This is a genomic window from Tardiphaga sp. (genome assembly GCF_028290495.1).
Classification (GTDB): Bacteria; Pseudomonadota; Alphaproteobacteria; order Rhizobiales; family Xanthobacteraceae; genus Tardiphaga.
Genome location: NZ_JAQGJT010000021.1, coordinates 1 through 55743 on the forward strand (window position 1 = coordinate 1; position 55743 = coordinate 55743).

Consider the following 55743-nt stretch of genomic DNA (forward strand, 5'->3'; position numbering starts at 1 on the left):
CGAACTGTTGATGAGTGCGCAAACACCGAAGGTGCCTTACGTCATCAAGAGGCAGGTGCTGGTTTCCGGCGGCGACCTGACCGATGCGCAGCCAGGTTTTGACCAGCGCACCAATGAGCCGATCGTCAGCTTCCGCTTCAATACCGCGGGCTCGCGCAAAGTCGCGCAGGCAACTTCCGAGAATGTCGGACAACCCTTCGCCATCGTGCTCGACAACGAGGTGATTTCCGCACCGGTAATTCGCGAACCGATCACCGGCGGCTCCGGGCAGATTTCCGGAAGCTTTACGGTACAGCAGGCCAACGAACTGGCGCTGCTGCTGCGGGCCGGCGCGTTGCCGGCGCCGCTCACCGTGATCGAGGAGCGCACCGTCGGTCCCGGCCTCGGTCAGGATTCGATCGAGAAGGGCGAGCTCGCAGCTTACGTCGGCTCGATCATGGTCATCGTGTTCATGCTCCTGACCTATCGGCTGTTCGGCGTGTTCGCCAACAACGCGGTCGCCATCAACGTCGCGATGATCTTCGGCGTGCTGTCGCTGTTGAACGCCACGCTCACGCTGCCCGGGATCGCCGGCATCGTGCTGACGGTCGGCATCGCGGTCGATTCCAACGTGCTGATCTATGAGCGCATCCGCGAGGAACTGCGCGGCGGCCGCAATGCGATTTCGGCGATCGACGCCGGCTTCAAGCGCGCGCTGTCGACGATCCTGGATTCCAACATCACCACCTTCATCGCTGCCGCCGTGCTGTTCTATATCGGAACCGGTCCGGTGCGCGGCTTCGCCGTGACGCTCGGCATCGGCATCGTCACCACGGTCTTCACTGCTTTCACCGTCACCCGCCTCATCGTTGCGGCGTGGGTGCGTTGGAAGCGGCCGACCAGCGTGCCGATTTGAGATTGCGGAGCTGGCTGTGACACAAACTGTTCTTTATGGCCTTGGTGCCCTCATCGTGGTGCTGAGCATTGTCAGCGTCTTTGGCTGGCTGCCGTCGCTGCGTATCGTTCCGGACGATACCAAGTTCGACTTCACCCGCTTTCGCCGCATCTCGTTTCCGATCTCGGCGCTGCTGTCGATCGCGGCAATCGTGCTGTTCTTCACCCACGGGCTGAACTTCGGTATCGACTTCAAGGGCGGCACGCTGCTCGAAGTGCAGGTCAAGTCCGGCGCCGCCGATATTCCGGCAATGCGCACCACGCTCGGTGCGCTGAACCTTGGCGAAGTGCAGATTCAGCAGTTCGGCGGTCCCACCGACGTGCTGATCCGCGTTGCAGAACAGCCGGGCGGCGATGCCGCGCAGCAGGCCGCGGTGCAGAAACTGCGCGCAGCCTTCGGTGACAGCGTCGAATATCGCCGCGTCGAAGTGGTCGGACCGCGCGTCTCCAGCGAATTGCTGGCCTACGGTATGCTCGGCCTGATGGTCGCGATCCTCGGTATTCTTGTCTATCTCTGGTTCCGCTTCGAATGGCAGTTCGCGCTCGGCGCGATGATCGCGAACGTCCACGACATCGTGCTGACGATCGGCTTCATGTCGCTGACCCAGGTCGAATTCGACCTGACCAGCATCGCGGCGCTGCTGACCATTCTCGGCTATTCGCTGAACGACACCGTCGTCATCTACGACCGCATTCGTGAAATGCTGCGGCGTTACAAGAAGATGCCGATGCCCGAATTGCTCAACGAGTCGATCAATTCGACGCTGTCGCGCTCGATCATCACCCACGTCACCGTGACCCTGGCGCTGCTCGCGCTGCTGCTGTTCGGCGGCAATGCGATCCACTCCTTCACGGCCGTGATGATGTTCGGCGTCGTGCTGGTCGGCACCTACACCTCGATCTTCATCGCTGCACCGATCCTGATCTACCTCGGCGTCGGCGAGCATCGCGAAGATGCCGACAAGCCGGCGAAGCGCGCGTAATCCGGGATGCCGGTACCTCCCGAGGCGCCGCATCTTCCACGCTCGGCGGCAATCGAGGCCTATGGCAAGGGCGGTTTCCACTTCGACACCATGTCGCATGTCGGCTCGCTACTGTGCCTGCCGGATGCGATCTGGTCGTGGTCTGTCACAAAGGCGAACGAGATCGATCGCGCCTCGCTGAAGCGCGTGTTCGAGAATGCCGCTGGCATCGACACGCTGATCATCGGTACCGGCAACGAGGTCTGGATCGTGCCGCGCGACCTGCGCGAGGCGTTGCGCAACCTTCATGTCGTGATCGACGCGATGCAGACCGGCCCCGCGATCCGCACCTATAACGTGATGATCGGCGAACGCCGCCGCGTGGCCGCGGCGCTGATTGCCGTCCCGTGAAAAACTCACCCATGAGGCAGCGCCTGACGGCATTGATTGCGGTGCCATGAGCGCCGACACGGATTCGGCCGCGTTTTGTGCGCGACTGGCGCGCCAATACGATTTCGAGCGCTACGCCGCGACCCTGTTCGTGCCGACCGATCGACGCCGCGCGCTGCTGGCGCTGTACGCCTTCAATGCGGAAGTCTCCCGCGTGCGTGAACTGGTCAGCCAGCCGCTGCCGGGCGAGATTCGTTTGCAGTGGTGGACCGACATGCTGGCCGGCGCCGGCCACGGCGACGTCGAGAGCAACCCGGTCGCCGCCGAACTGCTGCTGGCGATCCGTACGCACGAACTTCCGGTCGATCGGCTGACGAAGCTGATCGATGCGCATGTGTTCGATCTCTACAACGACCCGATGCCGGATCTCGCGGTGCTGGAGAGCCACATCAACGACACCGTTTCCACACTTTTTGCGCTAAGCGCGCGCATCCTCGGCCATGCGTCGGATGCCATCGAGCAGGCGGCTGATCATGGCGGCCTGGCGCAAGGGGTCGTCCGCCTGATCGCGACGCTGCCCTATGATTCCGCGCGGCGGCAGATGTTCCTGCCGCAGGACAGGCTGATCCAGCACGGCGGCAGCGCCGAGGAAGTCTATGCCGGCAAGCTCACCCCGCCGATCCGCGACACGTTGGAGCAGTTGATCTCCGGAGCGCAGGAGCAACTGGCGACGGCAATGGCACGGCTGCCTGAAATGCCCAGTGAAGCGCGTCGCGCGTTTCTGCCGCTGGCGCTGGTCGCGCGCGATCTCGAGCGGGTGCGTGCGGAAGGTCATGACCCGTTCGTGCTCTACGTCCCGTCACGGCTGCGCACGTTGTGGATGCTATGGCGCGCCTCAATGTCGAAGGCGTTCTCGTAGCCGACGTTTGCTCGAGCTGTTTGAAGCTGCTCCGTGACGCCATCCCACATCCCATGTCATCCTCCGCGAAAGCGGAGGATCCAGTACACGCCGGCTTTTCCGTTCTATCGTTGAGGCCAGTGGTTACTGGGTCGCCCGCTTTCGCGGGCGATGACATCGGAGTGTGACGCGAGGCGCGCAAAGCTATTGTCGGTGCTAGCTGGTCTGCGTCGGTTGCTCGAAGTTGAACCGGTCCCGCAAATTCTTCCGCGACTCCAGAATGCCTTTCAGGAACACGCGATCCGCGTCGCTGGTCATCAGCGGCTCGATCAGGTCGAGCTGGTTCATCGCCACCAGTTGTAGGATCTCGGTGCGGATGGCGCCGGCGGCGTCGCGCGGCAGCGCCGTGACGACCTGCAGATGCTCCGGCGGCTTGGCCACCTTGGCGGCGGCCAGCTCGGACTGCAGCTTGCTCTCCAATGCCACGTCGTCGGCCTCGACGAACGCATAGAGGCCGACGCCGGAACGGCGGTCGGCGAACGCGACGATGGAGGCGTCGCGCACCGCGGGATTGTTGCGGATGATCTGCAGCAACGGGGGCGCGTCGTTGACGAGCCTGCGGCCGCCGCCTTCGCGGTCGGTGAAATTGAAGATGCCGCGGGTGATGCCGCGATAGACTTTCTTGCCGGTCATCAGCCAGATCCGCGCGAACAGCGATTTCTTGGCGAGGATCTTCTTCTCCTTCGGCGTCAGCAATTCCGGCGCATAGGAGCGCTTGTGCTTCAGGAGATGGCGCAGGTCTTCATAGGCCGCGATCCGGAACAGCCGGCTGCGGCTCTTGAAGCAGACTGCGAGCTGGAAGTCGGTGACATAGGCCAGGCCATCGGTGCCGCGCAGCCAGTTCTGCTCTTTCGCCAGATCGTTATGACAGACGCCCATGCGGTGCAGTTTGCGCAACGCGACTTTGGCGGAATGGAAGTAGGCGCGGTCATTGTAAGGCTTGGCGAGATGCAGCGCCACGCCGTCAATGAAGCCGCGCACCAGCGCCTGTTCGCCGGCCCACAGCAACTCCGGTCCGACGTGCAGTTCGCGCGCCAGCGTCAGGGCGCGACGCTCGCGCGTAAACAGATGCTGCGCAACGACGTAGGACCACCACGGCACCTGATCGAGGCGGCGCAGCACTGCATCGACCTCGCCGTCGTCGCGTCGGTAACGGCCGCGCTCGACGGTCGAGAACACGTCGCGCTTCAGCAGCACGCCTTCGGTCCAGTTGGCGGACAGCACAGCGGCGTCCTGTTTGGGCAAGCTCATGAGACAGTCCTGAAATTCAAATGCGCTGCCGTCACGCCGCAAAGGCGGCGGCGGGCAGGCTGGAGGCAATCCAGCCGTCCATGTCGGCCAGCGCACGCGCGCTCATCGCCTGCTTCTTGGCGACGGTTTTCTCGTTGCCGCGCAACCTTCCGCCTTCGGCATTCTTGGTCGGCGCCTGCGCCAGCGGCGGGAACAGGCCGAAATTGATGTTCATCGGCTGAAACGAGCGCGGGCCGGCATCGATGGTCTCGATGTGGCCGCCGGTGATGTGGCCGAGCAGCGAGCCCAGCGCGGTCGTGACCGGCGGCGGCGCAAGCTGCACGCCGCGCGCTTCGGCGGCGGCATAAAGCCCGGCCATCAGACCGACGCTGGCGGATTCCACATAGCCCTCGCAGCCGGTCATCTGGCCGGCGAAACGCAGCCGCGGCAACGCGCGCATGCGCAGCTGCTGGTCGAGCAGCTTCGGCGAGTTCAGGAAGGTGTTGCGATGCAGGCCGCCGAGCCTAGCGAATTCTGCGTTCTGCAGGCCGGGGATCATCCGCAGCACGTTCATCTGGTCGCCGTATTTCAGCTTAGTCTGGAATCCGACGATGTTGTAGAGCGTGCCGAGCTTGTTATCCTGACGCAGCTGCACGATGGCGTAGGCCTTCACCGTGGGGTCGCGCGGGTTGGTGAGGCCGACCGGCTTCATCGGACCGTGGCGCAAGGTCTCGCGGCCGCGCTCGGCCATCACCTCGATCGGCAGGCAGCCGTCGAAGTAGGGCGTGTTCTTTTCCCATTCCTTGAAGTCGGTCTTTTCGCCCGCCAGCAACGCGTCGATAAAGGCCTCATACTGGTCCTTGGTCATCGGGCAGTTGATGTAGTCGGCACCGGTGCCGCCGGGCCCGACCTTGTCGTAGCGCGACTGGAACCAGGCGGTTTCCATGTCGATGGAATCCTTGTGCACGATCGGCGCGATCGCATCGAAGAAAGCGAGCGCGTCCTGATCGCTGACAGCGCGAATCGCCTCGGCCAGCGGCGCGGAGGTCAGCGGCCCTGTGGCGACAATGACATTGCCCCATTCGGCGGGCGGCAGGCGGTCCACTTCGGCACGGTCGATGGTGATGAGAGGGTGGTCGGTCAGCGCCTTGGTCACGGCATCCGAGAAGGCGTTGCGATCGACGGCGAGCGCGCCACCGGCAGGCACCTGGTTGGCGTCGGCGCAGCGCATGATGAGTGAGCCCAGCTTGCGCATTTCAGCGTGCAGCAGGCCGACCGCATTGTTCAACGCATCGTCGGAGCGAAATGAATTCGAGCAGACCAGCTCGGCCAGACCTTGCGTCAGGTGGGCCTCGGTCATCCGGTTCGGCCGCATCTCGTGCAGCACGACGGGAATACCGGCGGTCGCGACTTGCCACGCAGCTTCAGAGCCGGCGAGGCCGGCGCCGATGATGTGGACGCAGTCTGTGTTGTCTGGGGCTGTTGTCATGGCCCCGCATGTAGCGCGTTTTGACGCGAAGTGGAATCTGCTTCGCGGCTGTGGTCGGGGTTGTCCGTATCCTTGATGCGGGTCACGACAGCGCCCGCGGGGGCGGACGCTATCCGTGATGCATCAAAGCGAAAGATCAACCGTTGTAGGCGCCTGAAGCCACGCGCGGAATGTCGGAACGGTCGAGACCGATGTCGGACAGTTCGCGATCGCTGAGCTGCGAGAGCTCGGCAACGTTGCGCTGGTAGTCGCGGAACGCCTGGATCATGCGGATGAAAGAAACGAGCATGGTAGTTCTCCTTTAGTTTGGCGGTTCATCTCTTGAGCCGCCGCCGTCGTTGAAATGAATATAGGTGGCTGTGTGCTGGTGCAGCAGTGGAAATGTTGCGGTGCAGCTAATCGAATGACGCATGGCTACGGCAAGGAATGATTAAGCTTTTGGCGCAGTGCCTTGTTTTTGATGCCGCCATGCGCGAATTGACACCGATTAAGACAGGGAGTGGTGTTAATTAGTCAGTTAAATCAGAACTTTGAAACGTCATTCCTGCGAATCGCACCCGGGCTGGGAAGTCGTCCTCACAGAAGCCCGATGGCAGGAAATATGGTCACGAACGGTTCGGATTTAACCTTCAGAGCTGCTCGGTCGGATGGGGCGAAATTGCATAGCTTTATTAAATGAATTTATGTTCATATAATAAATGAAGACGACGCCGGTATCCAGAAGCTGTTTCAACACTTTCGCTGGGATACTGAGCAACGAGAGAAAGCCCACGGGGCCTTCTGCCGATGACGAGGATTACAAATTTGTAAGTCTGTTTCAGACGATGTCCAAAACGTCGAAAACCCCAGCGTTGTCGAAGTTGTTCACGGCAGCCTCACGCTGAGTTTATGGCCGCGGCTATTTCGAGTTACGCGATCGGCTCGCAGACTTCGTCCTGCAGAATCCGGCAATGACGCCGGGCTGCTGGGAAGGAAAAGCAAGATGATCACAAGATTACTGGGCGCGGCCGCGATGGCCGCCGTGGTGTTTTCCGTCGTGCCGGCTTCGGCCGCGCGAATGCAGGGCTGCAGCCCCGACAATCTGATGAAGACCGAAAGCGCGGTCGAGTCGATGGCCGACGGCGGCGTGAAGTGGGTGGCGTTCAAGGAAATGGCCGATGCGCAGACCGCGTTGCTCGACGGCAAGATGGGCGCGTGCGCGATGCATCTGACAAGGGCGGCGCATGCCGGCATGATGAAGTAACGCGGAAGATAAAATCCGTAACACGCTGTCGCGGCGCTTCGGCGGCGCGACAGCGCAAGTTGCCGTGGACCATCACGGGCGATCGCGAGCTACGGCTCCTTCGCCAACTGGCTGGCGAAATAGGCGATGGTCTTCGAATAGACCTCGCTCTTGTTCCACTGCTGGATGACCGCGAAATTGGCGGTGCCCGGCGCAAAATCCTGGTCGCGCTTCCAGCCATAGCTGGCGAGGTAGTTCGCCGTCGAGGCCAGCACGTCCGGCGCGCTGCGCAACAGGTCGCGCTTGCCGTTGGCGTCGAAATCGACCGCATACTTCAGATAGGATGACGGCATGAACTGGGTCTGGCCGATCTCGCCGGCCCAAGCGCCACGCATCTCGGCGGGTGCCAGATCGCCGCGGTCGACGATGCGTAGCGCGTCCATCAATTCACCGCGAAACATTTCGGCGCGGCGGCAGTCATAGGCCAGTGATGCCAGCGCCCGCAGCGTCGCGAATTTCCCGATGTTGACGCCGTAGTCAGTCTCCAGTCCCCAGATTGCCACCAGCACCGGGCCGGGCACGCCATATTGCTGTTCGATGCGAACCAGCACCGAGCCGTAACGCTTCAGCATGTCGCTGCCGCGCTGTAGCCGCGGCGGCACCATGCGGCCGGAGAACTGCTCGAAACTCTGCTGAAACACCTTCTGGCCGCGGTCGTGTGACAGCACGGAATTATCGAGCGTGACGCCGCTCAGTCCGGCATCGATCGCGCGCTGCGAAATGCCCTTGGCCGCGGCCTCGGTCTTCACCCCGGCCAGCCAACTATCGAAATTTCCGCTGCCGCAGGCAACCGCCGCGAAGGCGGATGACGCCGGCGCCAGCAAGGCAGCGCCGAGCAACAAGGAGCGGAGCAGGGATATTGTGGTCATGCGGGGCGCTCGCTGGGCCATGAAGGCGGTTGCATTTGATACTTCGCACTGCGAAATGTCGGTGCTAACCGCGGCCAAAACAAGGCTTTTCCCGGCTTCACCGGCCCCGTGAACGAGACCGGTGATCACGTTGATGCGCGCTGTGCTTTGTTATTTATCGTTGCGCCATTGAAACAGCGACACCGGGAAGTCGGCAGCAGAGCGCTTGATCCGGCTGCGCGGCGGGATCACCGGTGCGTCAGGATTTTGCTCGACCACCTTGCGGTACAGATGCCAGGTGGAATGGCCGAGCACCGGCACCACCACCGCAAGCCCGAGGAACATCGGCAGCGAGCCTACGACGAGAAGTGCTGCGACGATCAAGCCCCATGTCGCCATTGTCACGGGATTGCGCATGACGGCGCGCAGCGAAGTAATCATCGCATCGGCGATTCCGGCATGCCGGTCGAGCATCAGCGGAAACGACACCACGCTGACGCACATGGATACCAGCGCGAACAGCAAGCCGGTGCCGCAGCCGACCGCGATCAGCTGCCAGCCCTGCGGGGTCGTCAGCACGCGGGAAACGAAGTCGGGGATCTCCGCTGCCGGCTCGTATCCGAAGACCGCGACATAGATCGCCTGCGCGGTCGCCACCCAGGTCACGAACAGCACCAGCAGCATCGCGCCCAGGCCGAGCATGGCGCCGAACGACGGTGAGCGCAGTACGTCGAACGCCTGCCAGGCGGAGGCTTCCTCGCCGGCCTCACGGCGCCGGCTGAGTTCGTAGAAGCCAAGCGCTGCGAACGGGCCAACCAGCGCAAAGCCGGCGGCGAGTGGAAACAGCAGCGGCAGCACTGAATAGCCGAGCACCATGCGCGCCGCCACCAGGCCAACCAGAGGATAGATCACGCACAGCATCACGGCGTGGCTGGGCACCGCCTTGAAATCCTCCCAGCCCAGTCGCAGCGCGTCGAACAGATCGGCGGAGGTGATGGCGCGGATCGTGGGCTGCGTCACGGCGCCCTCGGTGCTGCGCGCAAATGACGCGGCGGCGGGATAGGTCGTGGCCATGCTTGAGCTCCTGCTGTTGCGGCCATCGGCATCACGCCGGAGCGGATGCATGGCCACGGAGAGCGATCGCAAGCAAACCAGACGCGAGAGCAAAGAAACTGGTCTTGCCGCGAACTGTGCGTGGAAGGATACGCCGATCCGCTGCGGCAGCGGCTCACGCTTAGGTGAGGCGCATGCAGGGTGCACCGCAGCAGCCGATTTTTGCCGCCATTGGTGTCGGTTTGTGCGATGTCACATTGCATCCATTGGCAAGCGGCGTGCGGACAGCTAAAAACGCCATCTGACCGGCGGGGTGCCGCCGGGCCGGAACCAAGTGCTTCGTGAGATCTTCTTTAGCCATCATCTTTATCGGGAGCGACAGAATGAGCATTTTCGGAAAAATCATGGGCGCCATCTTCGGCACCAGCGCCAGTGCGGCCAGCCCGGCCACCACGGCTGATGCAGGCGCGGCTGCAGCCCCCGGCGCAGCGCCGGCGGATAGCGTCGATGTCGCAGCGATCCTCGACAAGGCTGTTGCGGCCAAGGGCGAGAAGCTGGAATGGAAGACCTCGATCGTCGACCTGATGAAGGCACTCGATATCGACTCCAGCCTGACTGCGCGCAAGGATCTTGCCAAGGAACTCGGCTACACCGGCGACACCGGTGATTCCGCCACGATGAACATCTGGCTGCACAAGCAGATGATGGCCAAGCTCGCCGCCAACGGCGGTAAGCTGCCGGCGGATATCAAGCACTAAAACATCGATTGCGACTAAAAGCCCGCGCTTTGCGCGGGCTTTTTTTGTTTGCGATATAGGTACAGTTGGCTGAAGAACTGCGTCGAGTGACGTAATCAAGAAACAAAACGAGGGATGCGATGACGCCGAACCAGGGACTGCGGGCTGCGGCCATCGCGGTCGTGATGTCGTGCTCCGGCGCGGCTCAGGCCGACACATTGAAGGTGCTGACCGCCGGCGCGTTCAAGCAGGTGCTGACTGCCGCACTGTCGCCATTCGAGGCTGTCGGGCACCAGGTCGAGGTGCAGGCCGACACGGTTGGCGGCCTCGTCAAGCGTATCACTGCCGGCGAGACCTTCGATATGGTGATCGCCTCGCCGGCCGGGCTGGCGACCCTGCGCAAGGCCGGCAAGGTCGGCGATGCCGACAGCGATCTCGCGCGCGTCGGCGTCGGCATTGCCGTGAAGGAGGGCGCCGTGAGGCCCGATATCAGCACTGTCGATAGCTTCAAGAAGGCGCTGCTGGCCGCGAAGCACGTCACCTATATCAATCCCGCCGCCGGCGGCAGCAGCGGCATCTATCTCGATGGCCTGATCAACAAGCTCGGCATCGGCGATGAAATTCGCGCCAAGGCGGTGCTGGTCAATGGCGGCTTCTCCGCCGACCGCGTGGTGTCGGGCGAGGCCGATATTGCCGTGCAACAGATCAGCGAGTTGCTGCCGGTAAAAGGCGTAGTGCTGGTTGGTCCGCTGCCTTCGGAGATCCAGAACTATACCGTATATTCCGCGGCGATCGCCGCCGGCACCGCGCGAAAACCCGCGGTGCAGGCGCTGATCGACCTGTTGCAGAGCAAGCAGGGCCGCGACATCATCACTGCCAAGGGAATGGAGCCGGTTGGCTCCACGCCGAACAAATAAAATAAACTTCAACGGAGGAAACCATGGATAGCATCAATCGCAGGACGATTCTGAGCACCGGCGCGCTGGCGCTCGCCGGTGCTGCGGCGCAGGGCACGTCTGCCCAGGCGCAGGCCGGACCGAAGAGCATTTTCGCGGTCGACGCCGTCACGATCCCGATCGTGGGCCAAAGCGACGTGTTTCCGGTGCGGCGGATCTACTGCATTGGCCGCAACTACGCGGCGCATTCCCGCGAGATGGGATCGGACCCGACGCGCGAGCCGCCGTTCTTCTTCCAGAAGCCGACCGACGCGATCCAGAACGTAGCGATCGGGCAGGTGGCGGATCATCCCTATCCGTCGCTGACCAAGAACTATCATTATGAAGTGGAGCTGGTGGCGGCGCTGAAATCGGGCGGCACCAACATTTCCGTCGAGAAGGCGCTCGACCATGTCTATGGCTACGCGGTCGGCCTCGACATGACCCGCCGCGATCTGCAGCGCGCGATGGGCGACGAGAAGAAGCCCTGGGAAATCGGCAAGAGCTTTGACCACGGCGCGGTGATTGGCCCGATCCACCCGGTCAGCAAGACCGGGCACTTCGCCAAGGGCGCGATCTCGCTGGCGGTGAATGGCACGGTGAAGCAGACCTCGGATCTCGACAAGATGATCTGGAGCGTCGCCGAGCAGATAGCCAAGCTCTCGGAAGCCTTCGAATTGAAGGCCGGCGACATCATCTATTCCGGCACGCCGGAAAATGTCGGCCCGGTCGTCAAGGGCGACGTGCTCCTGTGCAAGCTGCAGGGCCTGCCGGACATGTCGATCAAGATCGTCTGACGACCCGTTTCACGGTTGTCATTTCGGGATGCGCGTCAGCCGGCAAAGCCGGCTGGCGTGCAGACCCGGAACCTCGAGATGTTCATCGCCATCTCGGGATTCCGGTTTCGCGCGAGCTTTGCTCGCACGCCGCCGGAATGACGGTGAGGGGGTCACCCCACCATGTCCGAATATTCGGGATGCCGATCGAGGTAATCCGACACGAACGAGCAGCCGGCCACGACCTTGTGGCCGTCGGCGCGGATCAGCGCCAGCGCGCCCCTGACCAGCTCCGAAGCAATGCCCCGGCCGCGCAGAGCCGGCGGCGTCTCGGTGTGGGTGATGATGACCGTTCCGGGGACAAGGCGATAATTCGCGAAGGCCAGCGCGCCATCGACATCCAGCTCGAAGCGACTGAGCGCCTTGTTGTCGCGCACGCCGGTCATGCCGCGTCTTTCAACAGATCCTGATATTCTGCATGCTTCGCGATATATCCCGCGATAAAGGGGCACTGCGCTACGACCTTCAATCCCTTTGCGCGAACCGCATCGAGCGCGCCACGGGCAAGCTGTGAGCCCACACCTCTGCCGCCCAATTCCTGCGGCACAACGGTGTGGACGAAGGTGATAATATCAGACGCCCGAGTATATTCCGCGAAAGCGATATGGCCGTCTATCTCGAGTTCGAAACGGTGGAGTGAAGTATTGTTGTTAACCGCGTTGCTCATGTCATCCCATCCATTGGTGTCCGGCAGAAGGTAGCAATCATCCTTGGATGAGAGCAACGGATGCCCCGTATGGCTCATGATGGCTAGGGTCAGGACCCATAAACTGAACGAAAAACCCGGACGACGACTGCGAGCCCAGGACAGACCTCAATCAGCCGGTTGGTGGTTAGCGGGTGTAAACCGCCAGTTGAGCGGCGAAAGCCCGCTTGTAGGCGGGCCGCGCTTCGCCGCGGGCGACATAGGCGGCGAGGTTCGGATACTCGTCCAGAATGCCGGATGATTCCAGTCTGAGTAGCACCGACACCATCATCAGGTCGCCCGCGCTGAACCCACCATCGAGCCAGTCGGCACTGTCAAGGCGAGCGGAAAGTTGCTTCAACCGGTCGCGGACGCGATCCTCGACCAGAGGCAGGCGCTCCTTACTCCAAGGCTTATCACCCTCCAGAAGCCTGGCGGTTGCGAGTTCAAGGATCGCCGACTCCACCGTGTTGAGCGCGGCAAACATCCATGTGATTGCGCGCGCCCTGGCGTTGGCATCGTCCGGCAACAGGCCCGCATGGCGCTCGGCGATATGGAACACGATCGACCCTGTCTCGAATAGGGCGAGATCGCCTTCCTCATAGGTCGGAATCTGGCCGAAAGGATGAAGCGCCCGATGCGCGGGTTCCTTCATCGCACGGAACGAAACAAGGCGAACCTCATAGGGCTGGCCCACTTCTTCAAGCGCCCAGCGAACGCGCGCATCACGCGTCAGTCCCTTGCCGCCATCGGGTGACCGTTCAAAGGCGGTAATGGTGATGGACATCGTGAGACCCCTCCTTGGAGAAACCATCGGCTCTGGCAAGCTGTCAAGGTGAACTCACCGAGATTGAAGACGACCCCGTTCCATGTCCTGTTTGTCCGCATAGCAGACCTTTGCAAACTCTAATTCCATCTCAAGTGACATCGTGATTCAAGCGCGGCAGGAGGACCTGCCAATGTCTGATCAATTCTGGCTGACTAAAGCTCAGCTTGAGCGCCTTAAACCCCTTTTTCCCCTGACGCGTGGTGTGCTGCGCGTGGACGACCGGCGTGTGATCAACGGGATAGTCCATGTGATCCGGAATGGTCTGCGATGGCGGGATGCGCTCGCGGTCTATGGCCTCCACAAAACGCGCTACAACCGGTTCGTTCGCTGGCACCGCATGGGTGTCTTCGACCGAATCTTCGCCAACCTTGCGGCCGAGAGCGGCCCGCCCGACCGCGCGATGATCGACAGCACGCATCTTAAGGGACATCGGACAGCCGCCACTCTGCTCAAAAGGGGGATGCACCCCGTCTCACCGGCCGCACGAAAGGCGGCCTAAACTCCAAGCTGCACGCGGTTCGCGATGGCGCTGGCCGGCCAGTTATCTTTCTTCTCACGAAGGACAAATGACGAATGAGTGACCACAGGGGCGTGGCTCCGATCTATCCCATGCTGCCAGACGCCGAGACGATTGTTGCCGACAAGGGCTATGATCGTGATGCATTTGAGACGCTCTCGCCGGACGCGGCATCACGCCTTGCATTCCACCACGAGCCAAGCGCCGGTGCGCCCGCAATGTACTGCAAGACTTTGTATCGACAGCGCCACAAGGTCGCGAATATGTTCGCTATCTGCATCGCGGCAACCGTTATCTTTTGGCTAGGTCAGTGAGTCCTGACCCTAGGTAAATCGGCGTCGCCGTCCGGGGTTTCCCGTCGATCCGCAGACTACAAAATGGCTTCGGCGTGGCCTTGCAAAGGTCCGGCGGGTTCCTACGTGAATCACAGACATACGCCCCCGGAGCGGCCGGAACGGTCGTTCGACAGTTGGAGTGTCATGCCAACGGCCGCTGACGTATGCCTCTTTTCAAGGGAGGTCACGATGTCAAACTCTCAGTTTCTCAGCACTCATCGCACGTGGGAAGACTGGTGCGGCATGGCGCTTGGCGTCGCGATCGCGCTGTCGCCCTGGTTTCCCACGGAACAAGGCCATGAATACGCCGGGGCGAACCCCAATGCCGTGATCATCAACACGGTTGCGGTCGGCGCCCTGGTGTTTGGCGTTGCCCAGCTCCAGTATATCGCGCTGCAGCGCTGGGAGGAGGTGGCCGCGATACTTCTCGGCCTGTGGCTGATCGCGTCACCATATTTCCTTGGTTATTCCGGCGAGGGGATGCTCAGATTCATCCATACCTGCCTCGGCGGCGTCGTGGTGCTGCTGGCAACACTGCAGCTGTGGCAGGACTGGGATTTGAGCGATCCAGAAATGGCCCAGCACGGGCACTGACAACGAGCGATCAGGCCCGCCGGTCCTGCATTGAGGTCGGCGGGCTTCGCCCGGATATTTATGGGGACGGTGGTCACGGACGAAATCATAGCGACCGAATTGCTGACGGGATCGAAATCCACCCTGCCAAGGCCGTCAGGTCGTCGCTGAATCGTTTAGCGTCTTGGTGCAGCCAGTGCCGCGATCACGTCGTCGATTCGTGAAAATCGACGCCGAGTTGGAAGCGGTTCCGGGCCTTGTCGTCGCGGATGACGGCGGCGGCGAGTGCGTCGGTCATCGGGCATTCCTTGCGCAGGAGGTATGTTGGTTCCTGATCTCGACGTAGCCGGACCGGTTTTCAAGATTACCCGCCCGGCGTCGAGCCGTGCTAGGGTGATTCATCGCGCGCCGGCCCACCGGCGCGTTTCCATTTAAAAGGCTGGCCCTAAGGCCGCCGATGACCTCGTCTGGACAACATCATGAGCAACGCCCCCAACCAAAAAGGCCCCAACACCAAGAAGAAGCAGAAGTGCAAGAACTGCGAGGGCAAGGGCCTGCTCAAGAAGGGCGACAAGGTGGTGACGTGCCAGAGGTGCAAGGGGACGGGGTTAAGGTAGGCGAGCGCCGCGCGGGGTGACGTGTCCACGTCGTTGACCGCGCCGAACCACGTGGTCAGCACGTGCGCCTTCGCTCACCCTGCATCGCATCAGCCCAACGCCTCTGCGATGCCTTCCAAATACCACACCCGGTACGCACAACTAAACTTCCGTCGCGCAGCCGCAGACAACCACGATAGCTGGCCGATAGAGATCCGCCGAAATCGAAGAGTTGAGTTAATAGTTCACGGAATCCGTCATAATTTGCGAAAAAAATAGCTCTGCAGCCAGACCGGTACTGCACTTTGCGCAATTTTTTCTAGCGCCGTGAAAGTGTAGTTTCAAACTAAATTGACGGAGGCCGCTCGCTTCGATAATAGGGCTTGAGTAGTCATGCAACTACAGGTGGTTTGAAGTCGAATAGAAATTCACATCGTCCGGCGCTGGTCGTCGATGGCAGGAAGATTCTATGTCAGAGACACAGTCGTCTTCATTTCAAGTCATCGAGGTCGATAGATTTCAAGTCATTGAGGCCGATAGCGAGCTTGAGCATGAGCCGCATTTCCCCATTGCTCTGCGTGACGAACCGCGGGTCGGAGTGGGAATCGAGCCCATCACCATGCTCATTGTGGCCCTCATTGCCCTGACTGTGACAACCACCGGGACCTGCATTGGAATCGCTAATCTGGTCAACGGCGAGGCGTCCAAGGGAAAGATAGCGGAGATCCAGAGCAAGCTGGACGCCCTCCTCCTGCTCGGTCAGAAAGATATTATGGACGAGCTCAGCCGGTTGCGCGGCGAGGTCGAATGGACGCAGATTCTCACATTGCTTGGCCCGCCCTTGCAAGTCGTTCAGTACTTCGCCGATGAAATGCGGCGCTTCATCCCTGCGGCTGATTGGGATGAGGCAAAGATCGACGCTTGGCGGCGGCAGCATGAGTACGAATTCAAAGCGTGGGCGAAGGCTGTATTGGCCGACACAGGCGGGCTGCGCCAGCAACTGTCGTTCATCAATACTGCCTTTCGCGGAGGCGATGGCTTGATGAGACCGTTGATGGCAGTCCTTATCGAGAAGATGAAAAACAATCGCTTCAAGACACAATCGCGTACTTTATGGTGTGTCTGGCATACCGTTCACTGAAATATTATGAGGCCCAGGCGCTCGGCGCGCTGGCCTGTGCCTTCAAGATCGAGCATCCGGAAGCCTCGGATCAGCAGGTCAAGGATTACACCAGACCCTATCAGGCGGTATTCGAACAACAAATAAACGATACGTTGCCGCTTCTCATTCCGTTCAACAGGTTTTGGACGCCCCTGCCATCAGCCTGGCGAGCGAGGCGCCCATCAATTGGGATCAATGGCATGTCGTCTATGGCGATCGTCACAAGGTGACCACCGTAGATGGCCGCGTCGTGGTCGGACTTCAATTCTACAAGAAGGGAAATCGGCTCGCGCTGGAGATGACGCAGGCGGAGCTCGACAAGGCCGGCGACATCAACGCCTCGTCTCAGCAGAAGAGAAGAAACGACGAATGGGGCGAAGACGTCATCCAGATCGGGGCTAACAGCGAAAATCAGCTAATGACCACGATAGTTCCTACCTTGTGCATGGTCACCGGCGTGCAGCTTTGGTTGGAAGGAAACAAATTGATGGTTCTGCTGGAATATGTGCCGTTCGACGTGACCACGCAGACAGCCGATTTCAAAAAGAGGGCGTGGACGCGTGCGGCTGATGCTACGGACTCATCAGCAAAAGCCAAATGGATCAGTAGCGATCCGGACGGCAAAGTGGCTCCGGACTCCCACCGAGGCCGTGTGGGCCTGCAGTACAACGTCCTACCTAATCCACTATCGCCGATTACGGGAGTTATGCTCGACTTTAATCCGGGAGCGGGCGGCGGGTTTATGTGTGTGAGGGGCACGACGGATTTTTACGGCCCGGATAAGGCAACGCCGAAAACGGCCTGAATTCTATACAGATGTTCAGGATCACTCCGCCGCCTCGTCCACCTTCCGCTTCTTCGGCTTGCCAGCCTTTGCCAGCACCGGCGCGAGATACTGCCCGGTGTAGCTGCGCGGCGCCTTGACGATGTCTTCGGGCGGGCCCCAGGCGACGATTTCGCCACCGCCGTCGCCGCCTTCGGGGCCGAGGTCGATGACCCAGTCCGCCGTCTTGATGACTTCGAGATTGTGCTCGATCACCACCACCGTATTGCCCTGCGACACCAGCTCGTGCAGCACTTCGAGCAGCTTTGCCACGTCGTGGAAATGCAGTCCGGTCGTCGGCTCGTCGAGGATGTAAAGCGTGCGGCCGGTGGCGCGCTTGGATAGTTCCTTGGCCAGCTTGACGCGCTGCGCCTCGCCGCCGGACAGCGTGGTGGCCTGCTGTCCGACGTGGATGTAGTCCAGCCCGACGCGGTGCAGGGTCTTGAAGGTCTCGCGGACACGCGGCACCGCCTTGAAGAAGTCGGCTGCTTCCTCGACGGTCATGTCGAGCACGTCGGCGATCGACTTGTTCTTGAACAGCACTTCGAGGGTTTCGCGGTTGTAGCGCTTGCCCTTGCAGGTGTCGCAGGTGACATAGACATCCGGCAGGAAGTGCATCTCGATCTTGATCAGCCCGTCGCCCTGGCAGGCTTCGCAGCGGCCGCCCTTGACGTTGAACGAGAACCGGCCGGGTTCATAGCCCCGCGCCTTGGATTCCGGCAGGCCGGCGAACCATTCGCGGATCGGCGTGAATGCGCCGGTATAGGTCGCGGGGTTGGAGCGCGGGGTGCGACCGATCGGCGACTGGTCGATCTCGATGATCTTGTCGATATGCTCCAGACCCTCGATGCGGTCGTGCGGCGCCGCGCCCTCGCTCGCATTATTCAGTTTTCGCGCGATGGCTTTATAGAGGGTGTCGATCAGCAGCGTCGACTTGCCGCCGCCGGACACGCCGGTCACCGCCGTGAAAAGGCCGAGCGGAATCTCCGCCGAGACATTCTTCAGATTGTTGCCGCGGGCGTTGATCACCTTGATGGTGCGGCGATGGTTCGGCGGCCGCCGCACCGGCACCGGCACCGACAATTCGCCGGTGAGATACTTGCCGGTCAGCGAATTCGGATTGGCCATCACCTGCTTCGGCGTGCCCTGGGCGACGATATGGCCGCCATGGGTGCCGGCGCCCGGGCCGACATCGACGACATAGTCCGCGGCGAGCACCGCGTCCTCGTCATGCTCGACCACGATCACGGTATTGCCGAGGTCGCGCAGCCGGCGAAGCGTGTCGAGCAGCCGCGCATTGTCGCGCTGGTGCAGGCCGATCGAGGGCTCGTCGAGCACGTAGAGCACGCCGGTCAGGCCGGAGCCGATCTGCGACGCCAGCCGGATGCGCTGGCTCTCGCCGCCGGAAAGCGTGCCGGAGGCGCGCGCCAGCGTCAGGTAGTTCAGGCCGACGTCGAGCAGGAACGATAGCCGCTCGCGAATCTCCTTGAGAATCCGCAGCGCGATCTCGTTCTGCTGCTTGTTGAGCATGGTCGGCACGGTGGCGAACCATTCGCCGGCCTTGCGCACCGACAGTTCGGAGATCTCGCCGACATGCTTGCCACCGATCTTGACGGACAGCGCCTCCGGCTTCAGCCGGTAGCCGGCGCAGGCGTCGCAGGGCACGTCGGAGAAATACTTGCCGAGCTCCTCGCGCGCCCATTCGCTTTCGGTCTCGCGGAAGCGGCGGTCGAGATTGGTGACGACGCCCTCGAATGGTTTCTTGGTATCGTAAGCGCGCACGCCATCTTCATAGGAGAACTTGATCTCGTCGTCGCCCGAGCCGTGCAGCAAGGCGTTCTGCGTCTTCTTCGGCAGGTCTTTCCACTTGGTGTCCAGCGTGAACTTGTAGAACTTGCCGAGCGCCGTCAGCGTCTGCAGATAATACGGCGAGGACGACTTCGCCCACGGCGCGATCGCGCCCTTGCGCAACGTCAGATCCTTGTCGGGGATCACCAGTTCGGCGTCGATGGTCTGCTCGACGCCGAGGCCGCCGCATTTCGGGCAGGCGCCATAGGGGTTGTTGAAGGAAAACAGTCGCGGCTCGATCTCGGGGATGGTGAAGCCGGACACGGGGCAGGCGAATTTCTCCGAGAACAGGATGCGTTCGGCGCCGGTTTTGTCGTGAATTTTGGCGACCTTCTTGTCGGCCTTCTTGTCGTCGGCGGGAGCCGCCAGCGCGGCCGGCGCGTCGGCATATTCGATCACGGCCAGGCCTTCGGCCAGCTTCAGTGCGGTCTCGAAACTCTCGGCGAGGCGCTGGCCGATGTCAGGTCGCACCACGATGCGGTCGACGACGACGTCGATGTCATGCGGGAATTTCTTGTCGAGCGTGGGGGCTTCGGCCAGTTCGTGAAAGGCGCCGTCGATCTTGATGCGCTGGAATCCCTTCTTGAGGTATTCCGCCATCTCCTTGCGGTACTCGCCCTTGCGGCCGCGCACCACGGGCGCCAGCAGATACAGCCGCGTGCCCTCCGGCAGCGCCAGCACGCGATCGACCATCATCGATACGGTCTGGCTCTCGATCGGCAGGCCGGTGGCGGGTGAATAGGGTATGCCGACCCGCGCCCACAGCAGGCGCATGTAGTCGTAAATCTCGGTGACCGTGCCCACCGTCGAGCGCGGATTCTTCGAGGTGGTCTTCTGCTCGATCGAGATGGCGGGCGACAGGCCGTCGATCTGGTCGACGTCCGGCTTCTGCATCATCTCCAGGAACTGCCGGGCATAGGCCGACAGCGACTCGACGTAACGGCGCTGGCCTTCGGCATAGATCGTGTCGAACGCTAGCGAGGACTTGCCGGAGCCGGACAGGCCGGTGAAGACCACCAGCTTGTCGCGCGGGATCTCCAGATCGACATTCTTGAGATTGTGCTCGCGTGCGCCGCGAATGGTGATGTTTCGCAGCGCAGAACCGACCGGCTGGCGCTTCGCCTTGATGACTTCGTCCATGACAATTCCCCGACGCATGAGGCGCGCCGCATCCGGGCGCGCATCACCGAACAGGCCGGGACCGAACGCCAATTGATTGACTTCGGAACATAGGAAGAACGGGGGGCGATTTCCAGTGCCCGGCGAAAATCATCAACGGATTGTTGGCGGCAAAGTTGCCGGGGTGTCGCGCTCCGGGCATGGCGCAAGCAAAAGGGCCGGCTTTGCAGCTGGCCCTTCCACGATCTCGCAAGCCTCAAGTCAGGTGATGCTCAGTATCGCGCGACGACTGGGCCGCCCCAGCGATAATTGATGCGGGCGGTGATCATATCGACGTCCTGACGGATGCTGTCGATGACCGGAGCCGGGCCGGGGGTGAAGGCGATATCACGCCGGCCCATGAAGATGTGGTCGTATTCCACGCCGAACGACCAGTTCGGGGTGAAGCCGTATTCCAGGCCGACGCCGACGGTGGCGCCCCAGCGGGTTTCGCTGGCTGAATTGGTCGTCACGCCGGTCGCGGTCGGGAAGTAGTTGTACTTGTCATTGGCCACGGCTGCGCCGCCTTTGACGTACAGCATCGTGTTGTTCCAAGCGTAGCCGACCCTGCCGGTGAACAGGCCGAGCGCATCGACCTTCGAGCGGTTGGTGAAGAGCGGGAAGCGGTTGCTGACGTTGGAACCGGTGAGATCCGCCCAGTCGCCCTGGGCTTCCAGACCGAACACCCAGCTGGCCGACTGCCAGTTGTAGCCGATCTGGCCACCGAAGACGCCGCCATCGGCGTCATGCGAACCTTCGTCGCCGGGCGCGAGAGGACCGAGGTAATTCCAGTTCTTGCGGGCCGAAGCGTATCCGCCGTTGGCGCCGATGTAGAAGCCGGTCCAGTCATACACGGCGACCATCATCGGCGGCGCCTTGGTATAGGGGCGGGGAGCGAGGTCCGCGGCAAAAGCGGAAGTCGCGGTGCCCAGGGCGGCAAATGCGACGGTGGCAAGCAAATACTTCTTCATTTCAAATTCTCCTGTGTTCAATCGCTTCGCTGAATTTCGAAGCGGGGGTCCCCGGCGCGAGCGCCAAATCCAACTCCATCGTCAAATAATGTACCCCAAGGCTGTGCCTTCGTCCGTCACTCGAATGCCACAGTGACGGCCGAAATAACGTGTCCCAGAAAGCATTCTAAGTTAATGAATTCGATGTGCTATTTGTGCTGCGCAGCAGCAAATCGTAGGCCTGTGCGCGATAGCCCATAGGCTTGTGGCATCAGGGTAGGTGATTGCCGCTTGGCGTGAGAACAAAAATAGAACATAATAATTCCGATCGCCGTGGATAAGTGGGGATCGGTGGCCTGCCGGGGATGCAGACCGTATAGGATGGCGCAACGGCGGTTGCGGACCGGCCTTGAGGCCGGCGCGATAGCCAGCAACAATTTCAGTGTGAGTTCAGGAGAGCGGTATGGCGGGCAGCGTGAATAAGGTGATTCTGGTCGGCAATCTGGGCAAGGACCCGGAAGTGCGCCGGATGCAGAACGGCAATCCAGTCGTCAACCTCACCATTGCGACTTCGGACACCTGGCGCGACAAGGCGAGCGGTGAGCGCAAGGAAAAGACCGAGTGGCATCGCGTGGTGATCTTCAGCGAAGGCTTGGCCAAGGTCGCCGAGCAGTATCTCAAGAAGGGCGCCAAGGTTTACATCGAAGGCGCGTTGCAGACCCGTAAGTGGACCGACCCGCAGGGCGTCGAGAAGTACTCCACTGAGATCGTGCTGCAGGGCTTCAACTCGACTCTGACGATGCTCGACGGCCGCGCCGGTGGCGGGGCTGGCGCAGGTGGCGGCGGTGGTGACAGCTATGGCGGTGACGACGGTGGCAGCTTCGGCGCCAGCAGTCCGTCCTCGCAGCCGCGCCGCGGCGCGGCAAGCGCGCCGGCCGGCGGTGGCCGCGGCGCCGACATGGACGACGACATTCCGTTCTGATCGCGAACGGTCGATCGCGTTTCCGCAACACCGGCGCCTCTGGCGCCGGTGTTTTTTTGAGGGTGGGGCGTCCGGTGTTGCCCGCGCCGGGAAAGCGATGACCAGTGACGCCGGATAACCGGAAATCTGCGGCGGCTTTGACAATGGAAAGATGATGTAAAGAATGTTTACATTAATCGATCAACGGAGTCGTCGCGATGTCATGGCAGCCGCTACTCGATGCCGTTGCGCCCATCCCCCTGCACGCCTTCGCCGCGATCGCCGCATTCGTTCTCGGCGTCGTGCAACTGGCGGCCCCCAAGGGCACGTTGCCGCATCGCCTGCTGGGCTGGATCTGGGTTCTTTTGCTGCTGACGGTCGCCATTAGCTCGTTCTGGATTCATGGCGATAGCTTCCGGATTTGGCGGACATGGAGCCCGATCCATCTGCTGTCGATCTTTGCGCCGGTAATGCTGGCGATGGGGGTGATCAACGCTCGCCGGCACCGTATCAGGGCGCATGCCATCTTCATGACGTCGATTTTTGCTGGCGCGCTGCTGATCGCCGGGGCGTTCACGCTGGCGCCGGGCCGGGTCATGCACACTGTGGTGTTCGGGCCGTAGGCGAGGCGATTCGAGGGCGTTGCGTAGGCCGATCGCAGGGCCCGCCGCAAGGCCTGATCAGGCTCCGTAAGTGGTTGGAAAAACGAGCATAAAATCCACCGACGAAAGTCGCTCGGGGGTGGCTTGCAAGGCCGCGATGCGCTATATGATTCCCAGCAGAATCTGACCGGAAATCATCCTTGGCCGATACAGAAGACAAGAAGCCCGGGGAGCCGCCGGCGCCCTCGGACGTTCGTCCCGTTTCCATTCTCGACGAGATGAAACGCTCGTATCTCGATTACGCGATGAGCGTGATCGTGGCGCGCGCGCTGCCCGACGCGCGTGACGGCTTGAAGCCGGTGCATCGCCGCATCCTGTTCGCGATGTACGAGAACGGCTTCGAGTGGAACAAGCCGTACCGCAAGTCGGCGCGAACCGTCGGCGATGTGATCGGTAAGTATCATCCGCACGGCGACCAGTCGGTCTATGACGCGATGGTGCGCATGGCGCAGACCTTCTCGATGCGCGTGCCGCTGATCGACGGTCAGGGCAATTTCGGTTCGGTCGACGGCGATCAGGCTGCCGCGATGCGATACACGGAATCGCGCCTGACCAAGATCGCGCAGTCGCTGCTCGATGATATCGACAAGGACACCGTCGATTACCAGGACAACTATGACGGCTCGTTCCGCGAGCCGCGGGTGCTGCCTGCGAAATTCCCGAACCTGCTGGTTAACGGCGCAGGCGGCATCGCCGTCGGCATGGCGACCAACATTCCGCCGCACAATCTCGGCGAAGTCATCGACGCCTGCATCGCGCTGATTGACGATCCCACGTTGACCATCGACGACTTCATCAAGATCATTCCCGGACCGGATTTCCCGACCGGCGGCATCATCCTTGGCCGTGCCGGCATCCGGCTGGCCTATCAGACTGGCCGCGGCTCCATCGTGATGCGCGGCAAGGTTTCCATCGAGCCGGCGCGCAAGGATCGCGAAGCGATCATCATCTCGGAAATTCCGTACCAGGTGAACAAGGCCACCATGGTCGAGCGCATCGCCGAACTGGTGCGCGACAAGAAGATCGAGGGTATCTCCGATCTGCGCGACGAATCCGACCGCGATGGTTTCCGCGTCGTGATCGAGTTGAAGCGCGACGTGGTGCCCGAGGTGGTGCTGAACCAACTGTATCGCTTCACGCCGCTGCAGACCAATTTCAGTGCCAACGTCGTGGCGCTCGACGCTGGCCGGCCCCGGGTGATGAACCTGCGGGATCTGCTGACGATCTTCGTCGCGTTCCGCGAACAGGTGGTTACCCGCCGCACCAAGTTCCTGCTCAACAAGGCGCGCGACCGCGCCCATATCCTGGTCGGTCTCGCCATTGCGGTCGCGAATATCGACGAGATCATTCGCGTGATTCGCACCTCGCCGGATCCCGCCACCGCGCGCGATATCCTGATGGAGCGCCGCTGGCCGGCGATGGACGTCGCGGCGATGATCACGCTGATCGACGATCCGCGACACCGCCTTGAGGAAGACGGCACTGCGCGGCTGTCGTTCGAGCAGGCCAAAGCCATTCTCGATCTGCGTCTGGCCCGCCTTACAGCTCTGGGCCGCGAGGAAATTTCCGAAGAACTCGACAAACTGGCCATCGAGATCGCCGACTACCTCGAAATCCTGCGCTCGCGCGCCCGCGTCCAGACCATCATCAAGGACGAACTGACGGCGGTGCGGTCGGAATTCGCGACGCCGCGCCGCACGGTGATCATCGAGCAGGAGGGCGAGGTCGAGGACGAAGACCTGATCCAGCGCGAGGACATGGTGGTGACGGTGTCGCATCACGGCTACGTCAAGCGCGTGCCGCTTTCGACCTACCGCGCGCAGCGCCGTGGCGGCAAGGGACGCTCGGGCATGGCGACCCGCGACGAGGATTTCGTGGCGCGGCTGTTCGTCGCCTCGACGCATACGCCGGTGCTGTTCTTCTCGTCGCGCGGCCAGGTCTACAAGGAAAAGGTCTGGCGGTTGCCGATCGCGCCGCCGAACGGCCGCGGCAAGGCGCTGATCAACATCCTGCCGCTGGAGCAGGGCGAGCGCATCACCACCATCATGCCGCTGCCCGAGGACGAGGCGACGTGGGAAACCCTCGACGTGATGTTCGCCACCACCGGCGGCAATGTCAGGCGCAACAAGCTGTCGGACTTCGTCGATGTCCGCCGCTCCGGCATCATCGCGATGAAGCTGGACGAGGGCGAGGCGATCGTCGACGTGCAGATCTGCACCGAGCATGACGACGTGCTGCTGACCGCCGCCGGCGGCCAGTGCATCCGCTTCCCGGTGTCCGACGTGCGCGTGTTCCAGGGCCGCAGCTCGATGGGCGTCCGCGGCATCGCGCTGCCGGAGAGCGATACGGTGATTTCGCTGACGATCCTGCGCCATCTCGATGCGGACTCGGAAGAACGCACGGCCTATCTGCGCCGCGCCAACGCGGTGCGCCGCGGCGGCGTCGAGGAACGTGGCGCCGTCGAGGACGAAGCGGCTGCAACCGCTGCCGAGTCGGACGAGGCGTCCGCGGCGATCGAGCTCGGCGAGCAGCGTTATGTGGAGATGTCGGCCAGCGAGCAGTTCGTGCTGACCATCACCGAGAACGGTTTCGGCAAGCGCTCGTCGTCGTTCGAGTACCGGACCACCGGCCGCGGCGGCAAGGGTATTGCTGCGATGGCGGTGAACGGCCGTAACGGCAAGCTGATCGCCTCGTTCCCGGTCGAGGACGATGACCAGATCATGCTGGTCACCAACAAGGGCCAGCTGATCCGTTGCCCGGTCGGCGGCATCCGTATTGTTGGCCGCTCCACCCAGGGGGTCACGGTGTTCAACACCGCGGATGACGAACTGGTGGTGTCGGTCGAGCGCATCGGCGAGGCCGGTGAGGCGGAAGACCCGGAAGCCGGTAACGAAGTGCCAGTGGCCGAGAGCTGAGACAATTCCGGCGAGGCTCCGGCCTCGCTTCGAGATGCGGCGACAAACCGCTGAATCAAGAAGCCCCCGGCCAAGCCGGGGGCTTTCTGATTCCAGTTCGCAGCCGCGAAGGCTTACTTGCGTACGGCGGTGACGAGGCGGGCTTCGCGGATCATCACGGTCTTGGTGGAGGCGTTGCGCAGGCAGGACGCCTCGAAGTTCGGCCAGGCCTGCTCGGAGCAGTTGCGGCCGACGGGCTTGATGTCGAGGCGGTCGCCCTTGGCCAGTGCCACCCGCACGGAGGCTTCCACCTTCGGGGCAAAGCCCGGGAGAACGGTGAGGGCGGCGGCAATAAACGCTGCAACGGCGATAGCGGAAAGAGCCTTGATCATGACGGTCCCCTGTCATTTGGGCCGTTTGGCCCGGTTGTTTGCGCTTCCTGTGCTGCCTGATTAACCAAGCCCGGTTTCAGGAGATTGTTGTCACCGCGGAATGAGGTTTCGTCGCCCGCCCGCATTGTGTCGTGCGTTGCCCGGCCACGACACAGTGGCCCGGAAAGCGCTGCGTTTTCAGCCTCGTCGCCCACCCTTCCCAATAGACGCGGTGCCCCCCGGTCCGGTTCGATTTTCAACCAAAAATAAACAACTCCGTGCCCGGCGATTTCCCGGGAACCAACCCGGCTTGCGGCTTTAAGTCAGGCGCGGTAGACGAAGCCATGCCCCGTATCGCGCTGTATCCTGGCTCCTTCGACCCCGTCACCAACGGCCATCTCGACGTGGTTCGCCATGCCGTGGGGCTGTGCGACAAATTGATCGTCGCGATCGGCGTGCACCCCGGCAAGAAGCCGCTGTTCACGACCGAAGAGCGGCTTGAGATGGTGGAAAACGTGTTCGCGCCGATCGCCTCGGCGGGCGGTTGCGCCTTTGACTGCACCACCTACGACAACCTCACCATCACCGCGGCGCAGCGGGCAGGGGCCACCATCCTGATCCGCGGCCTGCGCGACGGCACCGATCTCGATTACGAGATGCAGATCGCCGGCATGAACGAGACCATGATGCCGTCCGTGCAGACGGTATTTCTTCCGGCCTCGGTTGGCGTCCGCCCGATCACCGCCACACTGGTGAGGCAAATCGCGGCAATGGGCGGCGACGTTTCCGCGTTCGTGCCGCCGGCGGTTGCCAAGAGCCTCACGTCCAAATTCGCCGGTTGACCGGCTTTCTCTGATCCGGAGTTCACATGATCCGCATTCTCGCACTCGCCGCGGCGCTGTTCGTCGCTGCGCCCGCTCTGGCCCAGGCCCCCGCGGCCGCGCCGGCCACCGCGCCGCTGCCCGCCGGCCTCGACAAGGCCAATGCCATTGTCATCGACACCAGCAAGGGCCGCATCATCTTCAAGCTGCGCACCGATCTGGCGCCCAAGCACGCCGAGCGCATGAAGCAGCTCGTCCGCGAAGGCTACTACAACAATGTGCCGTTCCACCGCGTGATGGACGGCTTTATGGCGCAGACCGGCGATGGCCAGAACTTCAACGGCACCGGCGGCTCGAAGTATCCGAACCTCAAGGCCGAGTTCTCGCCCGTGCCGTACAAGCGCGGTATCGTCGGTATGGCGCGTAGCGCGTCGGAAGACTCGGCGAACTCGCAGTTCTTCATCATGCTGGCGGAGAACGCCGGCCTGAACGGCAAGTACACCGTGGTCGGTGAAGTCGTGTCCGGCATGGATGTCGTCGACAAGATCAAGAAGGCCCCGGCCGGTTCGGCCAGCGGCGCCGTCGCCGACCCCGACAAGATGATCAAGGTCCAGGTCGCTTCCGACATCAAATAACCGGCGTCGATCGTCGCCTGCACTTCACTTCAAACGAAAGAGATTCAACATGGCCGTTACCGAAAACACCCTGATCCTCGAAACCACCCAGGGCCCCGTCACCATCGAGATGCGTCCCGACCTGGCGCCGGGCCATGTCGCCCGCATCAAGGAGCTGGTTCGCGAAGGCTTCTATGACGGCATCGTGTTCCACCGCGTCATCGAGGGCTTCATGGCGCAGACCGGCTGCCCGCAGGGCACCGGTACCGGCGGTTCCGGCCAGAAGCTGAAGGCCGAATTCAACAACGAGCCGCACGTCCGCGGCACGCTGTCGATGGCCCGTGCGGCGAGCCCGGATTCCGGCGACAGCCAGTTCTTCATCTGCTTCGACGACGCCTCGTTCCTCAACAAGCAGTACACGGTGTGGGGCAAGGTCACCGAGGGCATGGAGAACGTCGACAAGATCAAGCGCGGCGAGCCGGTGCAGAACCCCGACAAGATCGTCAAGGCCCACATGGCCGCCGACGCCGCGGCGTAAGCCAACGACCATACGAGTGTTCATGATGCCCGGCCTCGTGCCGGGCATCCCCGTTTCAACGACCCTTGCAGCTAACGTGCTGCGCCAGATCGACCGAGATGCGCACCGACCTATTCGATTTTGAACTGCCCGCCGAGAACATCGCGCTGCGCCCCGCCAGCCCGCGCGATTCCGCGCGCCTGCTGGTGGTGCAGCCGGGTGCTGCGCTGCAGGACAGGACCATCGCCGATCTGCCGGACTGGCTGCGCCCGGGCGACCAGCTCGTGGTCAATGATACCAAGGTGATTTCCGCGCAACTCGCCGGCCGCCGCATCGGCCGCGAGCCGGAGACGAAGATCGACGCCACGCTGATCAAGCGGCTCGACGGCTCTCGCTGGCAGGCGCTGGTCAAGCCCGCCAAGCGGTTGCTGAAGGGCGACACCGTTCGCTTCGGCAGCGAGGGCCGGGTCTGCCTGCTCGGTCATCTCGACGCCGTCGTCGAGGCCAAGGGTGATGCCGGCGAAGTCACGCTGTCCTTTAGCTTTCATGGCCCCGCGCTCGACCAGGCGATCGCCGAACTCGGCGCGCCGCCGCTGCCGCCGTACATCGCCGCGCGTCGCAAGCCGGACGAGCGCGACGCCGCCGACTACCAGACCATGTTCGCGGTCCATGACGGTGCGGTCGCAGCCCCCACCGCGGGGCTGCATTTCACCCCGGCGCTCGAAGGCGCGCTGCGCGAGCGCGGCGTCGGGCTGCACCGGGTGACGCTGCATGTCGGTGCGGGCACGTTCCTGCCGGTCAAGGTGGACGATACGACCGAGCACAAGATGCATTCGGAGTGGGGCACGATCTCGCGCGAGACGGCGGACACGCTGAACGCTGCGCGCGCCAAAGGCGGCCGCGTCGTCGCCGTCGGCACCACGTCGTTGCGGGTGCTGGAAAGTGCTGCCACCGAGGACAACATGATCCATCCCTTCGCCGACGAGACCGCGATCTTCATCACGCCGGGCTACCGCTTCCGCGCGGTCGATCTGCTGCTGACCAATTTCCATCTGCCGCGCTCGACGCTGTTCATGCTGGTTTCGGCGTTCAGCGGCTTCGAGACCATGACCAAGGCCTATGCGCATGCTATCGCGACGGGCTACCGGTTCTATTCCTATGGCGACGCCAGCCTGCTGTTCCCGGATAAAACCACACCATGACCGTCGCCAATCATTTTGAACTGCTCGGCACCGATGGCACCGCGCGTCTCGGTAAACTGACCACGCCGCATGGCGAGGTCCGTACGCCCGCCTTCATGCCGGTCGGCACGCTCGGCGCGATGAAGGGCCTGCACTGGCGCGAAGTCCGCGATGCCGGCGCCGACATTGTGCTCGGCAACACCTATCATCTGATGCTGCGGCCTGGTGCAGAGCGGATCGCCGCGCTCGGCGGCCTGCAGAAATTCACCACCTGGAACGGGCCGATGCTGACCGATTCCGGTGGCTTCCAGGTGATGTCGCTGGCGCAGTTGCGCAAGGTGACCGAGCAGGGCGTCACGTTCCGCTCGCATATCGACGGCGCCAAATTCGAGCTGACGCCGGAGCGCGCCATCGAGATTCAGCGGCTGCTGAATTCTGACATCGCCATGCAACTCGACGAATGCGTGCGGCTGCCGGCCGAGCAGGCGGACATCGACCGTGCCATGCAATTGTCGCTGCGCTGGGCCGAGCGCTGCAAGCGCGCCTTCGAGACCGCACCGGATGGCTACATGCTGTTCGGCATCGCGCAGGGCGGCGACGTGCCTGCGTTGCGCCGCGCCAGCGCTCAGGGGCTGATCGATATCGGCTTCCACGGCTATGCGATCGGTGGGCTCGCGGTCGGCGAACCGCAGGACGTGATGCTGGCGATGATCGAGGAAGTCGTCCCGATCCTGCCGTCAGACCGGCCGCGCTATCTGATGGGCGTCGGCACGCCGGATGATATGCTGGAAGCCGTCGCGCGCGGCGTCGATATGTTCGACTGCGTGATGCCGACCCGCAACGGTCGCCACGGCATGGCCTTCACGCGCCACGGCCAGCTCAATATGCGCAATGCCCGTCATATCGACGATCCCCGTCCGCTCGACGAGGAAAGCAACTGGCCGGCAACGCGCGACTACTCGCGCGCCTATATCCATCATCTGGTGCGGTCAGGCGAAACGCTCGGCGCCATGCTGCTGTCGGAAATCAACATCGCCTACTATCAGAGCCTGATGCAGGGCATCCGTGCGGCGATCGCGGATGGCACTTTCACCGAATTCCGCGAACGCACCCGCGCCGGCTGGGCGCAAGGCGACATCGCGCCGCGCTGACATCCAGGGATAGTGCATCTGCGCCCCAAGGGCGTGCAGGCCACTCGGTGCGTCGGCATCCGTCATGATCCGGGCCCGAATGCCGGAGGCATTGGTTGCCCTAACTTTGAGACGCCACTCGATCTGAGGTTGCATTTCACTTGCTTTTAAGGAAAGCTTAAGGGGCTATTGCGGGGCAAAACGGGTGGGGCCAGATGAAAGTTCGCTTCAATAAAAACGTGCTGCTGCCCCTTTTCCTGATTATTTTCCACCTCAGCCAAGTCGACCACGCCGCCGCTGCTGCTCCGGATGATTTCGGAACAGTGATCAAACAAGGCTGGACGGACTTAATGAGTCTTCTGGGTGTAAATGACGTGCCGGTTGCCAACGCAATTAGGCCCAGCGTTAACCCGCCGAAAGGCGGAAGAAAGATGGACTCAACGAAGTTCTACCGTGTTGACGTCAAATGCACTGTAGATGTTGATACTTCGAAACTCATCAATAATGGGATTTCTATAAACAGCGACACTTTTGTGGCTCATTCTCTTTGGTTCTCAAGTGCGGGGGTGGACGGCGTCGTTCCGCCGAGTTCATCGAAGCTAATAAACGTATTTTCCTTCACCAAGGATTCGAGCGGGACGATTATCGATGTCCCGAACAATGCATGTTCTGAGACGTTCCTGTTGCGCGGAACCGATTCCGTCCTGACGGTGAGCTTCTCCCTGAGCGATACCAAGACACTCGGGGCTGTCCCGCAGGTATTCTACAGTGCCGCGAAGATGGCGGTCGGCATTGTGCCCATGCTTTTCGCGGGGCCCTTGGGAAAGACGATCGGAGATGCTGCCAAGGCAGCAGGCGAAACCGATGATCCGATGAAGGCTATCATCGCCGCCATGAACAAATCACCGCGAAAAGTTGCCGTCCCGACCAGGTTGACGGTTAGCAGTGCTCCCACGGTGATCAGAACGGCTCACAGCAAGGTCTCGCTGACCGTGACAGAGGTATCTGATATTTCGGTTCAAATCACGAAGGACAACGATCTTCGCGCGAGTTTTTACACCACCATTTCCACCATACAGGCGAGCTATTTGTCGGGGGTTACCACGGAATCTGCGACGCGTAGCAAATGCGGTAGTTTTGCAAATCAACTCAAGGATCAGTACAGCTTCAGCAAAAAGGATAGTAGCTTCTTGATCGGGTATTTTGCTCATTCGGCATTTCCCTCCGACCCCGTCGCGCGCCTGCGCTGCATCGGAAATCGCTTTAATGCGACCGACATCGTTGCCTATCAATTTATCTACAATGTCGATAGCGGAGCCGCCCAAGCGCTTACGCAGGAAGACATCGATAATTTTTTTCCGGAGAATGGTTATCCCAAGGCGCCTCTCGATAAAGGCGTGGCTTGGGCGTACGCGCAAAAGCTTTCAAATTTGCTTTCGATATTCGGAAAGGCCGAGCCTGGAGCGGGTGCGGAGGCGCGGACGTCGGCTGTCCGATGGATGGGAGCTGGGCCAATACGTGTGGATGACCTGACGGGTGCAATCAGTGCAGATACCATCGATATGAATGCAGACGAGTTGCTTTCGAAATTGGTTGGCGGTGGTGTAAGGCGCTTCGGTTGCTTCACTCAAAATCCGACCGTGGGCTTAGGCGCATTCGACGTCTTGATTCTGGGTTTTCCGTTGAATGTTCCTGCCGGCAACAGCGCTAACAAGTATGAGCTAGCCGATATTATCGGACTGCGTATGGTGTTTGGCGGCGTCGTAAAGCCAAAGGCATTGAACCAAGCGAGATCAATGCCGCCAGCGCAGATCAAGCAGGTGCAGATAACGAGCAATCGGGCGGCCACCCTTGAGGCGGCCAACGCAAACGGGGGCATGTGCGAGAGCGGAATTCAAATAAATCTTCCCGCGCCTGCCAAGCAGGTGGCAACTGCGGCGGCACAATAGGAATATAAGGCCGTTTATGCTTGGGGGGGCGGGCCGTAGCCGGCGAGTTGGCAACATGCCCCTGTCGGTCCGGAGCGATCGGATGATTGACGACTGCCACCTATATGGCGGTCGATCTCGCCCGTTCCGCTCGCCTGGTCGGCAGAGGTTGGCGAGTCGTCATGGGAACGACGTTTGTTCGGCTAGTGTGGAGAAAAGACTAGTCTGTCCATCAGCGCGCCCAAAAACCCGCGATTTTCCTAGCGTTTCCTAAACCGCGCTTCGAACGAAATGGCCATGAATTGCAGCCTAGACTGACTGTCGAAGAAGCAAAAAAAGCCCCTGAAAACGGGAGCTTATAGTTTGTCCAGGTCTTTCCTCAGAACTTAAGGTCAGATCGTTTGTAAAACGTAGCGTCAAGGCCTGCTAGTTTCTCAGCCGGTTTGATATTTTGAGCGGTCAGTCCTCTCCGAACCGCGGAGGCGTTGCGACCTTCGCTCAAAAGATAAAGAGAGACATACTCAACTCGAAATCGTTCCAGTTCCGCAAGCGGGAATAGGATTCTCGGACAGCGGTTTACAGGATCCACGACCCGGATAATTTCAATGATGCCGCGGCGGGCGATCTCGCGCAGAACAGGCGCCGGGATCTGGAGAAGTCGGCTTGCCGGAACGCCGGCAAGCCATCCACCGTCGGTCCCCTTACCAAGGCTTTGACTTCGTCAAGTTTGAGCACAAGCGCCTCAATTCCTTTCAATTTAGGTAGCCGCCCAACCCATCGCACTTTCCGATCAGGGATCAGTTGAATAATGTCAGCGAGTGATCGCTCAGCATGGTGAGCAACAATTCGAAGTTGCATGACGTAAGCGCTTTTCTGCGTGATCGGTTCGGCATCGATTGAAAGACTCTGCAGGAACTGATCGAGCTCGTAGTCAAAGTATCGGTCGTCGTTTTCCCCGCTGGTAATACGATGGCGGTGGATGAAGCCCGTCTTAAGCAGGATTTGCATAGAAGTTTCGCTGACGTTGAGGCGCTTCTCGGCTTGCAATAACGTCAGGCTGCACTTCCACCGCTCGATCCACGAAGCTGCGCGTAACCAGTATCTGACCTCCGCGCTCGGGCAGCTTGCGGATTCGCTTTCGCTGCTGCCTGGGACCACCTTCGAGGCGCCGGGGCGCGCGGCCGTTGCATCGAACGAACATCGCGACATCATTGCTGCGATCAGGAAGCACGACGGCGCGAGAGCTGAGGCGGCGGCGCGCAGCCACATCGCAAAAGCCTGCGATACACGGATCTCGATGATGTTCCGCAGTTGATCGCTAGCATCTTCAGGCCAGGGCATTTCAAAGGCAGCGGAGAGTTCACTCTCTTGCCGATTCTTCGTACCATGACGGAGGTTTCAGATGACCAGATCGGTCACCGTCTCCTTGACGTCCGATTGATTGCCAATCAGCGAAACACCCCGCCACTGCTTTGACGTGACCAGCATCCGCGCCGTATCCCGCAATTCGATCGCAACGGCAGAAGCCGCCGGCGAAAGCAGGTTGGACGCGATCGAATACAGGTAGTTTCGCCGCGTGATGTGTGCGTCGGAGATGGACAGCGCGCGCCAGTGCTTGCCGCGCTCGCCTTCGTGCTGCAAGGCGGACATCGGTTTAATCGTGACGCCCATGCCGTCATAGACGCAGCTCATCAGCAGCGACAGTGAATCGATTTCTGCCACCACATGGGGCGTCAGATCGCGTCGTTCGAATTCCGCCACGACTCTTCGGCGAAGGCCGTGGGTCGATGTCGGCAGAATAAGAGGCAGCGCGGCGACCTCGGTCACGGTGATGCTGGTTCGGTTGGAGGGAACCAGCGGGCTGTTCTCGGGCAACAGCAGAAACAGTTCTTCTTCCAGCAGCGGGGTCGCATCGAGCTTCGAGGAGATGTCGTTTGTGAACAGAATCGCCAGATCAAGCTGCCCCAGTCGCATCATCTGGCCGATATGTCCACTCATGCCCTCGACGACATTGAGCAGAATGCCCGGGTGCTTCTCGTGAACGCGTCGCATCAGGGGAAGGCCGATCGCCACCACGGTTGTTGCCGGCAATCCGAGCGAGACCATGCCACGCACTTCGCCGGCTTCCTGGCGCGCGATGCAGAGCGCCTGATCTAGCTGGCGCAGCATGAATCGGGCGTGATGATACAGCGCCATTCCGTTGTCGGTCGGCGTCACGCCACGGGCGGTGCGGATCAGGAGCGGCTTGCCGACCTCATCTTCCAGCTTGGCAAGATGTTGGCTGAGCGCCGGCTGAGCAATGAAAAGGCAGCGTGACGCTTTCGAAAAGCTTCCGCTCTCCACGATCTGGGCGAAATAACGTAACTGACGGAGGTCCATAGGTCTCACACCAAAATTCTGAAATACCCCGAGCTATATGATGTCGTTATAGCACCCAATGCAATTCGGTATTTTCGTCGGGATTCGATCTACCCTAAGACCGCGATCAACAAAACAAGAAGCAGGGAGATAGACGCAATGGCGATAGGCCTGGCTCATCAGTTATCGCTTGGTGATCTGCCCTCCTGCCATTTGCTGATTGCAGGAAAATGGGTTGCGGGCGCAAAAACAGCTGTCGTAACCGACAAGTTTCGTCTGAAACCCTATCTGAACGCCCAATTGCCTTCCCGCGTGCAAGTCAAGGAGTGCGTCGCAGCAGCCAACGCCGCATTCCTCGCAGATTCACTCACTCCCTATGACCGCGGCGCTATTCTTGATCGGACGGCGGCCCTGATCGAGCGCCGGGTCGACGATCTGGTGGAAGTCCTGTGCCGCGAAGCCGGCTTTACGCGCCGCGATGCTGTCGGCGAAATCCAGCGTTGCGCCACCACGTTCCGGCTATCCGCTGAAGAAGCGCGCCGCTTTGCGGGCGACATGGTACCGATGCAGGGCGCGGCCGGGCAGGCTGGCCGGATCGGTTTTACGCTGCGCGTGCCGCTCGGCGTAATCTGCGCAATTACGCCGTTCAACGCGCCGCTTAATACCGTGGCGCATAAAGTCGGCCCGGCTCTGGCCGCGGGCAATGCCGTGGTTCTCAAGCCGTCGCTTCATACGCCGATGACATCGTGCATCATGGCTGAGTGCCTGATCGCCGCAGGTCTTCCCGAAGGTTTGATTTCCGTCGTGCACGGCGAGAGCGAAGTGGCGCAATGGCTGCTCAACGATCCGGTCGTCAAGTTCTACGCCTTCACCGGTAGCACGGAAGTGGGGCGCTTGATCCAGTCCAGCGCAGGCCTGCGGCGCACGCAGATGGAGCTCGGGTCAATTGCGCATTGCATCCTATGCGACGATGCTGACCTCGATGTTGCGTTACCGAAAGTCATCAACGCCGGATTTCGCAAGGCGGGGCAGGTCTGCACGTCGATCCAGGTTCTGCTTGTGCATGAGTCGCTGATCGATGTCGTAGAGCGCAAACTCACGGCTTTGGTCAAGGCGCTGCCTTATGGAGATCCGGCCGACGACCGGACTGTCGTAGGTCCGGTGATCAGCGAAGTGGCGGCCAAACGCATCGAATCCTGGATCGGGATGGCGATCGCCGCCGGCGCGCGTCGTCTTGTCGGCGATGAGCGCCGCGGATCGGTAGTGCCGCCCACCTTGCTCGCCGACGTCGACAAGGGCACGCCGCTCGGATGTCAGGAAGTATTCGGCCCCGTGATGTGTATCTCGCCATTCTCCAGTCTGGACGAGGCGATCGCGCGAGTGAACGCAACACCGTACGGCCTGGCGACAGGGATCTTCACCCAGAATCTCGGTGGAGCGATGCTCGCTGCGCGGAAACTGCAGGTCGGCGGCGTCCATATCAACGAGACGCCGAGTTCGCGGGTTGATCTGATGCCGTACGGCGGATCGAAGGACAGCGGATTTGGCCGTGAAGGACCACATTACGCTATTCGTGAGATGAGTGAAGAACGCATGGTCACCATTCTGGCTTGAGGCCACGCGTCGAAAATGAACAGGAATAAACTATGACCAAGATGAAGGGCGGCGAAGTCATCGCCGAGTATCTCGTCAAGCAAAAGGTGCCCTTTGTTTTCGGTATCTGCGGCCACGGCAACGTCGGTATTCTCGATGCGCTGCACAGCGTGCGCGATCAGGTCAAACTAATATCGCCCCGTCATGAACAGTGCGCCGGCCACATGGCAGACGCTTACTTCCGCGTGAAGCATCGTCCGGTTGCGACGCTGACATCCACCGGGCCGGGCTCGGCGAACATGGTGATGTCATTGGCTACCGCGCTCTCGGACTCGTCGGCCTTTCTGGCGATCACAGCCAACGTTCCGACGTCGCAAGCGAACCGCGGCCCATTTCAGGAGCTCTATGCCCACAACCAGTCGGATTTCGCGCAGGTTCTGCGACCGGTCGTCAAGCGCTCGTTCCAACCCAGCCGCGTCGATATGCTGCCACTCGCGCTCCGGCAGGCCTTCGATACGATGGTCACGGGCCGCCCGGGTCCGGTGAACATAGACATTCCCTACAACGTGTTCCAGGAAGAGGCCGACGTCGAACTGCCGGCGTTGTCCCATGTTCATGGTGCGCACCGGCCAAGCGCGAGCGAGGCTGACATCAAGGCTGCGCTCGATCTGCTGGCGCAGTCCAAGCGCCCGGTGTTCTTCATCGGCCAGGGAACGACGCTGGCGGAGGCCGGCCCCGAAATCGCCGCGCTGCAGAAGACGCTCGGCATTCCGGTCATCACCTCGCCAAACGGTATGGGCTGCGTGCCTTCCGAGGATCCGCTGACGCTCGGCTTCATTGGTCGCAACGGCGCCTATCCCGCCAATCAGGCCGGCCGCTTCGCCGATCTGGTGATCTGCATCGGTACGCGCTTCGACGACCGCTCGTCATCAAGCTGGCACGCCGGCTATTCTTGGAATTTTCCCGGCACCAAATTGCTCCAGGTCGATATCGATCCAACCGAGTTGGGTCGTAACTACCCGCCGACGCTCGGCATCATCGCCGACGCCAAGGTGTTCGCGGCCCAGCTCATTGTCGGCCTGCCGAAGCGCAGCGAGATCTCCCGCGAGAACTTCGGGGATTGGCGCGCCGACGTAGCGACGTGGCAGGCCGAGTGGGAAGCCTTCATCCGCCCAAACTTCACATCTGTGACAACGCCGATCCGCCCCGAATACGTCGTCGATGCATTGATGGATGTGTTGCCGGATGATGTGATCCTGTCGCTCGACTCCGGCGTGCATCACAACTGGTTCATGCAGTTCTGGAAGCCGAAGCGCGCGCAGAGCATGCTCAACAGCTGGGGTTACTCGTCGATGGGCTTTGGCGTCTGCGGCGTGCTCGGCGCGCAGCTCGCAGCACCCGATCGGCCTTGCGTGGCCGTGGTCGGCGATGGTGGTTTCATGATGGCGCCTTACGTCGTCGCAACCGCCGTGGAATATGACCTGCCGTGCATCTGGATCGTCTGGAATAATTTTGCTTGGGGGGCCATTCGCGACATCCAGTATGGCCTGTTCGAAGGTCGCGAGATCGGCACCGCCTTCTACAAGGGCAACCAGGGCCCGGGCGGCGAGCGCTACAATCCGGATTTTGCAGCGTGGGCCCGCGCCTGCGGCGCGGATGGGGTCACCGTCACACGCAGCGAAGACCTGCGCGGTGCCGTCGAGACCGCCATCAAGAATCGTCGACCGTGCGTCATCGACCTGCACGTCGATTCCGAAGTGCGGCCGCCGTCGACCGGCACCTGGGAGCTGCCGCCGATTCCCTTCAAGGAACCGGTTTTCGGCAAGCCGCACCGCACGAGCTGAGCGAAAAACAAAAAAACTAGAAACGATCAAACCAGGGAGGAAGAGCAATGACGAGGATGAATCCGCAGCGACGATCGCTGATCCGTACGTTGGCTGGTGTTGCCGCGCTTTCGGCCGTTGGCTGGAGTGCGGCCGCTTGTGCCCAGGCCGAAGGCCCCATCCGCATTGGCCTGATCTACTCGAAGCAGGGGCCAGGCGCGGCGATCGGCCAGTATCTGCAGCGCGGCAGCGAACTGGCTGTCGAACAGGTCGGGCGAAAAGTTCTCGGCCGGCCGATTGAGCTGGTCTGGCTCGACGAGCCGAACCCGCAGGTCTCACAGCAGAACATGCAGCGGCTGGTTGACGAGAACAAGGTCATCGCCGTCGTCGGCGGAAATTACAGCTCGTCGGCGCTGGCGATGATGAGCGTCGCCAACCGCGAGAAGATTCCGTTGATTTTGACTGGTGCCGCGGCCAGCGAAATCACTGGCAAGAGCTGCAGCCGCTACACGTTCCGCACCCAGGCCACCGTTCCCGTGCAGATGAAGGGTCTGATGCCCTACGTGTCGCAGCTCGGCAAGAAAGTCTATTTCCTGACGGCATCCTATGCGTTTGGCCAGGACATCCTGCGCTCGTCGCGCGCGCTGCTGAAGGAAAACGGCGCAACCGAGGTCGGCGTCGATGAGGTGCCGATCAACACCGCCGACTACAGCTCCTACATCCTCAAGATACGCCAGGCCAAGCCTGATGTGATCGTCGGTGGACTGGTCGGCGGCGACTTCTCCAACTTCATGAAGCAGTGGAACGAGATGGGGATGAAAGACAAGATCCCCTATGCCGCGATCGCTGTCACCGACACCGACTTCTGGGACGTCGGGCCCCAGGCATCGACCGGTATCTATGTGAAGCCGTGGTACTATAACAATCCGAAGAATACCGAGGTCGAGAAGAAGATGATGGCCGACTTCACCAAGAAGTACAACGAGCCGCCATCCGACAAGACCTGGTCGGGCTGGATCGGCATGCGCGCTCTGCTGGAGTCGATCGAAGCGGCGAAGTCCACCGACTCCAAGGCGATCGTGACGCAGCTCGAGAAATGGAAGAACGCCGAAGGCGAGATCCCGTTCTTCTTCCGCGACTGGGATCACCAGATGGTGCGTCCTGCCGTCATCGTCGGCGTGAAGAAGCAGATCACCGACAAGTGGGATTACTTCGACGTGCTCAAGAACACGTCAGCCTCCGAGGCCGACACCGCAACGGCTTTTGGCACCAAGGAAGAAATCGGCTGTCCGATGCCCGCTCTGTGAGCGTGCCTGACGACCGCTGATCTTTGCCCGGCAGACTCCGAACGGATGGAAACATGTTAGATGCTCTTGTCTCACAGACGGCGAATGGCCTCGTTCTCGGGTTCGTTTACGTCCTGATTGCTGTGGGGCTTTCCATCACCTTCGGGCTGCTGGGTGTCATCAACTTCGCGCACGGTGCCTTCTTTGCGCTGGGTGCTTATGTGGCCTGGCAGCTCTATCAGCTGTTCGGCTGGTGGGCGGTGATCCTGGCGCCGCCGATCGTCGGCGTTGTCGGCATGTTGATAGAGGCGACGATCATCCGTCGCCTCTACGGCAAGGAGCCGCTGCTCAGCTTGATCGTCACCTTCGCTTTGGCGTTGCTGATCGAGGCCCTGATACGGTACGGCTGGGGCGCCGACGGCAAGCCGTTCAACCCGCCGCCTTTCCTCAGCGGCATCGTTGAAATCGGCCCGCTGCTGATTACCAAGTATCGCGTTGCCGTACTGGGCATCACGATCGCCACGCTTCTCGCGCTGTGGGCGTTCCTGGTCTGGACACCGTATGGACGAGTTCTCCGTGCCGGCAGCCGCGATCCGGAGATGGTCGAACTGCTCGGCATCAATCTGCCGCGCGTGTTGACGGCGGTGTTCGGCCTCGGTTGCGCGCTCGCGGCCATCGCCGGTGTACTCGCCGCGCCGCTGTGGACGGTGTCGCCATCGATGGCCGCCAACGCGGTAATGCCGGCTTTCGTCGTCGTCGCGATCGGTGGTCTCGGCTCGCTGCGCGGCGCCGTCGTCGCGGGGCTCGCGGTCGGTGTCGTGACGTCGCTCACCATTCAGTTTTGGCCAGAAGCGGCCGCCGCTTCGATGTACGTCCTCATGTTCGCCATCATGCTGATCCGGCCGCGCGGCTTGTTCGGCGAGCGCTGGGAGCGCTTCGAATGAAATCCGAATCATCCATCTTGCGTCGTCTCTGGGATAATCCGATCGTTGTCATGGCGGTAGTGCTTGTTGCCGCCACCGGCATCGCACTCGCCACCGGCATGCCCATCCACCGCATTACGCAGATCGCGATCTACACGCTCTATGCCGGCGGCGTGAACTTCCTGATCGGCTATCTCGGCCTGGTGCCGTTCGGTGCGTCATTCTTTTTTGGCTGCGCCAGCTATGCGCTTGCGATCCTCGGCGGTACCGGCTGGGGCGGAAACGAACTGACTGGCATAGCCATCGCCGTCCTGTTTTCGCTATTCCTTGCCTTTTGTGTAGGCGCCGTGATCCTGCGCCGCCGCGGGCTGTATTTCTCGTTGTTGACCTTGGCCTGTTCGCAAATAGCGTTTGAAGTCGCCTTCAAATGGACCTCGGTGACAGGTGGCGAAAACGGCTTGCAGAACGTCGAGCGGCCGCTGTTCGCCTCGGCGAATACCTTCCATGTCTTCTCGCTGGTGGTCGTGTTGGGAACCTTGTTGCTGGTGTGGCGGCTGGTTCACGCGCCGTTCGGGCGCCTGATGCAGGCGGTTCGCGACAACGAGCAACGCGTTGCCAGCCTCGGCTACAATACGTACTGGACCAAGCTGATCGCCCTCACCATCGCCGGCGGCGTGATCGGCCTGGCCGGCGGCCTGATGGCGCTGCTGCTGCAGGGTGTCTACGCGAATAATCTGAGCTGGCAGCATGCCGGAGACCCCGTACTGATGGCGGCGCTCGGCGGCGTGCATCACTTCCTCGGCCCGCTCTGGGGCGCCATCATCTTCATCGTGCTGGAAGACCGGCTCAGCGCCTTCACCGAAAACTGGTGGCTGTTCTTCGCGCCGATCATCATTGCCTTTGCATTGTTGTCGCACGAAGGCGTGCAGGGGATTTTTCAGCGCTTCATCCGCCGTGACCGCTGGACCCTGACGCGGATCGGCATTCCACCGCGTCCCGACAGGGTCACGCCGTACGCACCGGCTGTCATGCAGCAGAACAACACCGGCGCGCCGATCCTTGAAGTTCGCAATCTCTCCAAGCGGTTCGGCTCCATCGTGACGCAGAACGACATTTCGCTGCAGATGAGCCGCACCGGCCTACACAGCCTGATCGGTCCGAACGGCGCCGGCAAGACCACGTTTTTCAACGTGCTCACCGGCGTCCATCAAGCCGATGGCGGCAGCATCCTGTTCGACGGCCAGTCGATCGGGCATCTGTCTCCCTATAAGCGGGCGCGGCTGGGCATGTCGCGTTCGTTCCAGATCCTCAGCGTGTTCCCCAACCTGACGGCATTCGAGAACGTCCGCATCGCGGTGCAGGCGGCGAACCGGCAGTGGGGCGGGTTCTGGCGCGACGCCTATGCCAACGACGCGGCGAATGAGCGCGTCTGGTCGCTGCTTGACGCGGTCGGGCTGGCCGACCGCGCGGCCGAGCTGTGCTCGTCGCTGGCACACGGCGAGAAGCGGTTGCTGGAAATCGCAGTTTCGCTTGCGACCAATGCCAAGCTGCTGCTGCTCGATGAACCGCTCGCAGGCCTGGCCGAATCCGATCGAAAGATCGTCGGTGAACTGATCCAGCGCCTGGCGCGCACGCATGCCGTGCTGCTGATCGAGCACGATATCGATCGGGTGCTGGCGATGTCGGACCGCATCACGGTGCTGCACCAGGGCCGCCTGATCGCCGACGGTAAGCCATCCGACGTCGCGGGGCATCCGGAGGTGGTCGTTGCCTATCTGGGCCAGGCGCATGGCACGGTGGAAGTAGCTCCGCGCGCGGCTCGGCAGAGCACTGCGACGGCCGGTGCGAAAGAAACGCCATTGCTGAAGGTCGAAGGCGTGAGCGCCGGCTATGGCGGCGGCACCGTGCTGGACGGGCTTGACCTCACCGTGCTGCCCGGCGAGGTCGTGGCGCTGCTGGGCCGCAATGGCGTCGGCAAGACCACCGCCTTGCGCGCCATCACCGGTACGCTGCCGCTGTCCGCTGGACGGATTACGTTCGATGGCGTCGATGTCAGCCGAATGCGGCCGAACGAGATCAACCGGCTCGGCATCGCGCTGGTGCCGGAAGGGCGGCGTCTGTTCCCGAACCTCACGGTGCAGGAAAATCTGAAGATCGCGGCGCGCCCCGGTGGCGCGTCGCAGGAAGAGATCTGCGACCTGTTCCCGAAGCTCAGATTGCTGATGAAGTCGCGCGCCGAGAACCTGTCGGGCGGCGAAAGGCAGATGGTGGCGATTTCGCGCGCGCTGATGGTGCCGAGCCGGCTGATCCTGCTGGACGAACCCTTCGAAGGCCTGGCGCCGACGGTGGTGAGCGAGGTCCGTCAGGCCGTCGCCAAGCTGACGACGCGCGCCAGCCTGGTGATCGTCGAGCATCACGCCGAAAGCGTGCTGGCGATGGCCGATCGCGCCTACGTGCTGGTCAACGGACGCGTGGCGTTTGCCGGGGCCGCCGAGACGCTCGCTGCCGACAAGGCGCTGCAGGAGCGGTTACTCGGAATCACCAAGGCGGCAGATCCGCAGCCCAGCGCAAAGGCCGTGTGATGGCGCGAGAACTTGGTATCAACACCTATGGCTACATCTGGTCGATGTCCGCGGCAGACTGCGCGCGGCGTCTCGCCGGGCTCAACTACCGGCAGTTCGAATTCTTGCTGCAGCCGCCGCATCTGCCGCTTGACGACTTTGGTGCCGAAAAACGCCGCGACCTGAAAATGGTTCTGGACGATGTTGGTGCGAAACGCACGGCGCTCAACCTGCCGAGCCTCGATCACAATCTGGCCAGCCCGTTCTCGCGCGTCCGGGCGGCGTCGGTGCAGATGCTGGCCGACTCCGTCGATCTCGCCGGCGATCTTGGCGCTGAATGGCTTGTCGTCGTGCCCGGTCGCATGAGTCCGCTGTTCCCGCCATCGCCGCAAGATCGCATCGACTGGCTGACCGACGGCGTGTCAAAATTGCTGCGACGCGCCGAGGCGCGCGGCGTCGGCCTGGCTATCGAGAATGTGCCCTTCGCGGGCCTGCCGGACGCCGCCTCTCTCGGCTGTTTCGTGCGCAGCTTTAATTCGCCCTCGATCAAGGTTTGCTACGACGCGGCGAACGCGCATTTTATCGGCGAGTCGCCGGCCGATGGCATCAGGCAACTCGCCGATCTCTTGCGCATCGTGCATCTGTCCGACACCACGCGCACCAATTGGCGCCATGATCCCGTCGGCAACGGGGACGTGCCGTTCGCCGAAGTCGCGGCAGCGCTCGATGCCGTCGACTTTGACGGTGCCGTAACACTGGAAATTCTCGATCACGATCCCGACGCTGGTATTCTTCGCAGCCATCGCGCTCTGACGCCGCTTGGCTTCACGCAGTGTGCACCGGTGAGGTCGTCATGAGCGCTATTCTCGTCACTGGTGCAGCCGGCCTGCTCGGGCGTTTCGTCGTGAGCGACTTGCTGGCGCATGGCCACAATGTGCGGGGCCTCGACCGTCGGCAAGGCGACAGCGATATCGAGTGGCATGTCGGGGACGTCACGTCTCCCGAACTGGTGCAGCGCGCGATGGCCGGCGTCGATGCCGTGCTGCATATCGCGGCGATCCCGAACATCTGGTCCGGCGACGGCCAGACCATCATGCGCGTTAACCTGCTCGGCACCTACACCGTATTCGACGCCGCCGAGGCAGCGGGCGTGAATCGTGTCGTGTTCTGCTCCAGCGACTCGGTCGCGGGCTACACTGTCAGGGAAGGGCGGATGTTGCCGCCGCGCTATGCTCCGCTCGATCTCGATCATCCGCTGCTGGCGACCGACCCCTATGCGATCAGCAAGGTGCTGGGCGAGGATATGGCGCGCGCCTATGCGCTGCGCGGCATGTCCGTTATCGCGTTGCGTACCGTGTTCGTCGCCTATCCAGAGATGGCCAGCGAGATCGTCGCCCGGGCCGAAGATCCGGCGGCCTATCGCGGGCCGATGGTCGGCGGTCCATCATCAGCCGGCGGCGGGCCGCTGTATCACCACATCGATGCGCGCGATCTCGCGCGCGCGTTCCGTCTGGCGTTCGAGCTGAAGCTGGAGCCCGGTGTGTTCGAGCAGTTCTACCTCTCCGCGCAGGTCACGCTGTCACCCGAGCCGACGCTTGATCGGCTGCGCCGGCTGCACGGCGACGCCGTCGAGATCCGTGATCCCGGTGTTTATGCCGCCCAGCCTTTTGCGCCACTTTACGATCTCACCCACGCGGCTGACCGCCTGGGGTTCGTCGCAGAATACGACCAGCGACATCTGCTCGCCGGCCTGCCTGCATTTTCCTGAGGAGCTACCCATGACCATCGTTGTTCCCAAAGCGGACGCCTTCGCCGATGCCGGCGAAAAGAAATACGCGGTGACGCGAAATCTGGCCGAGTTGCGCTGGATTCAGTATCCCGGCCATTTCGAGCAGGCGCTGTCCAAGGCGATCGTCACGCCGGCGACGGTCGGCAGCCGGTTCTTCGATCACCGCATCTCGTCGTATGAGCCCGGCGCCTACGTCGAAAGCCACGTCCACAAGGTGCAGGAGCAGATCTACCACGTGCTGAGCGGCGAGGGCGTGCTGACCGTCGACGGCGAGGATCGCCTCGTCCGCGCCAATGACGTGACCTACATTCCGCCAGGCGTCGTGCATGAGTTCCACTGCACCGGAAACGACAATCTGGTGTTCCTGGTCATCACCAGCCCGCCCTCGGATGAAGAGCAGCAGCCGCGGTGACCTCCATGAACAAGAAGATATTGGTCACGGGCGCGTGCGGCTGGCTGGGAACGGCGATCGTACAAGCATTGCTGGATCGCGGCGACAGCGTCGTCGCGACCGACCTCGCAATCGCACCGGCGATTGCGATATTGGCCGAATCCAAGCCACGACTCGTTGCCGCCGCGGCCGACCTCGGCGAATGGCATCAACTGGTTCGCCTGTTCGAGACGCACCGCCCCGATGCCGTCATCCACGCGGCGGCGGTCGTCGGCGTGATCCAGGCGATGGACATCCCGATCAAGGCGCTTCGTGCGAACGTGGAAGGCTCGGTCAACCTGTTCGAGGCGATGCGCCTGCACGGGGTGAAGCGCGTTATTCATGTCAGCACCGAGGAGACCTACGGCGACTTTCAGTCGCCCTTGATCGACGAGGATCACCCACAGAAGCCGCTGAGCGTCTACGGGCTCACCAAGCTCGCTGCCGAGCATTATGGTCGCGTCTATTCCCGCGACCACGGGCTGGAATGCATCAACGTGCGGACCTGCTGGGTCTATGGCCCGCATCTCCCAAGGCTGCGTATGCCGCGAACCTACGTCGAGGCGGCGTTACGCGGCGATCCGTTCCATCAGGCCGACGGTGGCGATCTCGCGGTCGATCAGGTCTATATCGCCGACACCGTCGCCGGCGCTCTGCTGGCGCTGGACAAGCCGGTGCATCGCTTCGATGCCTACAACATCGCCACCGGCGTGGCACCGACGCTGCGCGACACGGCGGACGCGGTCAATCGTGCCATTCCCGGAGCGCAGATAACGGTCGGGGACAGCGGCCCGTACCGTCACGGCGGCAAGGTGCTCAGCGCCGTGAAGGGCGCGCTTGATATCAGCCGTGCCAGAGCTGAGCTCGGTTATGAACCGCGCTACGACTTGCAACGCGGCATTGAGGCCACGATCGAAGCGACGCGCGAGCGTCTCGCCAAAGCCTCGTCGCCCTAGCTGCGGACGTCCGCTTCTTCGCCGCTCCGGCTTCCAACCATTTCCAGGAATATCCAATGACCAGTTCATCGCCCGTCGTCATCATCTTCGGAGGCTCCCGCGGCATCGGCGCCGCCTGTGCCTCGGCCTTCGCCACTGCCGGCTGGCAGGTCTGCACCACCAGCACGTCGGCCTCGTCGAAGGCCGCGCATGGCCAGAACTACCAGGCCGACATTCGCGATGCGGCGTCTGTTGCCAGCGTGTTCGAGCAGGCCAGGGCGCAATTCGGCACGGCGCCGCAGGCGGTGATCGCCAATGCCGGCATCAACGTGCCGGGCGCGCCGGTCGGGAGCTTTAAGCCCGACGACTTCCGCCAATTGATGGAAGTCAACGTGATTGGCGCCTTCAACGTGCTGGCAGAAGCGGCGCGCCAGGTTCGCGACGGCGGCTCCATCGTCGCCATCACGACCTCGCTGGTCCGCCATGTGGTACCTGGCACCGGCCCCTATGCCGCCACCAAAGCCGCGGTCGAAAGCCTGGTGCGCGCGATGGCGAAGGAACTGTCCGGTCGCAATATTCGCGTCAACGGCGTCGCGCCGGGTCCGGTCGATACTGATTTGTTCAACGCCGGCAAGACCGACCAAGTGAAGGCGCGGATGGCGGCGTTCAGCCCGTTCAACCGCATCGGCCGGCCGGAAGAGATCGCCGAAGTCGTGCAATTCCTGGCCTCCGACAAGGCCTCCTGGATCCAGGGCCAGATCGTGCAGCCCAACGGCGGCATGGTTTGATGAAAGACGGCCCCGCCACCGGCGACGTCTGGGACGTGATCGTCGTCGGCAGCGGTGCCGGCGGCCTCACGGCTGCCAGCGTTGCGGCCGCGGAGGGATGTTCGGTTTTGCTGCTTGAGCAGGCCGATGTGGTTGGCGGTACCACCGCGATATCCGGCGGCATGGTGTGGATACCCGCCAACCACAAGGCAGCGGCTGCGCAGCGCGCCGATAGTCTCGAGGCCGCACGGACCTATCTGGCCGCGACTGTGCCCGGGCAAGACCGGACCCGGCTTGAAGCGTTTCTCGCGCATGGCGACGACGCGATCCGAGACCTTGAGGCGCGGACGTCACTGCGGCTGCAGCCAGTGCTCACCTATCCCGATTACTATCCCAATCTGCCAGGCGCGACATCCGGCGGCCGCGTGCTCGAACCCGTCCCGTTCGATGCCCGCGCGCTCGGCGAGGCTTTCGCACTGGTGCGCAATCCGCTGCCGGAATTTATGCTGCTCGGCGGCATGATGATCAGCCGCGCCGACATTCCGCATTTGCGCCGCGTCACGCGCTCGCTGCGCGCGGCCTGGCATGTCGGCAAGCTGCTGCTGAAATACGGCATACAGCGCCTGCGCGCGCGCCGCGGGACCACGCTGTATCTCGGCAATGCTTTGGTGGCGCGGCTGCTGAAATCCGCGCTTGATCTCGGGGTGACGCTTCGGACCGAGCACGCGGTCGAGCGCCTGGTGACCGACACGCAGGGCCGCGTCTGCGGTCTCGAGATCCGCGATAGCGCGGGACAGACGAAGGCGCTTCAGGCGCGCCGCGGCGTGGTGCTGGCAACTGGCGGCATCTCGCATGATTCCGAACTCCGCAGCGGCTACGTGCCCGGCAGCGCGGGGAATCTAACCGCAACAGTCTCGCCCGGAAAGGCGGTATGCGGCGCCCGTCTAGCGCGGGGTATCGGCGGAAAGTTGTCGGATCCGACCAATGACGGCGCGTTCTGGGTCCCGGCCTCGACCTTCACGCGAAGCAACGGCAGCCGCGGCGTCTACCCGCACACGGTGACAGACCGAGCTAAGCCTGGCCTGATCGCCGTCGATTCGAACGGCCAGCGTTTCGTCAACGAGGCCGTCTCCTATCATGAGTTTGTGCGCGCGCAACTGTCGAATGCGAATAGCGCCATTCCAGCTTGGCTGATTTGCGACAGTCGCTTCCTCTGGAAATACGGCCTCGGCAAGATCAAGCCATTCACGCTTGCAATTAAGCCGGACATCGATTCAGGCTACCTGAAGCGCGCCGATACGCCGGAAGCATTGGCCAAGCTGATCGATGTCTCGCCAAGCGCGCTGCAGGAGACGATCGCCAACTTTAATCGACACGCCCAAACCGGCCACGATCCAAAGTTCGGCCGCGGCGGCAACATCTACCAGCGCTCGCTGGGCGATGCCGAACAGCAGCCCAACCCCTGCGTAGCCCCGTTGAAACAGGCGCCTTATTATGCCGTGGCGGTCTATCCGGCCGACCTTGGCATGTCGGCCGGCATCGTGACCGACGCCCATGCGCGCGTCCTTGCCGCGGACGGGGCACTCGTCGCAGGGCTTTATGCTTGCGGCAACGATATGGCTTCAATCATGGAAGGCGCCTATCCCGGCCCCGGTATCACCCTCGGACCTGCAATAACCTTTGGCTGGCTGGCGGGGCGACAGGTTGCCGACGACCGGTCTAGGCAAAATTGACGGGTTAGGCTTGGCTGACTGATGCAACTGAGCTTAACCTCCGGCGCGGAAGTGTGATGTGGGACGTCGTTTGCCGAGCAGCTCCAATGGGCGGGATCAATGAAGGCGAATATGCCGCCGTTGCCGACGCCGCGGTTGAGACCGCCGAGGTACGAGCAGTGGAAGGCGTCGTTCTCCTGCTCAAGCACGATCCAGAGGGCGGTGCGGACCGCTACCTGGTCAAGGGCATGGAGGAGAGCGAGGGACAGGTTGTCGATTTTTGTCCCGACAAAATTCTCGACCAGCTCTTGCCCACCGAAGATCATCTCGCCACGCACTGGAGAGATCGGTGCCGAGCGCGGTTGGCCCGAAACGATTTGATGCCACAGTTTTCGATGAACTAGTCAGATCATGCAAAGAAACCCGCCGCTTTTGGCGGGCCGTCATTTTGCAAGGACTTTTCGGTAACACCGAGACGGATGGACACCGGGGACGTTCAAAAATGGTCAAAAAACCATTAGACGGTCAATCTAGTGGGACACCACACCAACGCTCAGTTACAGATGCCCGCACTTGCGGCGAAATTCTCGGAACGACATTGAGTTACCGGAGTTTTTCTTCATCCGAAGCGGAGGATGACACCGATGGACGGCCTCAAGAATATGAGGCCAGCCTGACCGCAGTAAAATCAACATGCATGAAGCGCATGAGGTCAAATGCTGGATGCATCAGCTTGGTATCTCACGTGATAAGCTCCAGACGATAATTGACAAGGTTGGTAACTCTGCTGCCGCGGTTCGTAAGGAACTTGCAGCCTGACTGACCTAGTCCAGGAGATCTCCGCATGAGCATCGATGAAGAATGCGATCGACGACCTGGCGCAATCAAGAAAAACGCTGATACGAAGGGGGGGGGCGAATACGGTGGTCGGTATGATTGGCAATCTCGCGAAACATCGGGTTGTATTTTAGAAAAATGATGCCGCTCTGCAGGGGGGGGCGATCCACCTGTTGAATTCTGCAAATGATCCACCCAGATCTGTCGTTAGAGGATTTGTCATGCCCCAGTCGCTGCAGAATCGACTTTTAGCGCGAGTCCCGCTGGGTGATTTTCAGCGAATCCGTTCCCACATGCAGTTGATCAGCCTCGATTATAGAAAGCCGCTTTATGAGGCAAATGAGGCAATAAATTCCGTCTACTTTCTTATCGAAGGCGTTGCTTCGTTGGTGAACACGATGGCTGACGGGTCTTCTGCTGAAGTTGGAACTATTGGGAACGAAGGCATCGTGGGCATTCCAATTATATTAGGTGACGCAGTTGCCCCCACCACCGTGTACATGCAGGTTCCCGGCGAAGGTTTTCGATTAGATGCGAGCATCCTCGCCGAGGTGATGGATAGCAGAAAAGCCACCCGTACATTGATGTTGAGTTACATTCACACGTTAGGAAAATCTGAGTATGACGGGCTTCTGGGGCCTCCCGAGGAGCAGGGCACTCCCCACAAGCTGCGGGCGTACTAAACTCCGGAAGAAGGCTTTGTTGTCAGGGATATCTTCTCCCGAGAAGAACATCCCTCGACACAGGACGACAAGCCTCTGGAGATCCGGATTTAGCATTGGAGCTTCTGGCTCCGTGGCTTCAGGCGGCTGCCTTGGTGACGGGCTGATTGCACTCGACGTGATGCTCGGCAATTAAGTCCATAGCCTTATGCTGCCACATCTCCGCTTCAGCTAAATGCTTCCAGCTTTCCTCGGGGAAGAATGAAGCTCGCTGACGGCACAGGCTTTCCATGGCACGACAGGTCTGGAATTCTTTCATTTACCACCTCCCGTTTTCTTCATCCTTGCGCCGCTTCGCGACGGGATCAAGAAAATAATGAGGGACTTTTATGTTTTATTGGTCAGGGATTCTTGCGGAACAAATCTGACTTGCGGTCGTTTCGCGTCTCAGGCGCATGGGATCGCTGCGGCGCGGTCCTCTCATGAGCGGCCAGAGTGAGTGCAGGTCAGAGCTTCCGTCCGGAGACCGAATACGGCAGCGCGTGGCGGCCGTCGGTCCCGTCGGATTTGTCGCGCCGCCGCCGGGATGGACGAAGTACTGGAAATTCGGCTGCAGCGTCCAGCCGTCGCGAACCTCATACTGGTAGACGGACGTCACCAGGGATTCGAAGTTCCGGAGCGGCCTCTCCTCGTTTCTTCCACCGTGTCTTTGCCAACCTTTTCCGGTTCGGCGCGCTGCTCGCATTTGGTGCGGACATCTTCGATTTCGTCGCCGGTGAGATGCTCAATTCCCGATTTCATTGAATTTTCTTCTGACTTCGGCAGATGGTGAAATTTCAAGCCTGCTTCGATGACACGCGATTTCGCGTCCCGTTCCCTTGGTCAAACCGGCTTCCAGTCCAGTGAGAAGGATTTTGAGAGTGCCGAGTTCGAGAAGGATAGAGGGACGCTGCTTGGAGCATCACGTTCTTCGGTGGAAATGGTGTTCCGCATTTCAACCCGGCTGCACGCACTTGTGAAGTGTGGTGCACAGGTTCCACCGGCGCAGCTCAGCCTTCGTCGAGAGCATATAGTTATGATCATTTGGTCATTTGGGAGATGAAAACGTCAGGGAAAGTCGACTTCGGCGTCGACGAACGGACAGCGTTTGCGAGTGCGTAGCCTTCGAGATTCTCCATCGCGATCCGGAACTCGCGTATAGTTTAGCGTATATCGGCGCAATTTGACGTGGGAGCTGAGCATGACTGAGAAAATGGACATCGTCGAAAATTGGCTGCCGCGTTACACAGGAACGCGGCTTGATGAGTTCGGACAATATGTTCTCTTGACGAATTTCGGCGGTTACGTCGCATGGTTTGCCGCCCACCACGACGTATCGATCAGCGGCATGGATCGACCGATGCCCAACGTGACCGCCGATGGAATTACTTTGATAAATTTCGGCATGGGAAGCCCGAATGCGGCAACCGTCATGGATCTACTGAGTGCCGTTTCCCCAAAGGCTGTTTTATTTCTCGGGAAATGTGGCGGTTTGAAACGCAAAAATCAGACTGGAGATTTCATTCTACCCATTGCGGCCATTCGGGGTGAAGGTACTTCGAACGATTACCTGCCGCCCGAGGTACCCGCGCTGCCCGCATTCCAATTGCAGCGCGCGGTGTCAACCATGATCCGTGATTTGGGGCACGACTACTGGACGGGCACGGTCTACACCACCAACCGTCGTGTCTGGGAGCACGATGATGCCTTTAAGGAGCAGTTGCGTCGCACGCGGAGCATGGCGATTGACATGGAGACGGCGACGATCTTTGCCGCGGGATTTGCCAACCACATTCCGACCGGTGCACTGCTTCTCGTATCCGATCAGCCCATGATCCCTGAGGGCGTGAAGACCGAGGCATCGGATCTGGCGGTGACGGCGAACTATGTCGAAACGCACATCAAGATTGGGATAGAGGCCCTCAAGCTTGTGCGGCGTCAAGGCCGCAGCGTGAAGCATTTACGCTTCGAAAGCGATTTTGACAGACCGCATGAGTCATAACGGCGGAACGAGAAATGGCGCGACGGCATGCGTTGCCGATCGGATTCGTCGCTGCTGCGTGGTCGTTGCGCAGCATCATCGTGTGTGATGTCGCGGAGCTTCCCGAAATGTCCGTTTCTACCTCTCGGTCATCGAATGCAAGGATCTCATCGAGACGGCCTAGATGAGGACAACCTATTGTGCCGAGTGCATTGTAGAGGTCGTGTTGAAGTGGTCATGGAGACGTTCCGGAACGCTCGTGACGTCAGGCTCAATTAACTCGACCGTGATTTCGGAATCCGATTGCACAGTCCAGGCGAATTCCAACGAATCCGCGACAGGGTCGATGATGAGCGTTGTCAGATGCCCGGTCCCATACGCTCCGGTGTCCAGCGCGATGCGACTTTGGGTGACGAGCGGGCATCGCGTGTCCGTGATGGTGTGCCCATGTACAACAATATGGGATAGATGCTCCGGGTATTCGAGAAACGGTTTCCGGATTGAACGGCAGTCAGTGCGCTCTTGATTGTCTATGGGTCTTTCCGAATTGACCCCGGCGTGAACGAAGGCGAACGGTCCGTCGATTTCAAGAAGGGAGGCCTCTTGGAAGAGCGAGATATGGTGCTGATAGTCGATCTTGACCGCGGCTCGGGCCATGCTGAGATCAGCCTCATGGTCGTAGTTGTAGAGGGTAGAAAGCCTTCCATTGCGCACCCAGGACGCGACCACCGCTGAGTCCAGATCGTCCGTTCCCAAAGCTCGCAGGAACCAGTCGTCGTGATTGCCCAGAACGAGCCGAGATTTCGGCCGGCGCTCCAACGTTGATACCACCAGTTCGATGCAGCCTCTGTTATCGGGGCCTCGATCAACGATGTCGCCCAGAAATATAATCCTCGGCTCTTGACGACGGCGTTCGGCATCGTCGGTAACGAAATCGAGTAGGGCTGTGAGAAGGTCGAAGCAGCCATGAATGTCACTGATCGCGTAGATGAGGCTTGATGCAAGCATCGGGTTATTTTGTTTGATTCGGCATCGATCGTGAATTGAATACGCCGTAATTTTCCATTGAAAGCCTGGTTCTTTGTCAGTTCCGATTTTTCGCAGTTAGAGCGCTTCGCTCAGGCGCAATCGGTCCGCCAACTTGAGCTCATAGTCGCGGGCAACCGGTGGCTCGCTGGACTTGGTCGCCGCTGCGTTGGGGCTTGCCGACTCAAGGGGCGGACTTGGCTATTGGCTACCTTGCATCGGTCGAGAAGGCGGAGACCTTGGTGGAGAAGTTGAAAGGGAAGCGGACCTCCATTTCGGCTTTAAGAAGTGCTGTCGTGTGGGGTGAGCGAGAGGTCTGTGCGTAGATGAGGTCGCATGAAAAGGTATCTCGAAATCGAGAAAATAATTGCGATTGCAAGAAGTCATTTCAATCCGAAATAGGCGCGGCGCAGCGCTTCGTTGTCGGTCATCTCGGCCACGGTGCCTGAGAAGCGGATTCGACCGCCTTCGAGCACGGAGACCCGGGTGGCGACTTCGAGAAAGCCGATGTTTTGCTCGGCGATCAGCAGCGACAGGCCGCGGCCCTGCAGGTCGCTGAGCACGCGCAGCACCTCCTTGACGAACAGTGGCGAAAGCCCGGCGGAAGGCTCGTCCATCACCAGCAGCTTCGGTTCTGCTGCCAGCGCTTTGGCGATGCCGAGCATCTTGCGCTGGCCGCCGGACAGGCTTGAGGCCGGCGCGCGGCGCTTGTCGCGCAGCACCGGAAAGATGCCGTACAGCTCTTCAGCGCGCGCGCCGGGATTGGCGTGACCGAGTGCATGCGCGCCGACCCGCAGGTTCTCCTCGATTGACAGGTCGGGGAAAACCGCCAGCTCCGACATATAGGTCATGCCGAGCTTCATGCGGTCGCTGGAACGCATCCTTGTCACGTCCTGTCCGGCGAGCGTAATGACGCCCTCTCGGGCCTCTATCAGGCCGACCAGGGTTTTCAGGAACGTCGTTTTGCCGGCTCCGTTGGCGCCGAGCAGCAGCACGGTCTCGCCCGGCTGGATGTCGAGATCAACGCCCCACAGCACCTGCATCGTGCCGTAGCCGGCATTGACGCCGTTAGCCTGCATCAGGAAATTGTCAGGCTGCATGTTCGCCTCCAAGAAACACTTCGATGACCTGCGGCACCTTGACGGCGACCGCAAGCTTGCCTTCGAAGATTTCCTTGCCCGCATTCATCACGATGACGCGGTCGGTGATCTGTTCGATGAAACCCATCAAATGTTCGACGACGATGATCGCCATCCCGGTCTGCGCCAGCGCCTTGATGCGGCCGGAGATCCAGTCAAGCTCGGTTGGGTTGAGGCCAGCCGCAAGTTCGTCGAGCAGCAGCAGCCGCGGCCGCGTCGCCAGCGCGCGCACCAGGTCGAGCATTTTTTGCTGTGCATTGTTGAGCTCGCTGGCGGGGCGATCGGCTACTTCGGTGAGGCGATACTCCTCCATCAGCGCCGCCGCAGCCGGCGGTGCGACCTGCGCCCGCCCATAGGCTAGCGCGACAGCAATATTTTCTCGCACGGTCAGCGACAGGAACGGCTTGGGAATCTGGAAGGTCCGGTTGACGCCCAAATGCACGAGCTTATGCGAGGCGATGCCGCCAATCCCCTTGCCGTCGAGCGTGACGCTCCCGCCATCCGGCGCATACAGCCCGGAGATGACATTGATGGACGTGGTCTTGCCGGAGCCGTTGGGGCCGACAAGCCCCAAAATCTCGCCGGCGGCGGCGTGAAAGCTGAGGCCGTCCAGCGCGTGAAAACCGCCGAAACGCTTTACGAGTCCATCGACCTGGAGAATGGGTGCGGAATTAAGGGACACGCCATCCCCTCCGTGTCGCGAGCGAGACAAGGCCCGCCGGCAGGAACAGGACGAGGACCATAATGAGCAGCCCGTAGATCAGCTGGAAATATTGCGGGGTGGTGAAGCCGATCAGGTTGTAGACGCCATAGAGGGCGATGACGCCGATGATCGGGCCGGTGATGGTGGCCACGCCACCGAACAGCGCGAACACGATAGCGAAGATACTGAAGTCGGAGCTGAACACGTTGTCGGGAAAGAACACCGAGACGTACCAGGCATAGACCCCGCCTGCGAGGCCTGCGACCAGCGCCGAGGCCAGCCACGCGATGACACGCATCCGGACCACGTTGACGCCGGCCATCGAGGCACTGACCGGATCCTCACGCACCGCCTGAAGGGCCAGGCCGAAGCTGGAATTCTTCAGGAACACGACGATGCCCATGGTCAGCGCCAGCACGGCTAACGCCGCTGCGTAAGCCTGCGTCGGATTGAAGGTGCCGGTGAGCGAGACGCCATAAGGGCCCCGCGTAATATCTTCAAGCGCCGGGTTGGCAACGAAGTGCAGCACTGCCAGCGCCGCCGCCATGTTGGCGATGGCGAAATAGGCACCGGACAGTCGCAGCAAAGGTGACAGTAGCAGGCCGAGCGCAACGCCGACCGCGCCCGCGACTAGGACCGCTACCGGCGCAGAGACATGATACTGCATCACCATGATGGCGAAGCCGTAGGCGCCGGCGCCGAAGAAGCCGACATAGCCGAACGGCAGATAGCCCGTGAAGCCGTAGATGATGTTCACGCCCTGGGCGAGCACCAGGAAGATCACGAAATTGAACAGCAGCAGGTGGTTCTGATAGACACCGGGCAGCAAAGCGAAGATCACGAGTAGCGGCAGAACGATCAGCAGCAGATGGCGCATGTAATTAGGCAACGCGCACCTGCCTTCCCAGCAAGCCGCTGGGACGCAGCAGCAGAATGACGATCAACAAGACGTAGGGCAGCAGGTCCGCCCA

General features: G+C 61.4%; 58 protein-coding genes and 2 pseudogenes (1 of these 60 only partly in view). 39 read left to right on the top strand and 21 right to left on the bottom strand.

The window, feature by feature from the left end:
• The 4 genes from secD to JWQ24_RS03360 form a co-directional block, all read left to right on the top strand.
• Positions 1-895: protein translocase subunit SecD (gene secD, locus JWQ24_RS03345; RefSeq protein ID WP_299804343.1), on the top strand; the 895-nt coding region annotated here is incomplete at its 5' end.
• 16 nt (positions 896-911) lie between these two features.
• Complete coding sequence (secF, locus tag JWQ24_RS03350; RefSeq protein WP_299804346.1) at positions 912-1916, top strand: protein translocase subunit SecF; 1005 nt, start codon at positions 912-914, stop codon at positions 1914-1916.
• Positions 1917-1922: 6 nt separating this feature from the next.
• Positions 1923-2306, top strand: coding sequence for an Mth938-like domain-containing protein (locus tag JWQ24_RS03355; protein ID WP_299804349.1), 384 nt, complete (start codon positions 1923-1925; stop codon positions 2304-2306).
• Positions 2307-2352: 46 nt separating this feature from the next.
• Entirely contained in the window at positions 2353-3204 is an 852-nt protein-coding gene (locus JWQ24_RS03360) for a phytoene/squalene synthase family protein (protein WP_299804351.1), read from the top strand.
• Positions 3205-3399: 195 nt separating this feature from the next.
• On the opposite strand, the gene JWQ24_RS03365 is transcribed toward JWQ24_RS03360, so the two are convergent.
• The 3 genes from JWQ24_RS03365 to JWQ24_RS03375 all read right to left on the bottom strand — a co-directional run bounded on the left by JWQ24_RS03365 (position 3400) and on the right by JWQ24_RS03375 (position 6251).
• On the bottom strand, positions 3400-4494 hold the full coding sequence (locus JWQ24_RS03365) for a serine/threonine protein kinase (protein ID WP_299804354.1): 1095 nt from the start codon (positions 4492-4494) through the stop codon (positions 3400-3402).
• A 31-nt stretch (positions 4495-4525) separates the two neighbouring features.
• Positions 4526-5962 carry a methylenetetrahydrofolate--tRNA-(uracil(54)-C(5))-methyltransferase (FADH(2)-oxidizing) TrmFO gene (gene trmFO / locus JWQ24_RS03370; RefSeq protein WP_299804356.1) on the bottom strand — a complete coding sequence of 479 codons (1437 nt, stop codon included), beginning with the start codon at positions 5960-5962 and terminating at the stop codon, positions 4526-4528.
• Positions 5963-6098: 136 nt separating this feature from the next.
• Positions 6099-6251: a DUF1127 domain-containing protein gene (locus tag JWQ24_RS03375; protein ID WP_265078655.1), complete on the bottom strand. Its 153-nt coding sequence runs from the start codon at positions 6249-6251 to the stop codon at positions 6099-6101.
• Between the two features lie 693 nt (positions 6252-6944).
• Between JWQ24_RS03375 and JWQ24_RS03380 the strand changes: the two genes are divergently transcribed.
• Positions 6945-7205: a hypothetical protein gene (locus JWQ24_RS03380; protein ID WP_299804359.1), complete on the top strand. Its 261-nt coding sequence runs from the start codon at positions 6945-6947 to the stop codon at positions 7203-7205.
• 89 nt (positions 7206-7294) lie between these two features.
• On the opposite strand, the gene JWQ24_RS03385 is transcribed toward JWQ24_RS03380, so the two are convergent.
• A complete protein-coding gene (locus tag JWQ24_RS03385) occupies positions 7295-8113 on the bottom strand; it encodes a lytic murein transglycosylase (protein ID WP_299804362.1) in 819 nt (272 codons plus the stop codon).
• 150 nt (positions 8114-8263) lie between these two features.
• Entirely contained in the window at positions 8264-9166 is a 903-nt protein-coding gene (locus JWQ24_RS03390; RefSeq protein WP_299804364.1) for a DUF2189 domain-containing protein, read from the bottom strand.
• Positions 9167-9528: 362 nt separating this feature from the next.
• On the opposite strand from JWQ24_RS03390, the gene JWQ24_RS03395 reads away from it, so the two are divergent.
• From JWQ24_RS03395 to JWQ24_RS03405, 3 genes are all read left to right on the top strand, one after another.
• The gene (locus JWQ24_RS03395; RefSeq protein ID WP_299804366.1) at positions 9529-9903 is read left to right on the top strand and encodes a DUF3597 domain-containing protein; all 375 of its coding nucleotides are present in this window, start codon (positions 9529-9531) and stop codon (positions 9901-9903) included.
• Between the two features lie 119 nt (positions 9904-10022).
• Entirely contained in the window at positions 10023-10799 is a 777-nt protein-coding gene (locus JWQ24_RS03400) for a substrate-binding domain-containing protein (protein ID WP_299804368.1), read from the top strand.
• Positions 10800-10822: 23 nt separating this feature from the next.
• Positions 10823-11614 (top strand): fumarylacetoacetate hydrolase family protein, encoded by a 792-nt coding sequence (locus JWQ24_RS03405; RefSeq protein ID WP_299804371.1) that lies wholly within the window; start codon positions 10823-10825, stop codon positions 11612-11614.
• A 152-nt stretch (positions 11615-11766) separates the two neighbouring features.
• On the opposite strand, the gene JWQ24_RS03410 is transcribed toward JWQ24_RS03405, so the two are convergent.
• From JWQ24_RS03410 to JWQ24_RS03420, 3 genes are all read right to left on the bottom strand, one after another.
• Positions 11767-12039: a GNAT family N-acetyltransferase gene (locus JWQ24_RS03410; RefSeq protein WP_299804373.1), complete on the bottom strand. Its 273-nt coding sequence runs from the start codon at positions 12037-12039 to the stop codon at positions 11767-11769.
• The gene (locus JWQ24_RS03415; protein ID WP_299804375.1) at positions 12036-12320 is read right to left on the bottom strand and encodes a GNAT family N-acetyltransferase; all 285 of its coding nucleotides are present in this window, start codon (positions 12318-12320) and stop codon (positions 12036-12038) included. The genes JWQ24_RS03410 and JWQ24_RS03415 overlap by 4 nt, the downstream gene beginning before the upstream one ends.
• A gap of 166 nt (positions 12321-12486) precedes the next feature.
• Positions 12487-13125 carry a glutathione S-transferase family protein gene (locus tag JWQ24_RS03420; RefSeq protein WP_299804377.1) on the bottom strand — a complete coding sequence of 213 codons (639 nt, stop codon included), beginning with the start codon at positions 13123-13125 and terminating at the stop codon, positions 12487-12489.
• A 172-nt stretch (positions 13126-13297) separates the two neighbouring features.
• On the opposite strand from JWQ24_RS03420, the pseudogene JWQ24_RS03425 reads away from it, so the two are divergent.
• From JWQ24_RS03425 to JWQ24_RS03445, 5 genes and pseudogenes are all read left to right on the top strand, one after another.
• A pseudogene (locus JWQ24_RS03425) lies at positions 13298-13998 on the top strand (IS5 family transposase).
• 210 nt (positions 13999-14208) lie between these two features.
• Complete coding sequence (locus tag JWQ24_RS03430; RefSeq protein ID WP_299804379.1) at positions 14209-14613, top strand: SPW repeat protein; 405 nt, start codon at positions 14209-14211, stop codon at positions 14611-14613.
• A gap of 458 nt (positions 14614-15071) precedes the next feature.
• Positions 15072-15209 carry a hypothetical protein gene (locus JWQ24_RS03435; protein WP_265078647.1) on the top strand — a complete coding sequence of 46 codons (138 nt, stop codon included), beginning with the start codon at positions 15072-15074 and terminating at the stop codon, positions 15207-15209.
• 448 nt (positions 15210-15657) lie between these two features.
• Entirely contained in the window at positions 15658-16329 is a 672-nt protein-coding gene (locus tag JWQ24_RS03440; RefSeq protein ID WP_299804381.1) for a hypothetical protein, read from the top strand.
• 163 nt (positions 16330-16492) lie between these two features.
• Positions 16493-17155, top strand: coding sequence for a hypothetical protein (locus JWQ24_RS03445; protein WP_299804384.1), 663 nt, complete (start codon positions 16493-16495; stop codon positions 17153-17155).
• A 21-nt stretch (positions 17156-17176) separates the two neighbouring features.
• Here the strand turns inward: JWQ24_RS03445 and uvrA are convergent, their stop codons facing one another.
• Both uvrA and JWQ24_RS03455 read right to left on the bottom strand, forming a co-directional pair.
• Positions 17177-20161 carry an excinuclease ABC subunit UvrA gene (gene uvrA, locus JWQ24_RS03450; protein ID WP_299804387.1) on the bottom strand — a complete coding sequence of 995 codons (2985 nt, stop codon included), beginning with the start codon at positions 20159-20161 and terminating at the stop codon, positions 17177-17179.
• Positions 20162-20412: 251 nt separating this feature from the next.
• A complete protein-coding gene (locus JWQ24_RS03455; RefSeq protein ID WP_299804389.1) occupies positions 20413-21150 on the bottom strand; it encodes an outer membrane beta-barrel protein in 738 nt (245 codons plus the stop codon).
• Positions 21151-21592: 442 nt separating this feature from the next.
• Here JWQ24_RS03455 and JWQ24_RS03460 point away from each other — a divergent pair, with 442 nt between their 5' ends.
• The 3 genes from JWQ24_RS03460 to gyrA all read left to right on the top strand — a co-directional run bounded on the left by JWQ24_RS03460 (position 21593) and on the right by gyrA (position 25667).
• The gene (locus tag JWQ24_RS03460; protein WP_299804392.1) at positions 21593-22111 is read left to right on the top strand and encodes a single-stranded DNA-binding protein; all 519 of its coding nucleotides are present in this window, start codon (positions 21593-21595) and stop codon (positions 22109-22111) included.
• A 197-nt stretch (positions 22112-22308) separates the two neighbouring features.
• Positions 22309-22713 (top strand): DUF2306 domain-containing protein, encoded by a 405-nt coding sequence (locus JWQ24_RS03465; protein WP_299804395.1) that lies wholly within the window; start codon positions 22309-22311, stop codon positions 22711-22713.
• Between the two features lie 179 nt (positions 22714-22892).
• Positions 22893-25667 (top strand): DNA gyrase subunit A, encoded by a 2775-nt coding sequence (gyrA, locus tag JWQ24_RS03470; RefSeq protein WP_299804397.1) that lies wholly within the window; start codon positions 22893-22895, stop codon positions 25665-25667.
• Between the two features lie 113 nt (positions 25668-25780).
• Here gyrA and JWQ24_RS03475 read toward each other — a convergent pair whose 3' ends face one another.
• Positions 25781-26038 (bottom strand): hypothetical protein, encoded by a 258-nt coding sequence (locus tag JWQ24_RS03475; protein WP_299804399.1) that lies wholly within the window; start codon positions 26036-26038, stop codon positions 25781-25783.
• Positions 26039-26361: 323 nt separating this feature from the next.
• Here JWQ24_RS03475 and coaD point away from each other — a divergent pair, with 323 nt between their 5' ends.
• The 6 genes from coaD to JWQ24_RS03505 all read left to right on the top strand — a co-directional run bounded on the left by coaD (position 26362) and on the right by JWQ24_RS03505 (position 32229).
• A complete protein-coding gene (gene coaD / locus JWQ24_RS03480; protein WP_299804401.1) occupies positions 26362-26859 on the top strand; it encodes a pantetheine-phosphate adenylyltransferase in 498 nt (165 codons plus the stop codon).
• 26 nt (positions 26860-26885) lie between these two features.
• On the top strand, positions 26886-27473 hold the full coding sequence (locus JWQ24_RS03485) for a peptidylprolyl isomerase (protein ID WP_299804404.1): 588 nt from the start codon (positions 26886-26888) through the stop codon (positions 27471-27473).
• Between the two features lie 49 nt (positions 27474-27522).
• Positions 27523-27990, top strand: coding sequence for a peptidylprolyl isomerase (locus JWQ24_RS03490; RefSeq protein WP_299804406.1), 468 nt, complete (start codon positions 27523-27525; stop codon positions 27988-27990).
• Positions 27991-28088: 98 nt separating this feature from the next.
• Complete coding sequence (gene queA, locus JWQ24_RS03495) at positions 28089-29171, top strand: tRNA preQ1(34) S-adenosylmethionine ribosyltransferase-isomerase QueA (RefSeq protein WP_299804408.1); 1083 nt, start codon at positions 28089-28091, stop codon at positions 29169-29171.
• Positions 29168-30301 (top strand): tRNA guanosine(34) transglycosylase Tgt, encoded by a 1134-nt coding sequence (gene tgt, locus JWQ24_RS03500; RefSeq protein WP_299804409.1) that lies wholly within the window; start codon positions 29168-29170, stop codon positions 30299-30301. Before queA ends, tgt begins: the two co-directional genes overlap by 4 nt.
• 194 nt (positions 30302-30495) lie before the next feature.
• Entirely contained in the window at positions 30496-32229 is a 1734-nt protein-coding gene (locus JWQ24_RS03505) for a hypothetical protein (protein ID WP_299804411.1), read from the top strand.
• Between the two features lie 555 nt (positions 32230-32784).
• Here JWQ24_RS03505 and JWQ24_RS03510 read toward each other — a convergent pair.
• On the bottom strand, positions 32785-33216 hold the full coding sequence (locus JWQ24_RS03510; protein ID WP_299804413.1) for a hypothetical protein: 432 nt from the start codon (positions 33214-33216) through the stop codon (positions 32785-32787).
• Between JWQ24_RS03510 and JWQ24_RS03515 the strand changes: the two genes are divergently transcribed.
• Positions 33188-33523 (top strand): FCD domain-containing protein, encoded by a 336-nt coding sequence (locus JWQ24_RS03515; protein WP_299804415.1) that lies wholly within the window; start codon positions 33188-33190, stop codon positions 33521-33523. The genes JWQ24_RS03510 and JWQ24_RS03515 overlap by 29 nt on opposite strands.
• A gap of 83 nt (positions 33524-33606) precedes the next feature.
• Here the strand turns inward: JWQ24_RS03515 and JWQ24_RS03520 are convergent, their stop codons facing one another.
• Entirely contained in the window at positions 33607-34587 is a 981-nt protein-coding gene (locus JWQ24_RS03520; protein ID WP_299804417.1) for a LysR substrate-binding domain-containing protein, read from the bottom strand.
• Between the two features lie 138 nt (positions 34588-34725).
• Between JWQ24_RS03520 and JWQ24_RS03525 the strand changes: the two genes are divergently transcribed.
• The 15 genes and pseudogenes from JWQ24_RS03525 (at position 34726) to JWQ24_RS03595 (ending at position 49905) form a co-directional block, all read left to right on the top strand.
• The gene (locus JWQ24_RS03525) at positions 34726-36180 is read left to right on the top strand and encodes an aldehyde dehydrogenase family protein (RefSeq protein WP_299804418.1); all 1455 of its coding nucleotides are present in this window, start codon (positions 34726-34728) and stop codon (positions 36178-36180) included.
• A gap of 32 nt (positions 36181-36212) precedes the next feature.
• On the top strand, positions 36213-38003 hold the full coding sequence (locus JWQ24_RS03530) for a thiamine pyrophosphate-binding protein (RefSeq protein WP_299804419.1): 1791 nt from the start codon (positions 36213-36215) through the stop codon (positions 38001-38003).
• A gap of 47 nt (positions 38004-38050) precedes the next feature.
• Entirely contained in the window at positions 38051-39289 is a 1239-nt protein-coding gene (locus tag JWQ24_RS03535; RefSeq protein ID WP_299804421.1) for an ABC transporter substrate-binding protein, read from the top strand.
• Positions 39290-39312: 23 nt separating this feature from the next.
• Positions 39313-40212 carry a branched-chain amino acid ABC transporter permease gene (locus JWQ24_RS03540; RefSeq protein WP_299804422.1) on the top strand — a complete coding sequence of 300 codons (900 nt, stop codon included), beginning with the start codon at positions 39313-39315 and terminating at the stop codon, positions 40210-40212.
• 50 nt (positions 40213-40262) lie between these two features.
• Positions 40263-42773: a branched-chain amino acid ABC transporter ATP-binding protein/permease gene (locus JWQ24_RS03545; protein ID WP_366521409.1), complete on the top strand. Its 2511-nt coding sequence runs from the start codon at positions 40263-40265 to the stop codon at positions 42771-42773.
• Positions 42773-43609 (top strand): sugar phosphate isomerase/epimerase family protein, encoded by an 837-nt coding sequence (locus JWQ24_RS03550; protein ID WP_299804425.1) that lies wholly within the window; start codon positions 42773-42775, stop codon positions 43607-43609. The genes JWQ24_RS03545 and JWQ24_RS03550 overlap by 1 nt, the downstream gene beginning before the upstream one ends.
• Positions 43606-44520 carry an NAD-dependent epimerase/dehydratase family protein gene (locus tag JWQ24_RS03555; protein ID WP_299804426.1) on the top strand — a complete coding sequence of 305 codons (915 nt, stop codon included), beginning with the start codon at positions 43606-43608 and terminating at the stop codon, positions 44518-44520. The genes JWQ24_RS03550 and JWQ24_RS03555 overlap by 4 nt, the downstream gene beginning before the upstream one ends.
• A gap of 10 nt (positions 44521-44530) precedes the next feature.
• Positions 44531-44953, top strand: a complete 423-nt coding sequence (locus tag JWQ24_RS03560) for a cupin domain-containing protein (RefSeq protein ID WP_299804429.1) — start codon at positions 44531-44533, stop codon at positions 44951-44953.
• 5 nt (positions 44954-44958) lie between these two features.
• On the top strand, positions 44959-45927 hold the full coding sequence (locus JWQ24_RS03565) for an NAD(P)-dependent oxidoreductase (protein ID WP_299804431.1): 969 nt from the start codon (positions 44959-44961) through the stop codon (positions 45925-45927).
• A 56-nt stretch (positions 45928-45983) separates the two neighbouring features.
• Entirely contained in the window at positions 45984-46694 is a 711-nt protein-coding gene (locus tag JWQ24_RS03570; protein WP_299804433.1) for an SDR family oxidoreductase, read from the top strand.
• A complete protein-coding gene (locus tag JWQ24_RS03575) occupies positions 46694-48406 on the top strand; it encodes an FAD-dependent oxidoreductase (RefSeq protein WP_299804436.1) in 1713 nt (570 codons plus the stop codon). Before JWQ24_RS03570 ends, JWQ24_RS03575 begins: the two co-directional genes overlap by 1 nt.
• Positions 48407-48492: 86 nt before the next feature.
• Positions 48493-48789 (top strand): hypothetical protein, encoded by a 297-nt coding sequence (locus JWQ24_RS03580; protein ID WP_299804438.1) that lies wholly within the window; start codon positions 48493-48495, stop codon positions 48787-48789.
• A gap of 265 nt (positions 48790-49054) precedes the next feature.
• Positions 49055-49204: pseudogene (locus JWQ24_RS03585) on the top strand (DUF3606 domain-containing protein); the annotation flags it as partial.
• A 25-nt stretch (positions 49205-49229) separates the two neighbouring features.
• A complete protein-coding gene (locus JWQ24_RS03590; protein WP_299804440.1) occupies positions 49230-49364 on the top strand; it encodes a hypothetical protein in 135 nt (44 codons plus the stop codon).
• 79 nt (positions 49365-49443) lie between these two features.
• On the top strand, positions 49444-49905 hold the full coding sequence (locus JWQ24_RS03595) for a cyclic nucleotide-binding domain-containing protein (RefSeq protein WP_299804442.1): 462 nt from the start codon (positions 49444-49446) through the stop codon (positions 49903-49905).
• 118 nt (positions 49906-50023) lie between these two features.
• Here the strand turns inward: JWQ24_RS03595 and JWQ24_RS03600 are convergent, their stop codons facing one another.
• From JWQ24_RS03600 to JWQ24_RS03610, 3 genes are all read right to left on the bottom strand, one after another.
• On the bottom strand, positions 50024-50203 hold the full coding sequence (locus tag JWQ24_RS03600) for a hypothetical protein (protein ID WP_299804445.1): 180 nt from the start codon (positions 50201-50203) through the stop codon (positions 50024-50026).
• Positions 50204-50278: 75 nt separating this feature from the next.
• Positions 50279-50542, bottom strand: coding sequence for a carbohydrate porin (locus tag JWQ24_RS03605; protein WP_299804452.1), 264 nt, complete (start codon positions 50540-50542; stop codon positions 50279-50281).
• A complete protein-coding gene (locus JWQ24_RS03610; protein ID WP_299804455.1) occupies positions 50539-50724 on the bottom strand; it encodes a hypothetical protein in 186 nt (61 codons plus the stop codon). Before JWQ24_RS03610 ends, JWQ24_RS03605 begins: the two co-directional genes overlap by 4 nt.
• Before the next feature lie 400 nt (positions 50725-51124).
• Here JWQ24_RS03610 and JWQ24_RS03615 point away from each other — a divergent pair, with 400 nt between their 5' ends.
• Entirely contained in the window at positions 51125-51925 is an 801-nt protein-coding gene (locus tag JWQ24_RS03615) for an AMP nucleosidase (RefSeq protein WP_299804457.1), read from the top strand.
• 174 nt (positions 51926-52099) lie between these two features.
• Here the strand turns inward: JWQ24_RS03615 and JWQ24_RS03620 are convergent, their stop codons facing one another.
• The 5 genes from JWQ24_RS03620 to JWQ24_RS03640 form a co-directional block, all read right to left on the bottom strand.
• Positions 52100-52912: a metallophosphoesterase gene (locus JWQ24_RS03620; protein WP_299804459.1), complete on the bottom strand. Its 813-nt coding sequence runs from the start codon at positions 52910-52912 to the stop codon at positions 52100-52102.
• Positions 52913-53313: 401 nt separating this feature from the next.
• Entirely contained in the window at positions 53314-54030 is a 717-nt protein-coding gene (locus JWQ24_RS03625) for an ABC transporter ATP-binding protein (RefSeq protein ID WP_299804461.1), read from the bottom strand.
• Entirely contained in the window at positions 54020-54751 is a 732-nt protein-coding gene (locus JWQ24_RS03630) for an ABC transporter ATP-binding protein (protein ID WP_299804464.1), read from the bottom strand. The genes JWQ24_RS03625 and JWQ24_RS03630 overlap by 11 nt, the downstream gene beginning before the upstream one ends.
• On the bottom strand, positions 54741-55661 hold the full coding sequence (locus JWQ24_RS03635) for a branched-chain amino acid ABC transporter permease (RefSeq protein ID WP_299804466.1): 921 nt from the start codon (positions 55659-55661) through the stop codon (positions 54741-54743). Before JWQ24_RS03635 ends, JWQ24_RS03630 begins: the two co-directional genes overlap by 11 nt.
• Positions 55654-55743: the final stretch of a branched-chain amino acid ABC transporter permease gene (locus JWQ24_RS03640; protein ID WP_299804468.1), read on the bottom strand. The gene runs 840 nt beyond the window's last position; 90 of the gene's 930 nt are visible here — the last part of the coding sequence; its start codon lies beyond the right edge, outside the window; the stop codon is at positions 55654-55656. Before JWQ24_RS03640 ends, JWQ24_RS03635 begins: the two co-directional genes overlap by 8 nt.

Coding starts and splice junctions, on each gene's coding strand:
- JWQ24_RS03355 (WP_299804349.1), top strand. CDS start 1,923: ATGCCGGTACCTCCCGAGGCGCCGCATCTTCCACGCTCGGCGGCAATC.
- JWQ24_RS03360 (WP_299804351.1), top strand. CDS start 2,353: ATGAGCGCCGACACGGATTCGGCCGCGTTTTGTGCGCGACTGGCGCGC.
- JWQ24_RS03365 (WP_299804354.1), bottom strand. CDS start 4,494: ATGAGCTTGCCCAAACAGGACGCCGCTGTGCTGTCCGCCAACTGGACC.
- trmFO (WP_299804356.1), bottom strand. CDS start 5,962: ATGACAACAGCCCCAGACAACACAGACTGCGTCCACATCATCGGCGCC.
- JWQ24_RS03375 (WP_265078655.1), bottom strand. CDS start 6,251: ATGCTCGTTTCTTTCATCCGCATGATCCAGGCGTTCCGCGACTACCAG.
- JWQ24_RS03380 (WP_299804359.1), top strand. CDS start 6,945: ATGATCACAAGATTACTGGGCGCGGCCGCGATGGCCGCCGTGGTGTTT.
- JWQ24_RS03385 (WP_299804362.1), bottom strand. CDS start 8,113: ATGACCACAATATCCCTGCTCCGCTCCTTGTTGCTCGGCGCTGCCTTG.
- JWQ24_RS03390 (WP_299804364.1), bottom strand. CDS start 9,166: ATGGCCACGACCTATCCCGCCGCCGCGTCATTTGCGCGCAGCACCGAG.
- JWQ24_RS03395 (WP_299804366.1), top strand. CDS start 9,529: ATGAGCATTTTCGGAAAAATCATGGGCGCCATCTTCGGCACCAGCGCC.
- JWQ24_RS03400 (WP_299804368.1), top strand. CDS start 10,023: ATGACGCCGAACCAGGGACTGCGGGCTGCGGCCATCGCGGTCGTGATG.
- JWQ24_RS03405 (WP_299804371.1), top strand. CDS start 10,823: ATGGATAGCATCAATCGCAGGACGATTCTGAGCACCGGCGCGCTGGCG.
- JWQ24_RS03410 (WP_299804373.1), bottom strand. CDS start 12,039: ATGACCGGCGTGCGCGACAACAAGGCGCTCAGTCGCTTCGAGCTGGAT.
- JWQ24_RS03415 (WP_299804375.1), bottom strand. CDS start 12,320: ATGAGCAACGCGGTTAACAACAATACTTCACTCCACCGTTTCGAACTC.
- JWQ24_RS03420 (WP_299804377.1), bottom strand. CDS start 13,125: ATGTCCATCACCATTACCGCCTTTGAACGGTCACCCGATGGCGGCAAG.
- JWQ24_RS03430 (WP_299804379.1), top strand. CDS start 14,209: ATGTCAAACTCTCAGTTTCTCAGCACTCATCGCACGTGGGAAGACTGG.
- JWQ24_RS03435 (WP_265078647.1), top strand. CDS start 15,072: ATGAGCAACGCCCCCAACCAAAAAGGCCCCAACACCAAGAAGAAGCAG.
- JWQ24_RS03440 (WP_299804381.1), top strand. CDS start 15,658: ATGTCAGAGACACAGTCGTCTTCATTTCAAGTCATCGAGGTCGATAGA.
- uvrA (WP_299804387.1), bottom strand. CDS start 20,161: ATGGACGAAGTCATCAAGGCGAAGCGCCAGCCGGTCGGTTCTGCGCTG.
- JWQ24_RS03455 (WP_299804389.1), bottom strand. CDS start 21,150: ATGAAGAAGTATTTGCTTGCCACCGTCGCATTTGCCGCCCTGGGCACC.
- JWQ24_RS03460 (WP_299804392.1), top strand. CDS start 21,593: ATGGCGGGCAGCGTGAATAAGGTGATTCTGGTCGGCAATCTGGGCAAG.
- JWQ24_RS03465 (WP_299804395.1), top strand. CDS start 22,309: ATGTCATGGCAGCCGCTACTCGATGCCGTTGCGCCCATCCCCCTGCAC.
- JWQ24_RS03475 (WP_299804399.1), bottom strand. CDS start 26,038: ATGATCAAGGCTCTTTCCGCTATCGCCGTTGCAGCGTTTATTGCCGCC.
- coaD (WP_299804401.1), top strand. CDS start 26,362: ATGCCCCGTATCGCGCTGTATCCTGGCTCCTTCGACCCCGTCACCAAC.
- JWQ24_RS03485 (WP_299804404.1), top strand. CDS start 26,886: ATGATCCGCATTCTCGCACTCGCCGCGGCGCTGTTCGTCGCTGCGCCC.
- JWQ24_RS03490 (WP_299804406.1), top strand. CDS start 27,523: ATGGCCGTTACCGAAAACACCCTGATCCTCGAAACCACCCAGGGCCCC.
- queA (WP_299804408.1), top strand. CDS start 28,089: ATGCGCACCGACCTATTCGATTTTGAACTGCCCGCCGAGAACATCGCG.
- tgt (WP_299804409.1), top strand. CDS start 29,168: ATGACCGTCGCCAATCATTTTGAACTGCTCGGCACCGATGGCACCGCG.
- JWQ24_RS03505 (WP_299804411.1), top strand. CDS start 30,496: ATGAAAGTTCGCTTCAATAAAAACGTGCTGCTGCCCCTTTTCCTGATT.
- JWQ24_RS03515 (WP_299804415.1), top strand. CDS start 33,188: ATGAAGCCCGTCTTAAGCAGGATTTGCATAGAAGTTTCGCTGACGTTG.
- JWQ24_RS03510 (WP_299804413.1), bottom strand. CDS start 33,216: ATGCAAATCCTGCTTAAGACGGGCTTCATCCACCGCCATCGTATTACC.
- JWQ24_RS03520 (WP_299804417.1), bottom strand. CDS start 34,587: ATGGACCTCCGTCAGTTACGTTATTTCGCCCAGATCGTGGAGAGCGGA.
- JWQ24_RS03525 (WP_299804418.1), top strand. CDS start 34,726: ATGGCGATAGGCCTGGCTCATCAGTTATCGCTTGGTGATCTGCCCTCC.
- JWQ24_RS03530 (WP_299804419.1), top strand. CDS start 36,213: ATGACCAAGATGAAGGGCGGCGAAGTCATCGCCGAGTATCTCGTCAAG.
- JWQ24_RS03535 (WP_299804421.1), top strand. CDS start 38,051: ATGACGAGGATGAATCCGCAGCGACGATCGCTGATCCGTACGTTGGCT.
- JWQ24_RS03545 (WP_366521409.1), top strand. CDS start 40,263: ATGGCGGTAGTGCTTGTTGCCGCCACCGGCATCGCACTCGCCACCGGC.
- JWQ24_RS03550 (WP_299804425.1), top strand. CDS start 42,773: ATGGCGCGAGAACTTGGTATCAACACCTATGGCTACATCTGGTCGATG.
- JWQ24_RS03555 (WP_299804426.1), top strand. CDS start 43,606: ATGAGCGCTATTCTCGTCACTGGTGCAGCCGGCCTGCTCGGGCGTTTC.
- JWQ24_RS03560 (WP_299804429.1), top strand. CDS start 44,531: ATGACCATCGTTGTTCCCAAAGCGGACGCCTTCGCCGATGCCGGCGAA.
- JWQ24_RS03565 (WP_299804431.1), top strand. CDS start 44,959: ATGAACAAGAAGATATTGGTCACGGGCGCGTGCGGCTGGCTGGGAACG.
- JWQ24_RS03570 (WP_299804433.1), top strand. CDS start 45,984: ATGACCAGTTCATCGCCCGTCGTCATCATCTTCGGAGGCTCCCGCGGC.
- JWQ24_RS03575 (WP_299804436.1), top strand. CDS start 46,694: ATGAAAGACGGCCCCGCCACCGGCGACGTCTGGGACGTGATCGTCGTC.
- JWQ24_RS03580 (WP_299804438.1), top strand. CDS start 48,493: ATGGGCGGGATCAATGAAGGCGAATATGCCGCCGTTGCCGACGCCGCG.
- JWQ24_RS03590 (WP_299804440.1), top strand. CDS start 49,230: ATGAGCATCGATGAAGAATGCGATCGACGACCTGGCGCAATCAAGAAA.
- JWQ24_RS03595 (WP_299804442.1), top strand. CDS start 49,444: ATGCCCCAGTCGCTGCAGAATCGACTTTTAGCGCGAGTCCCGCTGGGT.
- JWQ24_RS03600 (WP_299804445.1), bottom strand. CDS start 50,203: ATGAAAGAATTCCAGACCTGTCGTGCCATGGAAAGCCTGTGCCGTCAG.
- JWQ24_RS03615 (WP_299804457.1), top strand. CDS start 51,125: ATGACTGAGAAAATGGACATCGTCGAAAATTGGCTGCCGCGTTACACA.
- JWQ24_RS03620 (WP_299804459.1), bottom strand. CDS start 52,912: ATGCTTGCATCAAGCCTCATCTACGCGATCAGTGACATTCATGGCTGC.
- JWQ24_RS03625 (WP_299804461.1), bottom strand. CDS start 54,030: ATGCAGCCTGACAATTTCCTGATGCAGGCTAACGGCGTCAATGCCGGC.